Here is a 50,661-nt window from a genome sequence, read left to right on the forward strand (position 1 = left end):
TGGGCCAACAGTATGAGCCGCGGCTGCGAGAGATCAGCGTACGCGGGGCAACCATGGAGCGACGCCGTTTGAGGTTCGGGGCCGAACCTGTAGATATTAAAGCAGTTATTGACGCATTGTTAAAAGAAGGAATAATAGCTTAAGGAGTTGTAATGATGTCAGGGATCTGGATATTTGCCGAAAATCGCGAACTAACTTTAGAGCTTTTAAATGCCGGCCGGAATTTAGCTGACGAATTGGGCGTCAATTTGGTGGCCTTAGCGGCTGCTGAACAATTTGCTCGGGAATACATTAAACATGGGGCTGACGAGGTTCTGCTGCTGCCATCTTTGAATAAGGAGCAGCCACTTGAAGCTTATGTTCCGGTCATGGTTGAAGCGGCCCGCAATGCTGATCCGGATGTGTTCTTGATTGGAGCAACCAGGCGGGGTAAAGAAATGGCAACCCGTATTGCGGCCAGCCTGAATACCGGACTTTGCACGGAATGTAATTCCTTTGCGTTAGATCAAGATAAGAAATTTTTGGTTATGGAACGCTTAATCTACGGGGGAAAGGCCATACAAAAAATAATTTGTTCCACCCGGCCCCAGATGGCTACCATACCTGCCCGGACTTTTGAACAAGCTCCATTACAAGAAGGGAAAGAGGGGAAAATTACCAGACTGCCGGCGGCGCCGTCTTCTGCCGTGAAGGTCATTAACCGGACTCCGAAGGTACAGGAAGCAGTGGATATAACCGAAGCAAAAATTATTGTCAGCGTCGGCCGCGGGTTCGAAAAGAAAGAGGACATTGCTTTAGCAGAGGAACTTGCCCGTGTTTTGGGTGGTACGATAGGCTGTTCCAGGCCTGTAGCGGAAGACCTGCACTGGTTGCCTGAAGAGGTGTATATGGGCATATCCGGGAAAAAGGTTAAACCGGATCTTTACATTGGCCTAGGGGTGTCAGGGCAGATTCAGCACATAACCGGTATACGTGACAGCAAGATAATATTTGCAATCAACCGTGATGAAAATGCGCCTATATTTGATGCCGCCGACTACGGTATCGTAGGAGACCTGTACGATGTCGTTCCCAAACTGATTAAAGAACTTGGCAACGTGCTAAAAATATAATTCAAGTGGTGTTGGAAATGGAAGAAGAAAAATTTGCGACAATTATCGTTGGAGCCGGTCCGGCAGGCAGTACAGCAGCCTACTTGCTGGCAAAGGAAGGCCTTGATGTGCTTCTGATCGAAAAAGGGGCAACTCCTGGCAGTAAAAACATGTTTGGGGGCCGGATGTACAGTCATGCCCTGCACAAAATCATACCCAATTTCTGGGAAGAAGCCCCGGTAGAAAGGCCCGTGGTAAAGGAAACTATAACCATGATGAACGGAAGCCGGAGCGTTTCCATGGACTTTCAGGAGGTAAAATGGGGTACCCCTCCCTATCATTCTTTGACCCTTTTGAGGGCTGATTTTGACGCCTGGTTGGCTGCAAAGGCTGAAGAAGCGGGGGCTATGGTTGCCTGCGGCATTCGGGTTGATGACCTCATTAGAGAAAACGGCCGGGTTGTGGGTATTCAGGCCGGCGAAGACAGGATGCTGGCCGATGTGGTCATTGCAGCCGACGGCGTAAATTCGCTCATAGCACAAAAGGCCGGCCTGGGCAAAAAGTTTAGTCCAAAGCAGGTGGCAACCGGAATAAAACAGGTTATCCAATTATCTGAGGAAACCATCAGCCAGCGTTTTCAGCTTAGCGGGAACCAAGGTGCAGCCCAACTGTTTGTTGGCGACTGTACCAAAGGTATGCATGGCGGTGGCTTTCTATACACCAATAAAAGCAGCATATCCCTGGGACTGGTTGTCACCGCGGGAGCGCTGCAGCATAGTCAATATAAGATAATAGATTTGATGGAAGATTTTAAGGAAAACCCGCATATAGCTCCCTTAATTGAAGGTGGAGAAATAGTAGAGCATTCGGCCCACCTGGTACCTGAAGCAGGGTTGAATATGATGCCTCAACTTTTCGGAGACGGGATTTTAGTGGCAGGTGACGCCGCCGGATTTGTCCTCAATCTGGGTTATATTGTAAGGGGCGTGGATTTCGCCATCGCTTCAGGTGAAGCTGCTGCAAAAGCCGTTTTGGCGGCCAGGGCCAACAACAATTTCTCGCGCCAAGGACTAAGCACGTACCAGCAGTTATTAAAAGAAAGTTTTGTCATGAAAGAGTTGGTGGCCTACCGTCAGGCGCCCCAATTCATGGCAAACCCGCGCATGTTTACATCATATCCGCAACTGGTTACAGGCCTTATGGGCAAAATGTTTACCGTTGACGGCGGCCCTCCGGTACGCCTTTTGGGTAAAGTATTCAGCCAGATCAAACAAAGCAAGATCGGCTTGACCCAACTGGCCGTGGATGGCTTGAAAGGAGCGCGACTGCTGTGAAACGTATGAGCATTGAACAGTTGCTGGGAATCAATAAATTTGCCGTTGATGATGATGAAGCACATATTATTTTAAAAAAGGATATATGCGCTGCTTGTATGGACAAGCCTTGCACTTTTGCCTGTCCGGCAGGTTTGTACACAGAAAAAGACGGTGAAATTAGTTTTGATTATGCCGGTTGCCTTGAATGCGGTACATGCAGGACTGTTTGTCCCAAAGAAGGAGCCATCAGCTGGCAATATCCCAGGGGTGGTTTCGGGATTAACTTCCGCTACGGTTAAATGAAATTGTGGCTTAATGTAAGTTATTGGGAGAACATTATTTAATTAATTAAAACAGGAGGTTTATGAAATGGAGAATACTTTGATTGATTTAAAAGTTGCGGAAGGTATTGCTACTGTTACAGTTAATCGTCCCAAAAGTATGAACGCTTTAAGCCGGGAAGTTTTGGAACAAATGGAGCAAGTTATCAAGGACGTGGCAAAAAATGATCAAGTAAGGGCATTGATCATTACCGGAGCAGGCAACAAGGCTTTTGTGGCTGGAGCAGATATATCAGCTATGGTTGATATGACCGCTCAAGAGGCCAGGGAATATAGTATTGTTGCACACAATTTGTATGGTATGATTGAGCAGCTGCCAATACCCGTAATTGCTGCCATTAACGGTTATGCGCTGGGCGGGGGTTGTGAATTAGCCCTGGTTTGCGACATCCGCATCGCTGCCAGTACAGCCAAGCTTGGGCAACCGGAAATAACACTGGGTATTATTCCAGGCTTTGGCGGCACGCAAAGATTATCCCGTCTTGTTGGCAAAGGAAAAGCCAACGAGTTGATTTTGACCGGAGGAATGATAGACGCTGAAACAGCTATGTCCATCGGCCTGGTAAATGCTGTGGCGCCACCGGAAAAACTAATCGATGCGGCAGTAGACATGGCCAAAAAAATTATTGCTAATGGCCCCCTGGCTATAAAATACGCGAAGGAAGCAATCCATCGCGGTTTGCAAATGAGTCTGGACCAAGGGTGCAAATATGAAATTGAACTCTGGACAGATTGCTTTACTACCGAAGATCAGGACATTGGGATGAAAGCTTTCTTGAATAAACAAAAACCGTCCTTCAAAGGCCTTTAGGAATAGTACAATTGCTGAATTTCGATGCATTGTGTATACGAGGAAAACCACTATCAGAATACGAGAACGTAAATTAATTTGTATAAACAGTTATAAAGGGCAGAAGTGGCTATAATATAACTAGTTTAACGCTTTGGTTCTGGCAGGGCAACCAGAAAGGTATAAGGGATGACTATAAGGTCATCCTTAATACCTGTCAGAACCCAATGGTTGCTCCGGTTGCTCTTCAAAAGAGTCGTATCCTCCATCTACTGGCTACTTTAAGGTGAATGAAGTTAACCGTATTAACGATATATGATTACCTTTAATAACGTAATGGTACTGAAAGAAGTGGGGAATGATGAGTGATTTAGCCGATCTTTTGAGGAGAAAGAAACAATTGAAAGAGGAGTCGGAGAAAAAAGTCACTAAAATTAATAAACAATGGTGCATGAGGATAAAATTATTTTATAGGCATCTTGAGGATTGGCTATCGGATTTAATTGAAGAAAAACTGTTATTTACATTGTACGAGGATATGACTATTTATAAACAGAGCCTGGGCGCTTACTATGCAAAAAAATTCATATTGATAGCGGGAGATAAAAGAATCGAGTTTATACCAAATATAAGGTCTGCTGTTGGGACAACTGGAAACATACAATTGAAAACAAAAAAAGGGAAAATAACATTTGTGAGTGACAGGGACGGTATTTGGAAACAAGTTATTTCCCTGTCACCATTTGAAGCTAAAATCCTTACTAAAGATTATCTTAGAAATTTATTGAAAAGTTTATTAATTTAATATATTTAATGTTTAATCATTCAAATGGTCATTCACATAAATTGATAATATCAAATAACAAATTAGGGTGGTAATAATTCATGAAACTAAATTGATAAATAAACAGGGACTTTCCGAGGAGCAATTCTTATTAACCTACGATGCAAGTAAATATGAGAGACTATCAGTAACAGTAGATATACTTATTTTTACTTTAACTGGGGAAGAAAAGAATTACGAGATGTTTCCAGGGAAAGTTTTGAAACTGCTTCTGATTAAAAGGGGTGGCCATCCATATATGGGTAAATGGGCTATACCAGGGGGTTTTGTAAAAATAGATGAAAGCTTGGATGAAGCAGCACTAAGGGAACTCAAAGAGGAAACTAATATTGATGACATATATATGGAGCAACTTTATACATGGGGAGATGTATCCAGAGATCCACGCACAAGAGTGATAAGTGCTTCCTACATGTCACTTGTTGACAGCTCAACACTTAATATAAAAGCTGGTGATGATGCCGATGATGCTAAATGGTTTGCTATTTCATGTGAATTGTATCAGGAGCAAAGGACTTTAACTAAAAGAGGATATATTCTACAGAAACTTTTTAAGTTGAGCTTGTCAAATGAAGGAGATAACCTTTCTGCCATTGTAAAGACCGTAAAAATAGTTGAAGGTAACGCAACCAAAACAGAAAGAACAGTTGTTGAATCAAATGGAATAGCGTTTGACCATGCAAAAATAATTGAGTATGCACTTGAAAGGCTAAGAAACAAAATTGATACACAGATGTTGCATTTAACCTAATGCCAGAGATATTTACTTTGCCTGAACTTCAACAAGCCAGAGCCCCATTGCATAGCAGTTGATGTGGCTCCACCAACCCGGGTCCGTATTCCTGTGTCGGGAAGTCTTTGACAAACCGCGCGCTGTCAAAAGGGATCTCGAGTTAATGCTGACGATTGGGAGGGATTTTAGCTTTGGGTATATCAAAAAAGAAACATCTTACTCTCCAAGAAGTCTGCGATATGCTGGAAGTTAGAGAAGCCCTAAAGTGGGAGAAGATTACTGAGGAAGTTAAAATCGTGATGATGACAAGCATGGACAAAGACCTTATGGAGGCTGCTAGAGCAATAGTAGATAAGGTAAAGCAGTACACTGAGCTAAAGTTTGAGCGAGGCTTGCTTTGACCATAATATCAAGGCATTATGTATTATGGAAGTTAGTACTTAGGGGTTGTAGAATCTATAGGCAGAATTTAACATGCGGAAAGGGAAAATGTTATGGTACCATTTACTCCGCCACAGTATAAAAAAGATGTATTTACTTGCCCTCATTGTAATTCATATGCACAGCAATCTTGGCATCCGACAAGATATGATGTTTCAAATTATAATATTGCTTACCTTATGATATGTTTCTGCAGCAATTGCCAAAAGTATTCTTTATGGCATTATGAAAAAATGATATATCCCGATAATGGTGGCATTATGCCACCCAACCCTGATTTGGGTGAAGAGATAATATCGGATTATATCGAAGCAAGTTCAATCTTTAATAAATCCCCACGTGGAGCTTTTGCGTTAATACGTTTGTGCGTTCAAAAACTAACAAAACTACTTGGTGAACCTGGAAAAAATATGAATGATGATATCGCTAGTCTTGTAAAAAAAGGATTACCTCTTCAAATCCAACAGGCCCTGGATATTATTCGTGTTATTGGGAACGCGGATGTATATCCTGGGGCAATAGATTCAAATGATAATCCTGATATGGTTTTAAGCCTTTTTGAATTAATCAACATAGTTGCAGATGTTATGATAACTCAACCTAAAAAAATTAAAGAGCTATATGATAGGTTGCCGCAAACAAAGAAAGAAGAAATAATAAAAAGGGATTCACCTTGATTTGTTTCTTTACTTAACTTGATCATAGGTATTAATACTGAGAAAACGAACCCTGAAAACTTGAAGAATAAGAGAAAAATCCAATTTAGAGTAAAATGAAAAATGCTTATTTTTCGATAGCTCCTCCCGGAATCCTAATGGACAGCGCTTTATTCCACGAACTGGCTGAGTTGGCCCCGTGTGATATTGTGGTGCGGGCGATCTTAAAGGAAATGGCCATAACTGGCTTAATGAAAAATTATATTTTTTGTGATAACATAATAATATAGATAATATAGTTTTATGGTGTCTAAAAATAGCCTCTTTTGTAGACTCAAAAAGGGCTATTTCTAGTAATATCAATGTGAAATTTTTAACTTTTTAGTATACTTGAGAATATTTACAATTTAAGCAATCTGTTAACAAAATCCCGTCTTAAGGAGAGGGTCTTAATGCCGGGTTCAACTTCCAAAATAGAAAACGCCAATCTTATGTTAGCTGCTTTGGATGCGAGCTTTTGCGGTATTATTGTGGTTGATGTTGATGGTCAAATTGTTTCTGTTAATGAGGCTGCTAAACGTATTTTCGGACAGAAGGAAAAAGATTTGCTGGGTTGTCACATTGAAAATGTATCTCGGGGTATGTATTTGACAAAGGTTTTAAAAACAGGTGTATGTGTAACTGGACAACGGATGTATATTGGTGAACGCTGTTATATATCAAATCATCTACCCATTACATATAACGGTGCAATTGAAGGAGCGGTCGCTGTATTACAGGACATAACAGAGTTGCAGGAGACAACAAAAGAGTTGCAATCCACGCGCCAGGTTATGAAACTACTTGAGACGGTTCTGGATAGCGACTATGAATGCATTGTGGGAGTTGACACAGAGGCAAAAATTACTATGTTAAACCAGGCTTATTGTAAATTCTTGGGTGTAAAGCAAGAAGAAGCATTGGGACGAAATGTTCAGGATGTAATCGAAAATACCCGACTGCATATTGTTCTGCAGACAGGCCATCCGGAAATAGGGCAAATACAGCGAATCAACGGCCATAATGCAGTATGTTCCCGTATACCGATCAAAATTGACGGGAAACTAGTGGCTGCGATTGGCAAAGTGATGTTCCAGGATGTTTCCGAACTGCGTTCACTAATAAAAAAAGTGGGGCAGTTGCAATCTGAATTGGAATATTATAAGGAAGAAATAAAATCTTATCATGAAACCAGTTACAGCCTGCAAGATATTGCAGGGAATAGTTGCTCAATGAGAGATCTGAAGAAACTGACCCTGAGGGTAGCAAAAAATAATTCTACAGTGCTAATCCGTGGCGAAAGCGGCACAGGGAAAGAACTTATTGCCCATGCCCTGCACAGCTCAAGTCCCAGGTCTTGCGGCCCTTTTGTTAAGGTTAACTGTGCCGCTATGCCGGAAGAGCTTTTAGAATCGGAGTTGTTTGGCTATCAAGACGGAGCTTTTACCGGCGCCCGGAAAGGTGGAAAGCTCGGCAAATTTGAACTTGCAAATAAGGGGACCATCTTCTTGGACGAGATAGGTGATATGCCTATGAACATGCAGGTAAAACTTTTGCGGGTTTTGCAGGAAAAAGAAGTTGAAAGGCTGGGGGGAAACCGGACTATCAAGATAGATGTGCGGATAGTGGCTGCCACTAACCGCAATTTAGAGAAAATGGTTCAGGAACACCTGTTTCGAGAGGACTTATTTTACAGGTTAAATGTTGTAAGTTTGAATATTCCGCCGCTGCGGGAACGACCGGAGGATATTCCCCTCCTGGCGGATGCAGTAATGAAAAAACTTATCAGGCGGCTTAACTGTTGCCGGAAAGCACTTGATGTATCAGCTATAGACTGTCTCACCACTTACCACTGGCCAGGCAACGTAAGGGAATTGGAAAACGTTTTAGAGCGGATTCTTAATATCGTTGAGGATGAGATCATCACCGAAGATCATGTTGCACCTTATCTACCTAAACACGATATGGTAAGAGTATCTAAAGATGTGCGCCCTCTGAAAGAAGTTGTGGAGCAATTGGAAAAGGATATGATCTTAAAAGCACTGGAAAAAACAAAGGGTAATTGTATAACGGCCTCCAATTTGCTACAAGTAAGCAAATCAACATTTTACGAAAAAATGAGTAGGTATGGTATTTATAAAAAGTTCAATTAAATGATTATAAACACCCGGCTCAAGCTCCTCACCACTGAGGAGTATTTTCTAATGGGCTTCTATCCACCTTCCTCTAGCCATATGTGCAGCCAGATTATCTAAACAAGATAGCTCAATGATTTTCCTCCCTGGAAGACCTGGAGGTTATCCTGGCTGTAGCTATGAATATCATGAACAACAGTGGCGATTGCTGTTTACAAGAGCTTTCAAAGTTGATATTATGATGATATCAAATTGATATTAATAAAGGAGGTTGGCAGATGGTTGAACACAAGGCTTGGAAGTTAAACGGGTTTCTGGGGGTTTTACTTGTCCTGTTACTAATTGGCGCAGCCGCTTATCTTTTTGACAGCTATAATATTGTTGCAGAGATTGCCCTCATTCTTCTTTCTTTATTGGTATTGAGCGGAATTAACGTCGTTCACCCCAATGAAGCCAAAGCTGTAACATTCTTTGGCCGTTATGTAGGCAGCGTTCGTGAAAGCGGGATATGGTTGACTTATCCAATTACTGCCCGTACCAAGATCTCATTGCGGGTTCGAAATTTTAACAGTAAAATACTGAAGGTAAATGATGTGGAAGGTAACCCTGTTGAAATTGCTGCCGTAGTTGTCTTTAAAGTGATAGATTCCGCTAAAGCAATTTTTAACGTTGACGATTATGAACAGTTTGTTGAGATTCAGAGCGAGGCTGCCCTGCGACATGTTGCTGCCAAATATCCATATGATTCCTTTGATCAAGAGGGGTACTCATTACGTGGCAATGCTGAGGAAGTAGCTGGCGAACTGGCCAGGGAACTGCAGGAAAGGCTTAAGGATGCCGGTGTTAAGGTAATTGAAGCCCGTTTAACCCACCTGGCATACTCTACTGAGATTGCCAGCGCGATGCTGCAGCGCCAGCAGGCATCAGCAATTCTAGCTGCCCGCCAGATTATCGTAGAAGGGGCTGTTGGGATGGCTCAAATGGCTATTGCCCAACTGCAACAAGATAATATTATTGAGCTGGATGAGGAACGGAAAGTAATGATGATTAACAACCTTCTCGTTGCAATAGTCTCAGACCGGTCTTCTCAGCCGGTCATCAATGTAGGGAGTCTCTACTAGAACCCAGGAAGGATAATCATGGCTGCAAAGAAAAAATTTCCTCTGCGCATAGACTCAATACTTTACGATGTGTTGGAACGATGGGCTGCTGACGAGTTTCGAAGTGTTAATTCCCAGATCGAATTTCTCCTGCGTCAAGCAGCTTTCCGGGCCGGGCGTGTACCAGCCGCCCGGGACGCGCAGGAAGATCAGAAACAAAACAGTGACTAAAGATTCTGTGATTTTCAATAAACTGATGCAAGTAAAAATCATGAATGTAACTGGAAAAGCGTGATCTTTTGGATCACGCTTTCGCTCTGCTCAATCGCTTTAATGATGCCCGCCGCAGTTGCACTGGCCCCCTCCGGTAACCAGTTGGCCGCTGAGAAAGTCTGCGGCTACTCTTTCTACTTCACCGGATGCGCCGGAGATCACCTGCAGGCCTGTCCGTTGAAGCGCCTCAGCCATCGGCCGGCCGATGCCCCCGGTGATGATTACTTCTACCCCTTCGGTTTTAAGCATACTAGCCAGTCCTCCATGATTGTGCAGGACCTCGTTGGTCAGTATTTTTTTGCCGGTAATCTTTCCGTTCTCTGTTTCAACTACGACAAATTCCCGGCTGGAGCCAAAGTGTGCGTTTACCTGTCCATTCAGGTAAGGCATGGCGATTTTCATTTTTATAATTTCCTCCTTTGTCCTGCTTTTTTTAATTGTACTAATTAAATTGTTCCCCGGTATTAGAAGTATTAAGCCATGTTATTATGGACGTGGTTTAATGATAATCATACCGGCTATAACGAACACATGTCAACAATAAATATGACGATATAAAATCCGGACCAGCTATTTTTGCGTATTTTACTTGCTGTAGCTCTTGACAGGATTATCGATGATAAATATAATTATTTTCTGTACGAAATATTAAGATGTGAAAATAATTGAGCAATGGAGGATATGGTAATGGAAACCGTAAGTAAAAAGGTCGAGGTAGCAAGACTTTTTTTTGAAGTGAATAAAACTATAAAGCACAGTATGCGCAGGAGGCTTGAAGATATTGGAATAACACTGCCGCAAAGTTTAGTTATTGGCGCATTGATAAAATTTGGTGAAATGAAGATTACTGAATTAAGCAGAAAGATTAATTTATCCAATAGCACTATATCCGGCATAATTGATAGACTGGAAAAACAACAGTTGGTTATAAGGACGAGAAGCGAAGAGGATAGAAGGATTGTCTATGTAAAAGTAACCCCGAAGTTTGGAGAAATCCACAATGGGTTTCATAAAATAATTGAAAAAAACTTTGAAGACTTGCTTAGCGCAGGAACACCTGAAGAAATTGCAAAAATAATAGAAGGATTGGATGTCCTAAAAAAGATTTTAAACGATAAGCATTAATAATTGCACAAACAATCTTAATTTCAATAAAGAGTTGGATAACTAACCTATTGGCATTGGAGGCGGCGTTTTAATGCTAAAATTATATAGGTATTTAAACCCATTTACTGCCATGGTTGTAGGTGTGTTGGTTTTTGTGTTTTTACAAACGCTGGGAGATCTTTATCTTCCAGCTTTGATGTCGGACATAATTAATGATGGAGTCATGCAGGGTGATACGGACAAGATTATGCAACTTGGCGGACTGATGCTTCTTGTCGCTGGAGGGGGAGCTATTTGCGCGATTTTTGCAAGCTTCTTGTCATCAAAAACTGCCGTGGGTTTGGGAACAATTCTGCGAAGCAAGGTATTCAGCCGGGTTGAGAGCTACTCGTTAAATGAATTTGATAAAATGGGCGCCGCTACTCTTATTACAAGGACCACGAACGATATCAACCAGATCCAGATGGTTACCGTGATGATCATGCGTATGATGATCAGTGCCCCGATGATGGCCATTGGTGGTATTATCATGGCCCTACGGCAAGATAAGACCCTTACTTTGGTGCTTGCAGTTGCCATACCTGTTCTTGCCTGTGTGATTGTTTTGATTTCATCGCGGATGATACCGCTGTTCAGGTTGGTTCAGGTAAAGATTGATAAAATCAATCTTGTTCTACGTGAAAAGCTTACCGGCATTCGTGTAATTCGTGCTTTTAATACCGTAGCGCGTGAAATGAGACGTTTTGATGAAGCCAATGCTGATCTTACAAACAACTATATCAAAGTAAATAGGATCATGGCTTTCATGATGCCTGCCATTATGCTGGTCATGAACCTCACCTCGCTGTCTGTCCTTTGGTTTGGAGGCATACGCATAAGTAACGGCAGTATGGATCTGGGCGCGCTTGCCGCGTTTACTCAATATGCCATGCAGATTATGTTTTCCATGGTTATGCTGGCCATGATGTTCATTATGGTTCCACGGGCTCAGGCTGCCGCAGTCAGAATTAATATAGTCCTTGAAACGGTGCCTGAAATAACAGATGCCGAAGAAACAAAAGATTCTTTTACCGCAAAAGGTTATGTGGAATTTAAGGATGTAACCTTCAGCTATCATGGCGCGGAAAAACCGGCTTTGCGAAACATTTCCTTTTTAGCGCGACCCGGTGAAGTGACCGCCATTATAGGAAGCACGGGTTCGGGTAAATCAACCCTGATCAACCTGATTCCACGGTTCTATGACGTGGATAGCGGAAGAATTCTTATAGACGGTGTGGATGTAAGAGAGATGTCCCAGGAAATCCTCCGTTCAAAAATCGGTTTTGTACCGCAACAGGCAGTATTGTTTTCGGGGTCAATCACTGACAACATAAAATTCGGTAATGCCAAGGCAACAGACGAAGAAGTAAAGCATGCCGCTGAAGTTGCTCAAGCAGCTGAGTTTATCTCAAATATGGATGGCGGCTTTAACCATGTCATTGCTCAAGGCGGGACCAACGTGTCGGGAGGCCAGAAACAGCGGCTTGCCATCGCCCGGGCGCTGGTAAGAAAACCTGAGGTTTACATTTTGGACGACAGCTTCTCAGCTCTGGACTTTAAGACAGACGCGCGCTTGCGCGCGGCCTTAAAAAAAGAAACTACTGAAGCGACGGTAATTATTGTAGCCCAGAGGGTAGGTACCGTTATGGATGCCGACAGGATTATCGTCCTTGATGAAGGGCGGATTGCAGGAATGGGAACCCATAGTGAGCTGTTAGGTACCTGCGGGGTATACCGGGAAATTGTGTCGTCGCAGTTGTCGGAGGAGGAAATTGCATGAGTGAACAAAATAGACAGCAGGGACCTTTGGGCGGCAGAAGAGGTGGTTTTGAAAGGCCGGTTGAAAAAGCTAAAAATTTTAAAGAGACTTTAAAAAGGCTAATTAAATATTTAAAACCACATAGAATTAATTTAATTATCGTTTTGGTATTTGCAATTGCAAGTACAACATTCACCATAGCCGCGCCTAAAGTAACCAGCAAAGCAATGAATAAATTGCAGGATGGTTATATGGCGAAGATGATGCTGCAGCAGATGTCTGAAGCTCAAATTAAAGCAGTTGAACAGATAAATTATCAAGTGAATAATGTGCGGAAAGGGGATGATACGCTGCCGGCAGACCCTGAAACCATTAAGGCTGTCCAGGACTTTATGAATCTTCCCATGCTCAATACGGTGACAGATGCGGATCAGAAGGCTGATATATGCCAGAAAATTATAGATCTGAGTAAAAGGATGCCGGATAGCGGACAGAACGGACAGCCAAATATTAAATTGACGCAGGAACAAATTGATGGATCAATTAGGGCCATAAGGGAAACTAATGGTGGATATGATTTTCACTACATTGGTATAATTGCCTTAGTCCTATTGGGAATGTATTTGTTAAGCGCCGCTTTTAGCTTGATTATGGGACTTGTGATGTCAGGTGTCGCGCAGAAGACCGTACGTGACCTGCGCGCAGGAATAGACGATAAGCTTAACAGGTTGCCGCTGAAATATTTTGACATGCATCCGCATGGAGACATATTAAGCCGCGTTACCAATGATATTGATACAATATCAACAACTTTGCAGCAAAGCTTGACCCAGATTATTACATCGGTCATTACAATACTCGGTTACATCGTTATGATGCTCACAATCAGCCCGTTACTTACTTTGATCATAGTTGCCACGCTTCCGTTATATATTTTGGCAACTGCCTTCATCGCCAGGAAGTCGCAAAAATACTTTGCAGCCCAGCAGAAAGAACTGGGTAAACTAAGCGGTCATGTTGAAGAAATGTATACCGGGCATAAAATAGTGAAAGCATTTGGACAAGAAAAGAATTCGATAGAAGAATTTGAAGCTATCAATAACAGGCTTAACAGTGCAGGGTGGAAAGCCCAATTTGTATCAGGCAGCATGTTCCCTCTGATGCATTTCATAAGCAATCTGGGGTATGTGTTTATCAGTATTGTTGGAGGCATTTGGATTACCAGGAATATACTCGGGTTGGGAGATATACTGGCATTTATTCAGTATTCAAGATCATTAACCATGCCGATTGTCCAAACAGCAAATATCGCCAATATTATTCAATCAACTATCGCCTGCGCGGAACGGGTATTTGAAGTGCTGGACGAACAAGAAGAAGTGCCCGACAGTCCCGCTGCAAAGGTTATCGAATTTCCAAAAGGCGGAGTTAAATTTGAACATGTGAGTTTCCGTTATAAAGAGGACGTACCGCTTATTGAGGACATGAACTTGGAGGTGAAAAGGGGCGATACTATTGCTATTGTAGGGCCGACCGGCGCGGGCAAAACCACACTTGTAAACCTTCTGATGCGATTCTACGAAATAAACGCCGGCAAGATCAGCATCGATGGTATTGACATAAAAGATATCGAGCGCAGTGAGCTGCGCAAGATGTTTGGCATGGTGCTGCAAGATACATGGCTGTTTAACGGGAGCATTAAGGATAATATAGCCTACGGAAAAGAAGGCGCTGCAATGGAGGAAATAGTACGCGCAGCTAAAGCCGCTCACGCAGACTACTTTATCAGAACGCTGCCTGATGGCTACAATACGGTCCTTGATGAAGAAGCGACCAATATTTCTCAAGGACAGAAGCAGCTTCTTACCATAGCGCGGGCCATACTTGCAGATCCTGCGATATTGATCCTTGATGAAGCGACCAGCAGCGTTGATACAAGGACAGAAGTGTTGATTCAAAGAGCCATGGCCAACCTTATGAAAGGCAGAACAAGTTTTGTCATTGCCCATAGACTGTCGACAATTCGTGACGCGGAACTCATTCTGGTTATGCATAAAGGTAGTATCATTGAAATGGGCGCCCATAGAGAGTTAATTGGCAAAGGCGGTTTTTATGCAGAGCTGTATAACAGCCAGTTTACCGGGGCAAACCTGAATGAAGCCGCAGGTAACATTTGATGTGTATGATATGAACTGCTATTTATCAGGGAAACAAAGTAGGTGAGATGGAGAACTGTCCCTGTCTCACCTGCTGGAGTGGTCACGCTTTCGTTATTTTGGAATGAAACTTCAGTCTGCAGCTATTTTTTCGGGTATCAAGTTGGCAAAAAGGTTGCTCTCGTAATCTTCGATCCTGCCCGTATCGCAGAGTGTGGCCAGGTAGGGGTCAACCGGCATGCTTCCAAGGAAAGGGACTGAAAATTCCTCCGCGACTTCCTTACCGTGACTGCGGCCGAACAGCTGATATTCCTCACCACACTTGGGACAGATTGTACTGCTCATATTTTCAATCAAACCCAGGAGGGGTATATTCATCTGTTTGGCCATTTTGACCGCCTTGTTGACGATCATGACTGCCAGTTCCTGCGGAGAGGTCACGACTATCAGCCCGTTTAGCGGAAGGGACTGCATCACTGTCAGGGGCACATCCCCGGTGCCGGGCGGCAGGTCGACAAAAAGATAATCCAGGTCGGTCCAAACAACATCCGTCCAGAATTGTTTGACAACCCCGGAAAGGATGGGCCCCCGCCAAATAACAGGGTCTTCTTCTTTCGGAAGCAGCAGGTTAATTGACATCACCTTGATACCGGTCTTAGTTTCTGCGGGAAGTATTCCAAATTGAGTTCCTTCGGACTTCCCTTTGACGCCAAACATCCTGGGTACGCTGGGACCTGTAATATCGGCATCCATAATCCCGACTTCAAAGCCTTTTCTTCTAAAACCGCAGGCGAGCAGGGAAGACACTGATGATTTCCCAACGCCTCCTTTACCGCTCATAACTGCAATTACGTTTTTGACTGTGCTGAATTCGTTAACGGTAAGTTTTTCTATGCCGGTTTTGGAATTTTCAACTACCTGCTTGTCCGTCCCGCAGCTGCAGCCGGAACCTTTGTCAGAATCGCAACTGCAATTAGTATCATTTTCCATGATGGATTGCTCCCTCCCTAATGATCGCACAAGTTGGCGCCAGTCTTCAAAGTGCCGTTAAAGTATTCCTTGATGATATCTACCGGGTCATTTTCCGCGCCGGCGCCGGTGACCACTTTAATTCCGTTCTGGGCGAATAATTCCTGCGCTCGCATACCCATACCGCCGGCGATGACGAGGTTGACTCCTTTTTCCTTTAAAAGCCTGGGAAGCAAGCCGGGCTCGTGCGGTGGAGCAATCAAGGTATCTTTCTTTAAAACTTCTCTGGTATTTTCATCAAAATCAAAAAAATAGAACTGCTGACAGTGTCCAAAATGCGCGCATAAACGGTCTCCTGCTATCGGCATGGCAACTTTCATCTAAAGACACTCCTTATTATTTATTTTTTTTATGATATTATCCCACGTTGCCCTGATATCCTGAGCAGCAGGCGAGTCGGGGATAGCTGCCACCGGCAGTTTTCTGACCTGGGCTAAGGTAACCGACCGGTCGTAGCGAATCCTGCCTGCTAACCGGACACCACCGGCTATGGCCTTTTTTTCTATTCCTTCGCTTATATTAAGATTAAGGTCAAACTTGTTAATGCAAAGGTAAGCAGGTATATTGAAATGACGTACCAGCTCTATGACTCGCTCCAGGTCGTGCTGGCCGGACACGCTTGGTTCAGTAACAATCAGCACGGCGTCGGCTCCTGTAACCGAGGCGATAACGGGACAGCCGATACCGGGTGGCCCGTCTACAAGAACATAGGCCGATTTTTCCTTTTCGGCAATCATTTTGGCTTGACTGCGTACCAGGCTCACCATTTTACCTGAATTTTCCTCGGCAATCCCAAGCCTGGCATGGACCATGGGCCCATAGCGGGTATCAGAAATAAACCACTGTCCGTTTACAGACGGCTTATAATCAATTGCCTTTTCCGGGCAAAAATAACTGCATACGCCGCAACCTTCACAGGCTATGGAATCTATGGTGTAAACCGGCGGCTTGCTCTCATCCTTGATCACTGCCCCGAAACGGCAGAGTTGAAAACATTTTCCACAGGAGATACACTTTTCTGTTTGGATTGAGGCGGTTTTACCTCCGCTAAATGCAGCAGAGTGCTTGATTATTGGTTCAAGAACCAGGTGCAGGTCTGCCGCGTCTACATCGCAATCCGCCAGTACCGGTCTTTCAGCCAATGCCGCCAGGGAAGCTACCAGGCTTGTCTTACCGGTGCCGCCCTTGCCGCTGATGACTACAAGCTCTTTCAACCTATCGCCTCCCTCTCCACGGAGGCCAGAAGCTGCTGCATGGTTTCTTTGTAGCCAGGTACGGCATAATAGGCTAATTCACCAACAGAGTAGGCTTCAGCCACCTTGCGTTCATCAGGAATTTCAGCCAAAATCCGCACTCCTCTTTCTCTGCAGAAACCATGGGCCAGGTGGTTGTATTCCGGATCCGATCTGTTTAAAACCACCGCGCCGGGGATCCCGAGTTCGCGCAGCATGTCAAGAGCAAGGCCCAGATCGTTAAGCCCGAAAGGAGTCGGCTCGGTTACCAACAGCACGTAGTCAACTCCTCTGACCGCTGCAATGACCGGGCAGGAAGTCCCTGGGGGGGCGTCGACTACGATCAGGTTGCCATGTTGCCCTGCCTTGCGGACGGCCTTGATCAGCGGCGGGCTCATGGCTTCCCCGATATTGAGCCTGCCGTGTATAAAGGAAACCCTGCCGGCGTTACCCTCTTCAATCATGCCTATGGGACGCTCTTTTTCGGTTATGGCGCCGGCAGGGCAGACCAGTGAACAACCCCCGCAGCCGTGACACATATTGTCAAAGGTCAGGACTGTGTTACTGATTTTTACGATGGCGCTGTACTGGCATATTTCCCCGCAGGCGCCGCATATCATGCACTTTTCTTCGTCTACTGCCGGAACGGGGATGCCGACCGGAAAGATACGGTTAATACGGGGTTTTAAAAAGAGGTGTCCGTTTGGCTCTTCCACATCGCAATCCATGTATGCTGCTTTATGCCCTGCTTCTACCGCCGCGCAGGCAAGGTTTGCGGAAACAGTGGTCTTGCCCGTCCCGCCTTTGCCGCTGGCAACTGCGATGGTTAGATTTGTCGCCATGTTTTACCTCCCTGACGTGTGACCCGGTTCACACTTGTTTTTCTAGTTCCTGAATCTGCTTTTTTGCTTGCTCGAGAGCTTTTTCCAGATAACCGACCTGCTCTCTTAGGTCCTCCAGACTCGCTTCACTCTTTTCTGTTGGAGCGTACACCGCTCCGGCAAGGGTCCTGCCCTGAGTCCACCTGGCCCAGCGGGGTAGTCCGGTGGCGTAGTAACAATTCCTCCAGCCCCGCCTGCGGCCCATACCCGTCCTTCGATCAGTTTCACTATCTTGATGAAGGTAGCCTATGCAGTAGCCGCGTCCCCATCCAGTCATCGGTCCGGCGGCTTGCGGGCCCATTCCGTTAAATCCTGGCATAGCTGTAAGCCTCCTTATTTTTGATTTTAAATGCATGTGGTTTGAAATATCAGCTTTGACGGGGTCCCCGGCCTCTTCCTTGACCTCTTCCCTGCCCCTGCGCGCCGCCTGAACCTTGACCCTGACCTTGCCGTTGACCCTGACCTTGCCGTTGACCCTGACCTTGCCCCTGTCCTTGACCGGTCCTACATGGGCCTCTACGCCTGCCGCCGGCCGGGCCCCTGCCGTCCGGGCCGGTTCCATCTCCTCTGGGCATATTGGTACCTCCTTTCCATGCTTTACTAATGGGCTGTCCCTGACTCTTATACCCAGTGGCTGTCTACATTTGCATCTGACGCCTTACTTAATTTACCCTTCTTAAACTGTTCCAGCACTTCTGCAACTGTGCCGTCAGTTCCATAGTAAACCTTAATGCCAGCGGCCATCAGAGTCCGGAAAGCTTTCGGGCCGCAGTTTCCGGTAATAAGAGCGCTTACCTCCTGGCGGCTAACCTGCTCTGCGGCTTGGATACCGGCGCCCTGGTTTGCGTTAAGGTTTTGCTCGTTACTCACAGCCTTATAATCACCGGTATTTGTATCAATTACCACAAACCAACCAGCACGTCCAAACCGGGGGTCGACCTTGCTTTCCAGTGTTTTCCCTTGAGATGTAACGGCAATTTTCAAGATTGTCACCCTTTCTGGTTTTTCCCTTGATTATTAGCATTTTTTTGTATTATTATGAACATGGTTTCATAATAATTATACTGATCGTAATGAGCATATGTCAATAATAAATGAAAATATTTTACTACTTGCAGAAAAAAACAACCAGGGTATTTTAAGACCCGGTTGTTTTTTTGTAAAGAATGTTGCTGAATGGAAGGCTACAATTATTTTACATAGCTCACCCATCTTGGGCGCATACAAAAACTGGGGCTGATTTAAAACCCCCGGTTGTTAAGATTGGAGAACAGCATTTTTATGTATTTACAGCCAGTTTCTTTATTGGCAGTTCATTCTCCAGTTCATTTTGCAGTTCGTTTTCCATAAAATTGTTATCTGCCTCCGTTGTGGGAGACAGGACCGGCTGGATTGCTCCATACGGGCAAAATGCAGCGCATCTACCGCAATCGATACATCTGTCCGTAATTATATATTGCGTTTCACCCTCGATGATCGCCCCTGCCGGGCAAACCAAACCAGTGCCACATTGAATTCTGCATGTATGTCCGTCACAGCCGGGTGTAATTGGACAGCCTTTCGAACAAGTACCACATTTAACACATTTACTCGTAATAACATACATAGCATAATTACCTCCTTTCATTTTTTTGAATTTTTTAATAATCATAGTAATATATAAAGTACTATTATAGACTATAGTATATAGCTAAAAAAAATTACACTTCCTATCGAATTGGCCTTTTGACATTGGTGCTTTGTTCCAGGGTACTCTCATCAATAGGGTAACATGAATGCGGGCTAGCCAGTTGAAGCATGTCAACAACAGAGTATTGGATATGAGCTAATGACCGATTTGGTAACAATTTCGCTTGTTAACGCGCACATTATTATGAGCATAATTTCATAATAATTATACTCACCCTGATGAACGTATGTCAATAATAATTAGAAAGAAATCTGGAAGGGGACTGTTTTTTAGAGCGGTTTTAATAACCCGTATTTACGAAATACGGGTTATGTTAGAGCCTGAATAATACCCAGGATTAACTCCAACAGGATCAGAAGGATAATGACGAGTTCCAGTACCTCCGAGCGCTGGTTGACGGTACGGTTGCTGAGCATGGTATAGGTCTGGTTGATAATGTTAATTTTCCTGTCGATGCTTTCAGCCCAGCTTCTGGTACGCAGGATGGACAGGGCCGTCCCGTAAATACGGGCATAAAACACGTCCTCGGTAACTTTCAAAGAGTTGTCTATCCGCTCGGTTATCTCGGTGATGTCGGCGATTAACTCCATCAGCTGGTTCATGATGCGCCGGTAGTGACCCAGGCGACGGAAGCTGCCGACCCTTTCCGCCTCTTCTATGGCGTCGTACATTGTGGACAGCTCTCCTGTTAGCAAGCTGTCGTAATACCTTAACTCCAACAGCTGGGAGTTGGCAAATTCAAGAAGATCGGGGATATCGGCGCTGCCGCTGGGGTCGTAAACCAGGGCAGAGTCCCAGGTTATAATGGTGTGGTCATCAGGGGTATAAGAAAAAGAATTGCGCAAGGTTTCCCGCCGCACCTGTTCGCTCACCGGTTCCTGTTCGGCAAGCAATAGCGGAATAGGATCCCAGTTCTGATCCCACTCCCGGAAATAATATACGGTGAAGTCCTCTACAAAACCGCTGTATACTTCCTTAACCAAGGCCTCCGCAAGAATTTTTCTCATTTTGTCAAGTTGCTGAATGAACACTGTTTCAATGCCTTCGTCATTGTAAAGGATGGTGGCCAGTTCCACTGCGTTCTGATAAGCGGCGCCTTCCAGCAGGGGAATACGCATAATGATGGCGATAACACCCAGGTCATAAACCTTACCGGTAAATGATACATTAAGACTGCGGCCGCCGGCTGCCACCGTGTCTTCCCCCAGTTCCACCGCGATGGGGGGGTTTTTAAACTGGATGGACTTGGGCCTGATCCGAGAGAGCCTCATCCGTGCGGCCTGTCTTTGGGCAAGGATTTTTTCTACCTGCTCCAGCCTGATTTCTTCCGCTATGTCAAACAGCCGGTACACCCAAATTGAGTTTTTCAAGGCGATCCCTTTCGTATAAGATATTTAATTCTACCCCAAAATTGTGGTGCGAATTCATTCGCATAAATGCAACACTAGCAGCAACAAGTCCTGGCGCTAACGTATCGTTTGCGATTGAAATAGGACCTCGAAAAAACCCCGCAGGACCGGGGTTGTGATATAAGTAATTTTTTTTAAAAGCTGAGGGCGATCTCATCACGGTCAAGCTGTCCCCGGATAGCCTGCGCTCTTTCAATAAGAGCTGTGTTCCCGGCAGCCGCGCGCTCAATCTGTCGCAAAAGGTCTATCTCCCGCCGGAAGATTGAGAATATATCTCCTGGTTGCAGGGAAGACATCTCCATTAACTCCGTAAAGGTGGCGCCATTGTACCAGGCGTAGGCAAGGGAACCGGGCAGGTTGGACCAAATGCAGAATCTCTCCGGTACGCCCATCTTTAGGAGCTCGTGCCTGATCAGGTAGGTCTGTTGCAAAGCGGGAAGATCCAGAATGTCAGTCCGGGTGTTCTTGCCGGGGATAAATTCAATGCCGGCGAGAATTGCCGCAGCATCTGCCGGTTCACTATCTTCAAGCAGGCCGGAGAAGGCTATTTCGGTTACCAGTATTTCCTGTACATGCAGTTCCAGGGCAAAAATGCCGCGTGCAAAAAACTCCCTGCCCTTAACATAACCAAGTTTTTCTAAAAGATCACGTACTTCCCTGTATTCGGTGAACACGGATTCTACCTGTTGGGTGATTGCAGCATATTCCTGCCTAAGTGTTTGGTAGTAGGTTTGGACCTCTCTCAATCTCTCTGACAGGGCCATGCATTTTTTTGAGTTAAAGCACTTTTTAGGTGTGGCAAGCGCGATCTGCTTTTGCAGCAAGTCTTTTTCCCTGTTTTTATTTTTCCAGCGTAAGCGCTTTAATTGTTTACGGGCCCTGGCCCGCTCAACAGGACAGGTCAGCGTTCCGTTTTCGGAACATAACCCGGCTTCAATTTCGGAGATTCGCCCGGTCAAGGCCTCTATTTCCTCTTTCAGGAGGCCTTGTCTCTTTTTTAATTGATACATTTTAAAGTTTTCGTTTAAAAACCGGTCGATTTCTTCGTCGGTCTTATACCTCAACAGGCTCAGTACTGTATTGGGTGAGATCACCAGCCTGCCGGAAACGGGTTCTATAGCCTTATCATCAAAGAAGCCGGTTTGCTCCGGGAAGCGGCTGTCGACACGAATGAAGGCGTGGCCGATCCGGTCAAAGCCTCGCCGCCCCGCCCGCCCGGCCATCTGAAAAAACTCCCTGTTTTGCAGAATGCGGAAGTCATGTCCGTCCCACTTTCTGGTCGAGTCGAAGACGGCGCTGGCGGCAGGGAAGTTTACACCCGCGGCAAAGGTTTCAGTGCAGAAGACCACCCAGAGCAGACGGCTGGCATAAAGGTTTTCCACCAGGTACTTGACCGGCGGCAGCAGTCCGGCGTGGTGATAGGCGATGCCCTGCAGGAGCAGGCGGCGCAGGCTTCTCCAGCCCGGCCCGCTGAAAGCGCCCGGTTGCTCAGCCTCTGCCTCCTTGATTTTGCCGCCGACTTCTTTTTTTTCCCGGGCATTTAAAAAGTCCCAGTCGCGTCCCAGGTCCTGCGCCAAAACCTCAGTCCTCCCTCTGCTGAATACAAAGAAAAGGACCGGCAATTTATCCTGAATTGCTTCAACAATTTCACTGCAGGAGACTTCTGTCAGTTCCACCTGTTTCACTCCTCGAGCCAGCGTTTCTTGTTCCGCAGTGCTTTGAGGTATTCGACCAACTCCTCAAGTTCACTGCGGGCTTCTTTTTCTCCGACAATCCGGCCGTTGGGCAGGATCCATTGAGTAGAAAGAGGTACGCGCCGTTTTTTTTCCATGATGACCACGACATTGCCGCCTCTAACCGAGCTAATCCAATCTGCCATTTCGTCCGCGTTGGGGACTGTTGCGGAAAGACCTAAAATTTTCACATGGGGGGGAGCGAACAATATGCTTTCTTCCCAGGTTGTGCCGCGCTCCGCATCGTCAAGGTAGTGGATCTCGTCAAATACCACGTAAGAAATTTTCTCCAACTGAGCGGGCTCACTTAAGCACCAGTTGCGAAATATCTCTGTGGTCATAATCAGCATCGGCGCTCCAGGATTGATGCTGACGTCGCCGGTGACAAGCCCGACTTGCTCCTCTCCAAACAGTTTCTTGAAATCACGGTACTTCTGGTTGGAAAGGGCTTTAAGGGGGGAAGTGTAAATCATGCCAAGTCCGGCGGTCATTACGTCGCGCGCCAGCATTTCGGCAACCAGCGTTTTGCCGTTACCGGTAGGCGCTGATACGATTACCGATAGCCCTGCCTGAAGGGCTTCAGCTGCCTCAATTTGAAAATCATCCAGGACCAGGTCTTCCACAGGCGCCTGTCCTTGCTCCTTGCGGAGCGGTTTTTTCTTGGGTCTTAAGCGTTCTTCGCCCCGGGAGCCAATTTCCCCCTGACCACGCTCGTGAGGCTGTCCCCCACTGAGAGTAAGGGCAGGCAGCGCCTGGCGAAGCGCTTCAAGGTCCCTGCGCAGCAGCAATCCGGTATCAGATCCGGAAGCTTCCTTGTTAGATACGGTGGTCAGCCTTCCTTCCTGGATCAGCCGCCTGACTTGACCCGTGCTGATTCCCAGAAAAGCGGCGGCCTGGGAGATCTTCAATTTTTCATGTTGTTTGGTCAGTACACGCAGCCTGGACACGTCCCTTTTTAACTCCTGTACATCCGAATGCCACAGGCGTGTCCTTTCATCCAGAGTAAAGGAATCTAATTGCCCTGTTTTGATTAAAAAAGACAGGGTGTCTTCATCCACGCCGAGGACTGCTGCGGCTTCCTTTTCCCCCAGGGAATGTTCCCTGAGGAAGGAAGGAGCGCTGGTGGTATAAGGAGGCGCGAAATACCTGCCGCTGATTTCCCCAAGCTGTTCCACCAGAACATCACCCGGAAATTCCCGGCGCAAGCACCAGTATTTGTTATTTTCAAAGGATACGGTGAGAGAGTAGCTGTCGGCTAAGGCCGCAAATTCTTTCATGCCCAGCCCGGCTTCCCGCGGGTCAAAAAAGGGTGTCGGCAGTGTCTCGAGCATATCCCGGCAGGCTTTAATTTTCGCGCGACGGGTCAGCTCATCGCGTCCTGCCGGGCTATTCACGGTGGTAATAAGTGATTGGGGCAGCCGCACCAAAGGAGTCTGATCATTTTCAGCTGCGATTCTTTCAACAATTTTTTTGTGTCGGCGAAACTGGCGGAGCAAATCAGAGAGGCGTCGGGGTTTCTCATGGAGGTATGTAAGGAGAAAATCCCAGGCGCCGTCACTGTCGGGCATGGTAAAACGACCGTCAGGCAGTTGGGGAAAGTAGCGCCAGACCAGAGAGTCAAGGTTTTCCAGTCCGGTTGCGGCGATTATATCAGCCTTGGACCGGGGCTGCCCGTCTTCAAGCACTTTGCGGACGGAATCAAGCTGAGCGCTGGTTTCGTTGTCGGTTGGAGCCGCCTCTTCAGGAGGGGTATATTTTCTAATAACTTTAAGTAATTTAGGCAGGACTTTACGCATTTGTCCCCTTCCGGTGTGCCAGGTTTCTCCTCTGGCAGGGGGCGCCAGGACGTTTTCACCAATAAACCAACTACCTCCTGATTTGGCCCGGCCGATCCGGATTTCCTCTTTTTCTATTAGAGAGGAAAGCGCGCCGGCTAATGCGTCAGAATTACAATTGCAGCGGGAATATAGGATTTCCAAAGGAAGGGGTACTCCATCTTTGAGAAGATTGGTTACTTCTGTTATAGCTTGTTTTGTTTTGTTGCTTGCCAAGTCAGGAAACACCTCTAGCTTCAACATTTGCATATCACTTGTAGTCTAGCACATAACTGTCAATATTAACAAATAATTTTGTAAAAAGCAACAAAATCAAGTTGATATAGCTTCTTCAACTTAAATCCTAAATAACCCTCCTCCTGTGACGGAGAAGGGTTATTTTAGCAAAAGATATGCTTGCCTATTTTCAATGAAGACGGCAGCCCGTCAAGCCACCTGCTCTCAGATTGGTCCGGATTATAGAAAAAGATGCTGCCGTTGGCGGGATCCAACCCGTTTAGGGCCAGTTCCGCTGCCAAAAAAGCTTGCGCATCGGGAGTGAGTTCAATAGTACCGTCCAGGACGGGGGTAAACTGGTAATCTTCATATATAACTCCGGTTATCGTTTTGGGAAACCGGGGATCCTTGAGCCGGTTGAAAACCACAGCCCCAACTGCTACCTGTCCTTCCAACGGTTCACCTCTGGCTTCGGCATGGATTAATCTGGCCAGCAGGTAGAATTCCTCCCTGCTCAGGCAAAGACCTCTGGATACGGAGACGAATGGTTTCGCTGGCGCTGGCTCAATCGCTTCACTTGGTACGGCGGGCTTAAGGCTCAAAACCGAGAGACCGACGGCAAAGTAGACAGCGATTTTTTTAATATTCATGTTTTTATTTTACTCATTAAAATTATTTTTAAACAAACAATTTATAGAAATAGATTTAAAAGTTGGTATTAACAGATTTTTATGATATATTATATAAAAAATAATACAATATAAAATTAGCTCATTATTACAGAGTTATGGGAAATTATACGGACAATATTAAATAGTGGTGATAAAAAATGATAAGGGTATATGGTGTGAAATTATCCATAGACCAGGATGCTTCAAACTTAAAAAACTCCTTAATAAAGAAGCTTAAAATAGGTGAAAAGGATTTAGTAGGATACAAAATCTTTAAACAATCTATTGATGCCAGGAAACATGATACAATTAACTTTGTTTATACTGTAGATGTTGAATTAAAACAAGAAGATAGTTGCTTAAAGAAATTCAAAAACAAGGATATTACTATTGCTCCTGATCTGGAGTACAAGTATGTACAAACCGGTTCACAGCCTTTGCAGCACCGGCCGGTGATTATCGGGACCGGCCCTGCGGGGCTTTTTGCCGGGGTAATCCTGGCTGAAATGGGATACGGGCCTGTTGTCATGGAAAGAGGGGCGGATGTCGATACCAGGGCGGAAGCGGTCAGGAAATTCTGGGAGCATGGACTACTTGACCCCGAGTGCAACGTACAGTTTGGTGAGGGAGGGGCCGGGACCTTTTCCGACGGCAAACTGACAACCTTAATCAGGGACAGGCGGTGCCGCAAAGTCCTGTCTGATATGACCATGGCAGGCGCGCCGGAAGAAATCATGTACGCAGCCAAACCTCATGTCGGTACGGACCGGCTCCGGTCAGTGGTTAAAAAAATCCGTGAAAGAATTATCAGCCTGGGTGGAGAGGTCCGCTTTAACTGCAAAGTTACTGATTTAATCACAAAAGATAACCATGTGCAGGGTATAATAATTAACGGGACTGAACGGCTGGCTGCGGAGGTTGTGGTGCTCGCGCCCGGGCATAGCGCCAGGGATACCTTTGAAATGCTGTATCAGGCGGGTGTAACCATGATACCAAAACCTTTTTCAGTCGGGGTTAGAATTGAGCATCCCCAAAAGTTGATCGACGCTGTCCAGTATAAAAAATTTGCCGGTCACCCCAAACTCGGCCCGGCTGACTACAAACTGGCATATCACACTGCAAACGGCAGGTCTGCCTATACTTTTTGCATGTGTCCGGGTGGAGTGGTGGTGGCTGCCAGTTCTGAAGAGGAGGGTGTCGTAACCAACGGGATGAGCGCATACTCCCGCAGTGGCGAAAACGCCAACAGCGCCCTGCTGGTAGGGGTGGAGCCTGCTGATTTTGGCAGCAGCCATCCACTGGCTGGAGTAGCTTTTCAAAGGAAACTGGAGAGAAAGGCGTATATCCTGGGCGGAAGTGATTACAAGGCGCCGGTACAGCTGGTAGGAGACTTTCTGGAGAACAGGCCTTCCACCAGGCTCGGTCAGGTAGAGCCGTCCTACCGCAAAGGAGTGCAGCCGGCGGCCCTCAACGAATGCCTGCCGGACTTTGTGGTAGAGACGATGAAGATGGCAATACCTGAGCTGGATAAAAAGCTTAAGGGTTTTGCCCTGCCGGATGCTGTCATGACCGCTGTGGAGACCAGGTCCTCCTCTCCGGTAAGGATCGTCCGCAATGAATTTATGGAAGCCTCACTAAGAGGTCTGTATCCGGCTGGGGAAGGAGCCGGTCACGCTGGCGGGATTGTCTCAGCGGCTGTAGACGGTATTAAGGCCGCGGAAGCCATTGCCTCCAAGTATGCGTCGCCATCAGTACGATAATGATACTAGAGGATAACCCCAAGACCACTACCCCAAAGGCTTTTCGAGAACCGGTTATGACTTTCACCATTGCGATAGACATATATAAAAGGAGAGAATTTTATGCCGGGTAGTCCTCCATACAAAGTAGCAGTGATTGGGGGAGGAGCGGCGGGAATTACAGCAGCTATAGCCGCCCGCCGCAAAGGGGCGATTGTTACCATTCTGGAAAGCAACCAGCGGATTGGCAAGAAAATCCTTGCCACCGGTAACGGAAGGTGCAACCTCACCAATATCACCACCAGCATGGCCAACTACCATGGCAGCAATCCCAGGTTCGCTTTCTCTGTCCTTTCCCAATTTGGTGTAGAGCAGACCCTTGACTTTTTTGCAAGGCTGGGAGTGGCGCACAAAGTGAAGGAAGAAGGCAAAGTATTTCCATTCTCCTTGCAGGCTTCCAGTGTTTTAGACGTGCTTCGTTATGAATTGGAAAGGATAGGTGTTAATGTCCATTGCGGGGCGGAGGTTGCGGGTATTGCTCACAATAAGATCGGTTTTACCCTTGCTCTTAAGAACGGGGGGGAATTTCAGGCTGACCGGGTAATTATTGCTACAGGTGGTAAAGCTGCGCCACATTTTGGTTCGACGGGCAGTGGGTATGCCCTGGCGTTAAGCCTGGGCCACAGTATAGTCGAACCATTTCCGGCCCTGGTCCAGTTAAAATTGTCCTCGGGTTATCTCAAGCAGATTAAAGGTATTAAATTTGAAGGAACCGCTGAAGTAGTATTAGAGAACCAGAGCCTGCAGGCTGCCAGCGGGGAGATCCTCTTTACCGAGTACGGTATTTCCGGTCCTCCTATTTTGACTCTTAGCCGCAAGGCAGGGGAGTGTCTAAAGAAAAATCAAAGCCCCTGGTTAAAGCTGGTTTTACTGGACTCCTTCACTGGCGGGGAACTGGAAGAGTTGCTTGCTGAGCGCTTCAGTAATAATCCCGGGAAAACCCTGGCTTTCAGTTTTGTGGGTTTCATAAACAAACAGTTGTCGCCGGTAATACTCAAAGAGGCTGGTGTGGACCTGAATAAGGCAGCCGGGAAGGTTACTGCCTCGGAGCTGAAAAAGATTGCACATATTCTTTTAGACTGGCGCTTTCCTGTTACCGGGACGACTTCCTGGCCTGCCGCTCAGGTTACCGCCGGTGGTGTGGACGTTAATGCTATTAACAGCAAAACCTTGGAGTCAAGGATTGTGCCGACACTGTATTTTGCAGGGGAAGTCCTGGACATAGACGGTGATTGCGGCGGCTACAATTTACAGTGGGCATGGTCATCTGGCTTTATTGCAGGGGAAAGCGCGGCAGGCGCTTGATGAAAGCTGGATGATCTAGTCGAATCGTCATGTTATTATGAGTGATTGGCTTAAAGGGGGTAGTAAAATAAAGCGTGTGCGGGTGGCGGCGTCTTTGTGAAAAAATGTACATTATTTGTCCGTATTCGCAGGATATACGAATTGTTGTATAACAGTTACTAACAAGATTTTTAGTTTGCGACTTTTGATAATTAAGATTTATTATTAATTCCTATTTATGAGAAATGCTGATTTATCTGCATATCGACATAAAGGACGTTGGTATAATTTGATTAAAATCTACGTTTTTCGGCAAATAATGGCGATAAAAACTTTCGTGCAATATCGAACAAACAATTGCTTTTTGTATCAATTATGCTATAATATTTTTTATATTCCATTCGATAATATTTTTGAAAAAACATCTATTTTAATAAAGACTACTATATGCTATAATAGTGCTAGGATCATGTGTTAATTAACTACCGTGCGGACAATTACAGGAGATGCCATATAATTCATCAAAGTAACAGCTGCCAGTGCTTGTCCTTTGATAACTTAGGTAATGTTTGGTTAAAAAATAGCAAACGAAAGGAGGTAATAGGTCTCAGGCTGAAGAGTGGACTTGAGTAACGGGCTTTATTATCTTTTTTTATTGCAAAAATGACAACCATTAGTTATGTGCAGGTTAGATGCTTGGGAAACAGGGAACATTAACCCTGCATTTCTTTTCTCTAAAACAGTTCTATGATCCAAATCAAGGGGTAAAAAGCCCGTAAGCTTGGAAACCAATCATATTGCTCAATAAAATGCAATGTCCCTGAAAAGCCTGAAATTAATAACCAGATCGGGTGGATTTTTATGGTTCTTTAAAAGAAGTAGGATTTAGGAACACACTTTTTTAAGATCGCTAAAATAAGCTGTGAAGTGCTGTTAAGCACTTAAAGCAAGGGAGGTACAGACTCGTGGTTGCATGTTCATGTGGTTGCGGCGAAGACGAACTGACTAAACAATTGGAAAAGATTATTGATGAGTACAGGGGTCAACCCAGTGGACTTATCCAGGTCCTGACCAAGGCCCAAAATCTCATAGGATATCTTCCGCTGTGGGTACAGACCAGAATCGCCAAGGGATTGGGAGTATCACTTCAAGAAGTTTACGGGGTGGTTACTTTTTATGCCTTCTTCTCCCTGATCCCCAGGGGCCGGCATAAAATCGCCGTTTGCGCGGGTACAGCCTGCTATGTTAAGGGAACCAAAAAGGTCCTTAAAGCACTAAAAGATACCCTTGGTATTAAAGAGGGACAAACGACTCCCGACAGCCGGTTTACCGTTGAAGTTGTGCGTTGCATTGGCGCCTGCGGATTGGCTCCGGCCATGATTATCGACGGCAAAGATGTGCACGGCCGCTTGGAGCCCGAGCAAATCCCCGAAATACTGGAGCAGTACGCATAAACTGATTTAGTATTCCACACCTATGGACTAAGAATAAACTTTACATCCATAGTAATGGGCTTGCCGAAATTAATTGTCGGGGTCTGAAGGGATAGTTTAAGAATGGCTGGAGGATTTAAATCGGAGGTGTGATTAAGTGAAGTCTTTGGAAGAACTTGCAAAGGTTAGAGAAAGCAGGCGGGAAGCCCTGAAAATTCGTGAAGGTGTTCCGTCGGCGACTGAGAAAGCTCACGTGATGATGTGCGGCGGCGCCGGCTGCATTTCTTCGAAATGTCAAGATGTGGTGGAAGCCATGAAGGCGTCCCTCGAAAAGAACGGCATTGCAGACCAGGTCCAGATTGTGCTTACCGGCTGCATGGGTCCGTGCGATATGGGTCCCGTAGCAATTGTGTACCCCGAGGCAACTTTTTACCGCAGGCTGAAGCCAAAAGACGCTGATGCCATTGTTGAAGAGCACATCATGAAGGGAAACCTCGTCCAGCGCTTGTTGTACAGGACTCCCGGAGCAAAAGAACCAACCCCGAAAGTTGATGACATCGATCTTTTTGCAAAGCAGCAGAAGATAGTTCTGCGTAACAACTTTTATATAGATCCAACTTCTATTGAGGACTACATCGCCAATGACGGCTATGCCGCTCTAGGCAAAGCGCTTACCAAAATGACTCCTGCTGAAGTCATCGAAGAGGTTAAGAAAGCAGGGCTCCGCGGCCGTGGCGGCGCTGGATTCAATACAGGCATGAAATGGAGCTTTTGTGCTAATTCGAAAGGCACACCCAAATACGTGGTATGCAACGGTGACGAAGGCGACCCGGGCGCATTTATGGACAGGTCCGTTCTGGAGGGGGATCCCCACAGCGTTATCGAGGGCATGGCTATCTGCGGCCGCGCCATTGGCGCCGAGCAGGGCTATGTCTACGTGCGGGCTGAATACCCGCTGGCCATTGAAAGACTCAGCTATGCCATCGACAAGGCCCGTGAATACGGCCTGCTTGGAAAGGATATTTTTGGCACCGGCTTTAATTTTGACATCGAAATCCGGATCGGCGCCGGCGCCTTTGTGTGCGGCGAAGAAACGGCTCTTTTGACCTCCATTATGGGCAAGCGCGGTGAACCCAGACCCAGGCCGCCATTCCCGGCCAACGAAGGTGTTTGGGCTAAACCAACTGTGCTGAATAACGTTGAAACCTGGGCTAACGTCGCTGAAATCATCCTCAAGGGCGCTGACTGGTATTCCTCCATCGGCACGCAGGGGAGCAAGGGAACCAAGGTATTCGCCCTGGCGGGCAGGATCAACAATACAGGTATCGTGGAAGTCCCGATGGGCACCACTTTAAGAGAAATCGTCTATGATATCGGCGGCGGCATTCCCCGCAAGAAGGCATTTAAAGCCGTCCAAACCGGCGGCCCGTCCGGCGGCTGCATCCCGGCCGGACAACTGGACACCCCGATTGACTTTGAATCCCTTACAGCGCTGGGCGCCATGATGGGTTCAGGCGGAATGATTGTCATGGACGAAGATACCTGCATGGTGGATATCGCCAAGTTCTTTATGGACTTTATTGTGGACGAGTCCTGCGGTAAATGTTCTCCCTGCCGGATCGGCACCAAACGGATGCTGGAAATCCTGGAGCGCATTACGACGGGCAAAGGCAAAGAAGGCGACATCGAACTCCTGCTGGAGTTGGGCACGACCATTCAGAAGACCGCGCTCTGCGGCCTCGGCCAAACCGCGCCCAACCCCGTTTTGAGCACCATCAAGTACTTCAGGGATGAATACGAAGCTCATATCAAGGAACACAAGTGCGCTGCCAAGGTGTGCGAATTCGAGGAATAAAAGCCGCTCCCGCAGCTTTTGAAAATGAAAATTAGTCAAATACGGGAGTTTGGAGGGAAAATGAGAAAATGATAAATTTGACAATTGATAACCGGAAAGTAGCGGTGGAAGAGGGGACAACCATCCTTGAGGCCGCTAAATCAGTGGGAATCAATATCCCGACTCTTTGTTATCTGAAAGATATCAATGTGATCGGCGCATGCCGGATCTGCCTGGTAGACGTGAAAGGCGCCAGGACGTTTATACCATCCTGCGTGGCTCCGGTTGCTGAAGGGATGGTTGTTAACACCCATACCCCGGAATTGATCAAAGCCCGCAAGCTGGTGCTCGAACTGATCCTGTCCGATCACCCCATGGAGTGTCTCACCTGCCGGCGCAACGGAAATTGCGAACTGCAAAAGCTGGCAGAGGAATATGGCTTGAGCGAGATCCGTTTTGAGGGCGCCAAAACAGACTACCCGATCGATGACTCCAGTCCTGCCATTATACGCGACCCGCGCAAGTGTATCCTCTGCCGCCGTTGCATTTCAGTCTGCACCAACATTCAATCGGTGCAGGCTCTTACCGCCGAGAACAGGGGCTTTGACAGCCTGGTCGCCCCGGCCTTTAACGAGAGGTTGGCCAACATGGAATGCGTCCAGTGCGGCCAGTGCTCGCTGGTCTGTCCCACCGGCGCCATCGTGGAACGGGACGATACCGACAAGGTATGGGCGGCCCTGGCCGATCCCACAAAGCACGTTGTGGTCCAGACTGCTCCGGCCACCCGGGTGCAGATTGGTGAAACCATCGGCGCCGCGCCGGGTACCATCGCGACCGGGCAAATGGTTGCGGGGTTGCGCAGCCTCGGCTTTGACAAGGTCTTCGATACCGACTTCACCGCGGACCTGACCATCCTGGAGGAAGGCAACGAGCTGCTTCAGCGTGTAACCAATGGCGGCGTCCTGCCCATGATCACCTCCTGCAGCCCCGGCTGGATCAAGTTCATTGAACACTTCTATCCCGACCTGCTGCCGCACCTTTCCACCTGCAAGTCACCGCAGCAGATGTTCGGCCCGCTGGTCAAGACCTACTACGCCCAGAAAGAGGGCATTGACCCGAAGGATATCGTCTGTGTCTCGATTATGCCCTGCACCGCCAAGAAGTACGAGTGCCAGCGGCCTGAAATGAACAGCAGCGGCTACCAGGATGTCGACGTGGTGCTTACCACACGCGAACTGGGCCGCATGTTCAAGCAGGCCGGCTTAGATATGACCAACCTGCCCGAAGAAGAGTACGACGCTCCGCTGGGTATCTCCACCGGCGCCGGCGAAATCTTCGGCGCTTCCGGCGGCGTGATGGAAGCCGCTCTGCGTACCGTCTACGAGGTAGTTACCGGCAAGGAGCTTGAGGACATCAACTTTACGGCCTGCCGCGGTATTGACGGGGTCAAGGAAGCCACAGTGCAAGTCGGCGACCTTCCTGTAAGTGTAGCTATAACCAACGGCCTTGGCAACGCGCGCAAGGTGCTGGACAAGATCCGTGCGGGCGAGGCAAACTACCACTTCATCGAAGTTATGTGCTGTCCCGGCGGCTGTATCGGCGGGGGCGGGTCACCCATCCCGACCAACACCGAAATTCGCCTCAAGCGGATTGACGCTACCTATACCGAGGACGAGCGTATGGTACTGCGTAAGTCTCATGAAAACCCGGCTGTTCAAGAGCTCTATGCTGAGTTCCTGGAAAAACCGCTGGGCCACAAGTCCCATGAACTGTTGCACACCCACTACACGCCAAGAAGCAATTACCCGAAGGAAGAGTGCTAAACTAAAACGGTTTAATAAAAATCCCCACCTGGTGGTTACTCAGGTGGGGATTTTTCTTTAATCAATTGGATTAGATTATCAGACCACAAGCCGGGTTCACGTGAGGGGGCGCTAGCCAGGGGAGTACCCTGCGGCAGGTTCTTCATGGCACAGTCAAGAGCCAGGCGGGGTTCATTGTCTTCTTCGCTGAGATGACCCAAAACCACCAATTTATAGTTTTGTCGCCGCATAGCCTGGAGGGCCCGCCCGCATTGCTCGTTGGACAGGTGGCCGGTTAAGCCGAGGTTGCGCCTGATCACATAGCCAGGCTTGGCTGAGCGCTTATACATATCCAGGTCGTGATTTGACTCTATGTACAGGTAATCCAGATCACGGAAGGCATTAAGGCAGCTTTCCGGTACGAATCCGGTGTCCGTTATAAATCCCAGTCTTTCGCCATCACCATGAATGATAAAACCGATTGTTTCAACATCATGCGATAGACGGAAAGGGATCACCCCCAACGTGCCTATTCTCTGTCCGGAGCACTCGCTGAGAATATTCAGCCGCGGAGGGGCAGTGAAGTGCATACTCTGGTTAAGTTCATGCAACACCCGGATGGTCGAATAGATGGGGACGTTTTTTTCTTTTAGAAAATAGTTGAGGCCATAGACGTGGTCAATATGCCGGTGGGTTAGAATGATTGCGTCTACATCACCCGGTGATAGCCCCGCTGCCGCCAAATAAGGCCTGGTGTCCCTTTTCCTGAGGCCGCAGTCAATTAATATACAGGTGTGTTGATCCTGCACCACGACGCAATTGGCATAGCTGCAGGAAGAAAGGGTGCAAAATCTCATGGTTGACCTCCAGTTGTTTTCTCTGGTTAACTTAGACAGGTAGAGTGAGGTTTCCTGCCAAATTGCAGATTTATAATCAATACCATAATTTTGCAATTGTTGCAGTAATATTTAAAAATATTTTTAACATATGAGGGCATATTAAAAAAAAGATATGGTTATAATGATAGTTCTTATCCTATAAAAAGGAGGCAGCGGTTGTTTTGACCAATAAGCTGGTATTAATTGAAAATAAGGATCTCATTGCCAAAGACCTGCAGCAGTACATTGAGCCGGCTCTTAATCAATTTAAAGTTGAATTGGCAGCTGAACTGGGTATCCCTGACTACGATAAAATTGATAAGGGGGAGCTTTCTTCTCGTAATAATGGAAAAGTAGGGGGTAATATGACCAAACGGATGGTTAACTTTGCCCAGGCAGTTTTGGCTTTTAACTACCGCAATCAGCTTGAGGGAACGAAATAGAGGTGGGACGTGGGACGTGAGACGTGAGACGTGAGACGTTGGTAGTTGTCCGCGCCGCCAGCGGCGCCACGTATTATGAAAACACCAGCGATGTAGGTGCGATTGAAATGGCACAAGGCGTACTAGCGCCGGACTTGTGTGGCTAATTAACTTCTGTGCGGATAAATTCGCACCTACATATTTAGGCGACTTAAACGTCGTTTTCAGGTAAATACCAAGGGTCAAAGTACCTTCAAATGGATATTAATGAATGCTTTATCCTAGCAGAAAACCGGGTCACTACCCGGTTTTCTTTTTTGATATATTTACCGCAAGGGCTTAAATTTAGCTATGTTTAGCCAATTACTACAAGGCTTAGACTTTTTTTTCAGAACGAAATGAGAATGCAGGAGAAATCTTTTTATTAAAGAATATTATCCCTTGGGGACTCATGAAAAATGAGGGTCCTTGTTTTAGCTTTGCAGGTTTGTATGGTTCCAAACTCAAGCAAGGAGGGAGCCTTTTTTTGTCTTACCGGAAGTCGCCGAGGATTACCAACTTATGGTCAAAAGTTGCAGACGGGGAAAAAAGTGAGTGGCTTTCCAAGCTGTTTATCGAGTCTACCAAACCTTTTGATTATTCTCTTGTCCGTGTGGACGATAAAGTAATCATGCTCAGGTGCACGGGTGCTATTCTCAATATGCCCGAGGGAAAGATATCGATTAACGATGGCCTTGTACGCGAGGTATGGTTAAAACAGGAGAATTCAGATTCTACATCTGTAGAATTATTTCTGGACCAGCCGGCCGAGGTTAAGCTGGCTGCTCTGGAGGTATTCCCGTTCAGGTTGGAAATCACCCTTGACCGTTTTTACCTGACCAAACTGTTCAGCGGTAAAACAATAATAATTGACCCTGCTCACGGGGGCAAAGACACAGGCGGCAGGGGGCCCGTCAGCCTGATGGAAAAAGATGTTGTAATGCCGATAGCAGCCAACCTGCAAAAAATATTTAAGCGGGCGGGAGCAAAAGCAGTCCTTACCAGGAGCGGGGACGAAAACATCTCGACCAAGGAAAGGCTTGAGAAGGCCCGGCTGGAAAGGGCTGATATTTATATCTCTCTTCATACGCACGCTTGTGCAGATGGCAGGGTGTCCGGCTCCGCCACGAAGTACCCGGCCGGAAGTATTGATAGTAAAATTTTAGCAACCTATGTGCAGGAGGAACTGGTCAAGAAGATTAAGGTTGCGGACAGGGGTGTTGCAGAGGAGCGGGAGCCGGTCCTACCCTTGGACCTTCCTGCGGTCATGGTGGAGGTAGTGACTATCACCAACATCGTGGAGGAGGTTTTTTTACGGGGCTTGACCATCCAGAAGCGGGCTGCCGAGGGTATTTTTAACGGGATTAGAAATTACTTTGCCGTCAGGCAGTCTGATTTGAAGGTGAGTTGAATGATAGCCGGCAGGATATCCATCAGGACTCATATTATAACCGAAAAAGACGATATCGTAGACGTAGTTCTAAAATACACCGGGGAAATAGCGGCGCCCGGTGATATTATCGTTGTGGCAGAGAGTGTGGTAGCTATCAGCCAGGGCCGGGCCATTCTGCACGAGACGGTAAAACCGGGGTTGCTGGCGCATTTTATGTGCCGTTTTCCAGGTAAAGAAGGGAGCCTGGCCGCCCCGCACTCCATGCAGGTGGCCATACAGGAGGCAGGTACCGGGCGCTTCTTACTGGGTGTGGCGGCTGCCGGGCTGGGCCGGTTGATTGGGCGAAGAGGCGATTTCTACCGCGTTGCGGGGCGTCAGCTGGCCCAAATTGACGATTTTGCCGGCACCATGTGGCCCTTTGACCGGCATATCGTGATGGGTCCCAGGGATCCGCAAGGGGTAGTGGACAGGATTAAAGCAGCCACCGGCGCTGAGGCGGTTATTGCAGATGTGAACGATATTGGGAAAGTTGACATTCTGGCGGCAACAGATAGGGTTGACCGGAAGATGCTCAGCAGCTACCTTAAGGACAACCCGCATGGGAACGATGACCAGCAGACGCCAATCGTGGTTCTGGTGTCAGAAGAAAATATGGATAGATGAACCATTAGACTTTAGGCAGCAATAAAGGAAGGGGATAAGTGTTATTGGACCAGAACAGAACCCCTCTGTTTGAGGCGGTAAAATATCATGTTAAGAGAAATGCTGTTCCTTTACAGATACCAGGCCATAAGCATGGCCACGGCTTGTCCGAGTACAGGGATTTTGTAGGTGAAAATGTCCTGAGGATGGACCTCAACCAGACCAGGGGTATTGATTTAATTTGGGACCCCACCAGGGTTATTCTGGAGTCCGAAGCCCTTATGGCCGAGGCGTTTGGGGCCGCTGACGCATATTTTCTGATTAACGGGACGACATCCGGGGTCCAAACCATGATTATGAGCGCCTGCAAACCCGGCGCCCAGATTATCGTACCCAGGAACGCCCATAAATCCATCTTCAACGGGTTGATCTTAAGCGGCGCTGAACCAGTATATGTACAGCCGGAGATCGATCAGGACCTCGGTATCGTCCTGGGGATAACGGAGTCAAACCTGGCTTCGGCCATACAAAAGAATCCCCGCGCCAGCGCTGTATTGACCATCAACCCCTCTTATTATGGGATTGCCGGACATCTCAACCAGATTGTTGAAGTGGCCCACCAGCACGGAATGCCGGTCCTGGTAGATGAGGCGCACGGAACGCACATGCATTTCCATCATGGTTTCCCTGTTTCCGCCATGCAGGCAGGCGCCGACATGAGCGCGGCAAGCCTGCACAAGACTGGTGGTTCAATGACCCAAAGCTCGGTGTTGTTATTAAATAAGTCTGACTATTTCAATGCCAGCTACGTCAGGAAGGTCCTCAACCTGACCTATTCCTCCAGCCCGTCGTATGTTTTGCTCTGCTCCATGGACGTAGCCAGGAAGCAGCTGGCTACCAGAGGTGAAGAGATCCTCGGCCACCTTTTGGACATGCTGAGCTGGGCAAGAGAGGAAATAAACGGGATTGAAGGCCTGTTCGCGCCAACGTGCCAGTATTTTGCCAATAACGGGCCATTCTACCTTGATGAAACAAAGCTTCTTGTTAACGTGCATCAACTGGGTTTGACCGGTTACGAGGTGGAAGAGCTGCTGGCCAGAGATTACAATATCCTGATAGAATTGGCCGACATGTACAATATTCTGGCTATAACAGGCTTGGGTGAGCAAAGGAAGTACCTGGAGGCCTTTATCCACGCGCTTGCGGACATCGCCAGGCATGCGCAGGGCAGGAAAATCAACAAAATCCAATCAATTCAGTTTAACCCGGTTGTAACCATGCCCCCAAGGGAAGCCTTCTATAGAAATAAAAAGCCTGTAGCTCTTGAGCAGAGCGCCGGTGAGGTGTCAGGAGAAATGATTATGGTTTACCCGCCGGGGATTCCCCTGGTCAGCATGGGAGAAATCATTACAAGCGATATCATCGATTATATTAAGAAGCTTAAGGAAGAAAAATGCACTTTGCAGGGTACGGCCGATCCAAAGGTTGAGTATGTAATGGTTATTGAGTAAGAGAATTTTAAATGAAACAGATCCTGTGAATATCACAGATGAAAACCGGGAGCTGGTTCGCCAACCCCCGGTTTACTTTTATTTTTGCATTTGCACTATATCGGGACGTAATATTTTGAAAATAGGTTTTGCGTCATCTTCATCATGATTGACCATCATTAATTAAACGGATGCCCCCTAAAAAGGAGGCTGGTTGACTGGGGCAATTTCCAATCGTTGTTATAAGCTATATCTCTTCTTCAATATACTTCTTTAAAGCATCTTTACCGGGCACCTTGCCTACCGCCTTAATTTTGCCGTTAATGATCAGGGCCGGGGTAATCATGATACCTGCCGCGATAATATCATCCATTTTCTCTACCTTTTTCACATCAGCCTCAATACCCATCTCACTGTTTAATTCAGTAACTCTCTTGTGCAACTCCTTGCATTTTGCACAGCCTGTTCCCAGCACTTTGATTTCCACATTATCACCTCCCTATTCACAAACAAGATTTATAAGGGCTGATGACTAACTATTACTGAAATAGTTTACGATAATTACCCACAGCGTTTCTTCAAATTTAATCGTAGGAGTATTCATTCGTTTACCCTCTGAAAGTGCCTTATTCTGTGACTTTGTCTGTGTGTATTTCAATCTGACTGATAATATTATTTCCATTGCATGGCTTCAGCAGATTAAGTATTTTTTTCCCCCATTTGCATTTGCCATAACATCATCATAAACCGTAAGCCAGGATCGTCGTCATCATATGACAGACCGCCCCATCGGGAATTAGTGGTTGAAAAGCCAGATACCCCATTGCGATCATATTGAGTCCGTTTATTATGATCCATAAGTACTTCGTAAGCTTGATTTATTTGTTTCATTTTCTCTTCAGCTTCAATATCATCATTATTAATATCAGGATGATATTTTTGAGCTAGCACTCGATAAGCTTTTTTTATTTGTTTGCGTGAAGCATTGTGTGCTACACCTAAGATAGAATAATAGTCCTCTATGTAAAGAATCTCCCCTCAATAAATTTATAAATGCAAGATTATCTAATACAAAATTTTACACTCAATACAATGCAACAAATCTCAAGAAATTAACCAGAAGCAAATTAAAAACAATGTTATTATATGATAAAATAAGTATCGTTTCACCTTTTGGAAACAAGTATTTAAATAGAATTTTTTGAACCAGAAAATAAACCGCTTGCATTTTTTGAAGGGGCAGACTTCAGCTTTCGTCCTGCGAAACTTGAATTATCTAAAGCATATGGCATCAAACGGGAACCGGAAGTTGGTTTAAACCCCCGGTTTCACTTTATTTATTGCTGTTGTACAGAAAGATATTTTCGCTGAAAAGCAAGGGCCACATTGACCAGCCCAATCATCACCGGCACTTCGATGAGGGGGCCAATGACTGCTGCAAAAGCTTGGCCGGAATTAATACCGAATACCGCCACAGCCACTGCGATGGCCAGTTCGAAGTTGTTACTGGCGGCCGTGAAAGCAAGCGTCGTGCTCTGGCCGTAATTGACATTGAACGATTTGCTGAGGAAAAAGGAGAGAAAGAACATAATCACGAAATAAACGAGCAGCGGTACGGCGATCCTAACCACGTCCACCGGTAAAGCGATAATATAGTTGCCTTTTAACGAGAACATAACGATGATCGTAAATAAAAGGGCAATCAGAGCGAGGGGACTGATTTTGGGGATGAATTTTTTCTCATACCATTCTTTGCCCTTGAACGGTATCAGGGTGAACCTGGTGATAATTCCCGCGAGGAAGGGAATACCTAGGTAGATAGCCACACTTTTAGCTACTTCCGCCATGGAAATATGGATGGCTATCGACTTGATGCCAAGCCACTGAGGCATAAGGGTAACAAAAAAGTAGGCATATACCGAAAAGAAAAGCACCTGGAAAATTGAGTTCAAAGCCACCAGTGCCGCCGCGTACTCCGAATCCCCTTTGGCCAGAGAGTTCCATACGATGACCATGGCGATGCAGCGGGCCAGGCCGATTATTATTATGCCCACCATATATTCGGGATAATTCTGCAGAAAGAGGATAGCCAGAAAGAACATCAAGACGGGACCGATAATCCAGTTCTGAACTAATGAGAGTGCCAGGACCTTACCGTTTCTGAATACCTTACCGATTTCTTCATACTTCACCTTGGCCAAGGGTGGATACATCATCACGAGCAAACCAATGGCAATGGGGATTGAGGTGGTTCCAACCTGGAATTTTTTTAGAAGGTCCGCCACTTCAGGAATAATATAACCCAGTCCCACACCTAAAAACATGGCCAGGAAAATCCATACGGTTAAATACCTGTCGAGCAAAGACAGCTTCGCCGACGCTTTTTCAGACATGTTGTTTCCCCCTATAGTTCCTTTCTGTGAATTTTTGGTTAAACTTAATTATGCCTGCAAGAGGATTCTGCCTTAAGGCAGGGTTTATCTTGTATTGATTAAAATAAATATTTAATTATGTTTATATGTTTATGGTAATTCCTACTGTGCCTTCATGTCAAGACTTTAAATGCTGCACAGCCCTTCGGTTTTGTATATCCCATATAGCTTAGACACTTGATCTTTAGACACCCTTGAAATAATCCGTAACCATAAGGGCAAATCTACTTGACCCCAGAATGGGGAGCATTTACAATATGCGTGTGTATTCATTGAAATATTTAAATATGAAAGAAGATACAATGTTAAACATTTTAAAAGCGCTGGGAGATTCGCATAGACAAAATATTTTAACACTGCTGGCAAGCCAGGAAATGGGAGCCTGTGAGATTATCCATGCCATCGGTTTATCGCAGCCAGCCATTTCGCACCATTTAAAAATTCTAAAACAGGCCGGTCTTATTGACAGTAAAAAAGAGGGGAAAAATGTATTTTATACCTTGAATAAAGACGGCTTGAAGGAATTTTTAAATCAGATGAATCAATTTCTCGACAAGCTTTCTTGTTTTTCCTGCTCCACACCGAAACCTTCGCTGCTCAGGCAAAATCCAAATCTCTGCAAAGAATTGGGTTATGAGCCTGAGGTTTGCGAAACGGATATTTTAGAAAGGAATAATAGATAGTTGTAAGTAACCGGAAAAAGCCTTGTTAAGGCTGTTCTCTTATGATTAAAGCAATAGGGGTGGAGTACCTCCGAGTATTTACGTAGAATGGGGTTGATTACAGCCCCATTTTTACATGTTTTTATTATTAGTCCCAGCCAGGATTATTGTAAGTCATCAAGAACATAGTGTGCCCATTCATCATTTTGACCTGCCGCTTCACGCATGGTAAGAGCAATTTTAGTACAATGTTCATTGCAAACTGCCATAAATTTATTGACACTTTTTCATGCATAGTCATATAATACATATATGGTCAATGTATAGCATGTCTATATGTAAGGAGAGGGGGTACCCAAAATAAAGTACGAATCCCAAGAATACTGGGCTGGCTTGATTAAAATGAGTCTTTCCCGTTTTTTCATTCTACATGTGCTTCATCGGCAGCCGCTGCATGGTTATGAGATTACCAAACAGGTGGCTGAGCTTACAAATGGTTGCTGCGCTCCCACGGAAGGCAGTCTTTACCCGGTGTTAAAGGAATTCACGGATGCGGGACTCTTAAGTTTAGTTAGTCAGGTTGTTTCCGGTCGTGAACGCAAGGTATATACCCTGACACCAATGGGCGAACAGGCCTGGCAGGTGGCTTCACAAGCCTGGGGCGAAGTGGCCGCTCATATCTTAAGAGCCGTTCGCTAGAAAAAGTTTAAATTGACCACAAATATGTTATTTGGGCCGGAGGGATTGTTTTGTGTTTGAAATGAACAACTTAGCGTCCGCAGGGAGATATTTCCTTATCATTTCCGGTGAGTTGCTGGCCTTGTTCATCGGTGTTTCTTTCCTGGTTGCCTTGCTTCAGGAGTTTATTTCTGAAGAAACATTGCGTAATATTCTAGGTAAGCCCCGTAAATGGCTGGGCAATATACTGGGCGCCGCCCTGGGGGCTGTAACACCCTTTTGTTCCTGTTCCACTATCCCGATTATGGTGGGTTTGCTAAACGGGAGCGCACCTTTTGGCGCTACCATGTCATTCCTGATTTCTTCACCTTTACTTAACCCCGTTATCCTAGCTCTTTTTTTAACAATGCTGGGATGGAAGATTACCCTAATTTATGGAGTACTTACCTTTGTCTGCGCCGTGCTTATTGGCGCCTTGTGGGAACGGCTCGGTCTGGCCGGCGATTATAAGAAGGTACAATTAGAGAGCGCCTGCTGCTGTGACTGTGAGACATCAAAACCCATTGCCAAGCCGGTAACGAGGAATGAAAAGGTAAGGCATGCCGGCGCTCAGACCTGGACTTTGTTCCGTCAGGTAGTACCTTACCTGATTATAGGCGCCGGTATCGGGGCATTTATCTATGGCTTCGTTCCTGAAGAATTTATCATCCGGGTAGCCGGTCCGGGCAAACCCTGGGCAATACCGGTTGCTGCGGTAATAGGCATTCCTATGTATATCCGGGTTGAAACCATAATCCCCATTGGTGCGGTCCTGATGGAGAAAGGAATGAGCCTTGGCGCTTTAATGGCCCTAATCATCGGCGGCGCCGGCGCCAGTATTCCGGAAGTGACCTTGCTTGCTTCAATCTTCAAACCCAGACTCGTAGCAGCTTTTGTAATCACCATTTTGGCAGTGGCTATGCTATCAGGATTTATTTTTCAGGTATTCCAGTTAAGCTTGCTTTAGCTCATACACTGCTGAAAATTTGATCTTACAATACAAATTTATGAGGAGGAGGTGTTATCTGTGGAAGATAAGAAAAATGAAGAAAAGAAAAGGAAAGGGTTCCTGGAAAGATTGTTCAAACCTAAGGGCGGCTGCTGCTGTGACGTAAAATTCGTACCTATTAAAGAAGATGAACATAAAGATTCAGACCAGCAGAAAAAGTAATTAATTGTTGATCTGGTAAAACCTTATAAAAAATGTGAAAATGATACAAAAAATTACTGAGGTTAAGTATTAAAAAGAGCGATTGCAAAAACCGCTCTTTTTGATGCGCATATATAATTACTTTTCTGGCTGGATCAATCGACCTCAATCAATCGCCTGGAACAAGGCTTTTTTCTTTATAAATTTATTGACAGCCTGGTACGATAACTATAATATATATGTATATTATATTACAATATGCTAATATAATAATACTAAGGGGATAAAATTATGGTGCTGGGAATTCTGCCATGTCAAGGAGCATCTAATGTGGGGGTGATGACAGGTAAAGTACGTGGTATGGGGTATGTGCAAGATGAGGTCGGGAAAATGGATATTTTACCATTTAATATCCTGGAACAACAATAAGGAGAAGGTTTGACAGTTGTTAATGGAATAGCCAGGGTGAATATTTATTTAATGACTAAATTATAATATTATACTAATATAATACTAATAATTAATTTAAATGGGAGGTAATTTTGTTGGAAATTCAAGTCCTGGGCCCGGGTTGTAACAAATGTAAAACAATGTACAAGTTGGTAACTGAAACGCTAGGTGAAATGGGAATAGACGCCGACGTTAAGAAGGTTGAAAAGCTGGATGAAATTATTGAAGCCGGTGTAATGCTGACACCTGGCCTGGTAATAAACGGTAAGGTTAAGGTAACAGGCAAGGTGCCGGGGAAGAGTGACATAAAGAAATATATTGAACAAGAAATTTAGATGAGAATTTAAGTTTTTCATTCTTGGTTCTTTGCGCCTGTAAAGCAAGGGGAGTTTATTGACTTAATGCTGGAAATAGAAAAGGAGTCTTTTAAGTGAAAGAACGTGATAAGTTCTTCATAATGTTGGGTATATTTCTCTTAGCCTTCTATATACCTTTTCAAAACCCGCGGGTGCAGTCCGCTATTCTTGAAGCTTTCTTCATGCTCCAGGACTATGCGCAAAAACATGTGCTTACCTGCTTGGTACCTGCTTTCTTTATTGCCGGGGCCATCTCTATTTTCGTGTCACAGGCGTCGGTGCTAAAGTATTTTGGGCCCGGGGCCAGTAAAATTCTTTCTTACAGTGTAGCCTCAGTTTCGGGCACAGTACTTGCGGTGTGTTCCTGTACGGTCCTGCCGCTTTTTGCGGGGATTTACAAGCGGGGCGCAGGTATTGGGCCTGCCGTTGCCTTCCTGTACTCCGGTCCGGCGATAAACGTTCTGGCCATCATCCTCACCGCCCGCGTTCTGGGGTTTGATTTGGGCCTGGCGCGGGCAGTGGGGGCGGTTCTCTTTTCTATAATTATTGGACTCTTAATGCATCTTTTCTTCTTGAAGGAAGAGCGGGAAAAAGAAGCTGCAACCCTCAATATGCCGCCGCCAGAGGAGGACAGGCGGGCTTTGTGGCAATACGCGGTATATTTTGCTACGATGGTCGTTATCCTCATATTTGCATCCTGGAGCAAGCCGAGTCAGCCGGTGGGCTTCTTCAACGCCGTTTACCAGGAGCACTGGTATCTGACAGTATTTTTCCTGGCTGTGCTGGCGTTGATACTGAAGCTCTGGTTTAATAAAGAAGAAATGGTAAGCTGGGTGGAATCTACCTGGGGTTATACCAAGATGATCTTCCCCTTGCTCCTGGGAGGAGTTCTGGTAGCCGGTTTCTTGATGGGCAGGCCGGAGGCAGATACGGGGATTATACCTGCCAAGTATATCTCTATGCTGGTAGGCGGCAACTCGTTCAGCGCTAACTTTATTGCATCCATTGTAGGCGCCTTTATGTATTTTGCAACCTTGACCGAGGTGCCCATATTACAGGGCCTTTTAGGCAGCGGCATGGGCAAAGGGCCTGCTCTTGCCCTGCTCCTGTCCGGGCCGGCGTTAAGCTTGCCGAACATGATTGTAATAAGACATATACTGGGTACTAAAAAGACGTTGATTTTTATCTCACTCGTTATTGTGTTGTCTACGTTGGCGGGCTTGATCTTCGGGGCATTCTGGGGCTAAGTTCACAGGTATTTAACGGCAATATAACTCGTAAAAAAATGCTTTGTTGATGGGCTGATGACCGTTAACGGTGTGCCTATGGCAAGACAATATTTAAAAAACTTATTATTGGCAAAATGGCGTTCACATTAATAGACACAAAGCACCAAAAACCCGTTCGAGTTAAGCTCAAACCGGATACCAAAAAATCAGACAGAAAGATGTGGAGGACATAAATAAAGATTCAAATAGTTAAAAATTGGAGAGATTATTTGTTTGTTGGATTGAAAGGGGGGTGCCGTTATACTGGATGTGATGGAAACAACCGGATTGTAGGAGAAAGCGCAACGGCAAAGAGAAAGCCCAGGGCGGTATAGAAAAAATTTTTAATAATATTTTGGCAAGGGGTGTTATGGTTGGGTAAAATTCTATCAATTAATATAAGCGCTGAAAGGGGTATTGAAAAGACGAGTGTTTCCAAAGTCCAGGTTCTAGAAGGCTGGGGTTTGGAAGGAGATGCGCACGGGGGTGAATGGGACCGGCAGGTTAGCTTATTGCCGGTTGAAGCCTTGGAAAAAGTCCCGGCCTATAAAAAGGAAGAAGTACAGCATGGCGGCTATACTGAAAATTTTACAATTACCGGTATTCCTTTGGAAGAATTGTCCGCAGGTAAAGTGCTCAGACTGGGTGACGCTGAAGTAATCATCTTATGTATCGGCAAAGAGGAATATAAAGAACATGGGAGGCCCTACATAGTGAGCAGGGAGGGCAGATTCGGACGAGTGGTTAAAGGCGGAAAAGTTAAAGTAGGGGATAATGTAACAATCATCTGACTTTTGATGGTTGGCCGAGGTAAAGGGGCACTTGCTTATCTTTCTTAAAAGCAGTGCCCTATGAATGAAATTAGTAAAGTTTATTACGGCGAAAGTTGACCATGCGAGCGTCTTTTTTTCAGTCCTTCAAGAATGGCCATACTCTCTTCCATCTGGCTGGCGATTATATTATCAAGCAGGTCTAAAAGGAAAAATATTTCCCTGTTATTGACTTTGTAAATAACCTTAAGCCCGTCTTTGCGGGAAGAGATAATGCCGTTCTTTTTTAACTGCGCTAAATGCTGAGAAGTGTTTGACTGCTCTGAATCAACGAGCTCAATGATTTCGCATACGCAACGCTCGCCCTCACGCAGGGATTCCAGTATGTTTATACGGGTTGGGTGGGCCATCGCTTTCAAAATATCCGCTTTGTTTTGTGTAAGTTTTTCCTCTAGCATAGTAAGACTCCCCCGTCGCCTATTAGGCTGTTTAAATAATTAAATTTCATAATATCCTGTTTTAATTATATATTTGTTAATGAATATTGCAAGTGGATGAAGGATGTTTGGAAAATTCCTAAAAGCAATAAAAACGGGGCTGGATTAACCCAGTCCCGTTACTAATTTCATGACCCTCCTATTTTTGGCAACCGCAGCTTACATTTCCTGCCAGGATTTCTTTCCAGTCATCAATAACATCATGTGTCCAGCAGTCGTCCGCTCCTGCGGCTTCACGCATGGTAAGGGCTAAGATGTAGGTGAGTTCCTGCACGGTGGCGCCGGCTTCCAGAGCGCCCTTAAAATGTTTTAAAACACAAGGCTTGGAACGGCCCTTAATAGATAAGGCAAAGCAAATAAATTGGTAGGTTTTTTCATCAATAAACCTTTTTTCCTGATATAAAGCGTCGATTTCATCCAGCTTTTCGGCAAATTCCGGAAAAAATTCTGCCAGCATTCTCATGAAAAAACATCTCCTGAATGAATGATTTGGATCCTAATTTGTCCATGCCTCGGTAACGGTAGGCTGCCTAATAAATGCTAGTATGTATATATACACCTCCAATGCGTAGTTCTTAATCCCTCTTAAATTAATAAAGCTTAATAAATAAGATTATCTTTTACTTATATAATAATATTAAATAAGCAATTAATTATTGTCAACTGATTTAATAGGTTCTGATTTTCCCATGTTGGTGTTTTGTACTCGCCTGGAGCATGCTGCATGGATACAACCGCTAGGCCTGGATATAATAATCTTTATCATAAGCGGCTGGAAGGGTGTAGCATGATCAATACGAAAAAGCTTCTCGAGTTTATCTCTTATAAAGAGAACCCTGATCGGGAAGGTTTTATTCTCAAAGAGACTGCGGATGATCAAAATAAGCAGCCCCAGAATGACAATCAGCCGGCTCAGGATGAAAAGCCGTCCGCCAGGAGGGCCATTAAGAAGACCTCCCGGTCAGGGGGGAGCCAGCCAGAGGAAGACCAAATGGAAGGGGAGCCTGACGCGATACGGGCTTCCTTAAGCCAAAATAAAAAAATTATCAGCAAGCTGTATGGATTGCCTGAAAATAAGGATTTTGTGATCAGGGAGTTTGCAATTGGCACGGATTCGGACACCAACTGCTTCGCTGTTTTTATCGACGGCCTGACCGACAAGGCGATCCAGGATCTGCTTTTTCAGGCTTTGATGCTTTTTGTCGAAAAGCCGCTCCCGAAGGATAAGGGCGGGCTGGTATATCTTGTTAGAGAGCACCTGCTGCCAGGAAACCAGGTTGCGGTAAAAAATCTTTTCAGCGATGTCCTCACGGCGGTCAACATGGGGGACACGGCCATTTTTCTGGAAGGTTCCACTAAAGCGCTGCTGATCGAAACCAAGGGCTGGGAACACCGCGGCGTGGAAAGACCACAAAGTGAGCAGGTAGTGCGCGGGCCGCAGGAAGCCTTTACTGAAACCCTGCGTACAAACACGGCTCTGCTCAGAAAAACTATCAGGAACGAGCAGCTCACCACCGAAATGTTGATACTGGGGGACCGCACCAAAACAATTGTGGCGATAATGTACCTGCGCGACCTGGCCAACCCTGACCTGGTGGCGGAAGTAAAGCGGCGGCTGGATAGTATCAAGACCGACTACATTGCTGAGAGCGGCATCCTTTCAGAACTTATCGAAGATCACCCCTATAATTTGAACCCAACCATCCTTACCACGGAACGGCCCGATCGGGTGGCATCCAAGATTGTCGAAGGCAGGGTGGCCATCATCGTAGACGGCAGCCCCTTTGTCCTGGTGGTGCCCACCACATTGTATGAGCAGCTCCATACCGGTGAGGAATCCTATATCCGCTGGCAGTACGGCACCTACCTGCGCTATCTCCGGGCGCTGGCCTTCCTGGTTTCATTTTTAGCGCCGGGGATCTACCTGGCCATCGTTTTGTTTCACCATGAGATGATCCCGACGGAACTCTTACTGGCCATCGCCGGGAACCGGGAGAAGGTACCCTTTCCCTCATTGGTAGAGGTCTTACTAATGGGGATCTCCTTTGAGCTGATTCGTGAGGCAGGAATCCGCCTGCCCGGAGTAATAGGCGGCACTATCGGGATCGTGGGAGCTCTCATTCTGGGACAGGCCGCGGTGCAGGCTAACATCGTCAGCCCGTTCCTGGTTATCCTGGTTGCCATCACCGGGCTGGCCTCCTTCGCCATCCCCGACTATTCCCTGTCCTTTGCCATGAGAATCTACAGTTTTATGTATATCATCCTGGGAGTATCACTGGGCTTTTTCGGGATCGCTATCGGTATTTTCAGCCAGATGGTGCTGACTGCCAACCTCAAGTCTTTCGGTGTTCCCTATCTGGCTCCTGTTGGCCCCCGCACCGTCGGCGGTGTCGATGTAGTGTACCGGATGCCGCTGTTCTCTCACGAGAAGCGGCCGGACTATATCAACCCGCAGGATATAACCCGACAGCCGCAGGTCTCCAGGGGATGGATTAAGGACGAGGATGGTGGAAAAAATGGTTAAATCGGGGTCCTTCGGCCCGGCTGAGGCAATCATCCTCCTGGCTATATCCAATATCGCCCGGATTTTTCTGCCCTTCCCCAGGCTATTGACCGAAATCGGCGCTTCGGCCGCCTGGATGACGCCTCTGGGCGGGCTGGTGGCAGCTCTGGTTGGTTTTTATGTGATGTATCTTGTACTCAGGAAAAACCCGGGCCAGAGCATCATCGAAATCACAGAGCAGGCTTTCGGCCCGGTTGCAGGAGTATTGCTCAACCTCGTCACGGTGGGTTTTTTCATAGCCGTGGGCGCCTTATTTGCCAGGGAATTTTCAGAGGCGCTAATTATTGCCGCCCTGCCCAGCGTGCCCATCAGCATAATTAGTATCGCCTACCTTGGCATGGGAGTGCTGGGCGCGTACCTGGGGCTTGAGGCTTTAGCCCGTACCGCCCGCCTGTCCTATCCTTATATTTTTGGCGGTATCCTGCTCCTGCTGCTGGCTTTAATTCCACAGTGGGATACCGGTGGCCTGTTCCCCTTCTTCGGACACGGTCCGCTCAAGGTTTTTGGCTTAGGCACGTTCAGCACCGCCGGTGTAACTGAAATTATTTTTGCAGCAGTAATTATCCAGTCCTTGGGGGGGGTTGAGCGATTCCGGTTGATTGGCTACCGCTCCATGTTGTTAGGCTTCGCTTCATTGATAATTATCCTGCTGGTGGTAAACCTGACTTTTCACTGGGCCACCATGGCGGAAAACACCTTGCCTTTTTACAGGCTGGCGCGCAATATCTATATCGGACGTTTTCTCCAAAGAGTTGAGTCGGTATTCGTGATCATCTGGAGTGTTGTGGCTTTCATTAAAATCGCGGTTACCCTTTACGGAGGCGCGGTTGCCTTGACACAGACACTGAAACTGCCCGACTACCGTCCGCTGCTCTGGCCTCTGATTATAATCATGTTTATACTGAGCATTTTGCCGCCCGATCTTCCGACTGTGGTCAAACTGGACGCTGACTGGCTGAGGCCTTACGCTCTTGTCCCCAATTACCTGGTGCCGTTAATGATCCTGGCGGCGCTCCGCCTGAGAAGGAGGGGTCCTCGTGAGGAAGGCTAGGGTTTGTGCTTTTATGCTCCTTGCCCTGGGCCTGCTGGTTCTTTCGGGCTGCTGGGGCAGCCGGGAAACCGACGAAGTGGCTTATGTGCTGGCTATGGGATTTGACAAAGGGGAAAAGGAAAACCTGGTTGTCACAGTCATGATTGCCAACCCCAAGGTTATCGCAGGGATTTCAGGCGGGGGTGGCGGCGGTGGCGGGGGTGGTGGCGGGGG

55 protein-coding genes (1 of these 55 cut by a window edge) are annotated in these 50,661 nt (G+C 46.4%); 37 read left to right on the forward strand and 18 right to left on the reverse strand.

Annotated features, from left to right (window positions below):
- From Psch_RS18750 to Psch_RS18805, 12 genes are all read left to right on the forward strand, one after another.
- A protein-coding gene (locus tag Psch_RS18750; RefSeq protein ID WP_190259301.1) for an electron transfer flavoprotein subunit beta/FixA family protein crosses the window boundary here: on the forward strand, window positions 1-143 show its 3' portion. It extends 625 nt beyond the left edge of the window; 143 of the gene's 768 nt are visible here — the last part of the coding sequence; its start codon lies off the left edge, out of view; it ends in the stop codon at window positions 141-143.
- Between the two features lie 9 nt (window positions 144-152).
- Window positions 153-1,112, forward strand: coding sequence for an electron transfer flavoprotein subunit alpha/FixB family protein (locus tag Psch_RS18755; protein WP_243124216.1), 960 nt, complete (start codon window positions 153-155; stop codon window positions 1,110-1,112).
- Between the two features lie 17 nt (window positions 1,113-1,129).
- Window positions 1,130-2,425, forward strand: a complete 1,296-nt coding sequence (locus Psch_RS18760) for an FAD-dependent oxidoreductase (protein WP_190259302.1) — start codon at window positions 1,130-1,132, stop codon at window positions 2,423-2,425.
- Window positions 2,422-2,706 (forward strand): ferredoxin family protein, encoded by a 285-nt coding sequence (locus tag Psch_RS18765; protein ID WP_190259303.1) that lies wholly within the window; start codon window positions 2,422-2,424, stop codon window positions 2,704-2,706. The genes Psch_RS18760 and Psch_RS18765 overlap by 4 nt, the downstream gene beginning before the upstream one ends.
- A gap of 70 nt (window positions 2,707-2,776) precedes the next feature.
- Window positions 2,777-3,559 (forward strand): enoyl-CoA hydratase-related protein, encoded by a 783-nt coding sequence (locus Psch_RS18770; RefSeq protein ID WP_190259304.1) that lies wholly within the window; start codon window positions 2,777-2,779, stop codon window positions 3,557-3,559.
- Window positions 3,560-3,938: 379 nt separating this feature from the next.
- A complete protein-coding gene (locus Psch_RS18775) occupies window positions 3,939-4,343 on the forward strand; it encodes a hypothetical protein (protein WP_190259305.1) in 405 nt (134 codons plus the stop codon).
- 91 nt (window positions 4,344-4,434) lie between these two features.
- Window positions 4,435-5,133: an NUDIX domain-containing protein gene (locus Psch_RS18780; protein WP_486644313.1), complete on the forward strand. Its 699-nt coding sequence runs from the start codon at window positions 4,435-4,437 to the stop codon at window positions 5,131-5,133.
- A gap of 173 nt (window positions 5,134-5,306) precedes the next feature.
- The gene (locus tag Psch_RS18785; protein WP_190259306.1) at window positions 5,307-5,516 is read left to right on the forward strand and encodes a hypothetical protein; all 210 of its coding nucleotides are present in this window, start codon (window positions 5,307-5,309) and stop codon (window positions 5,514-5,516) included.
- Window positions 5,517-5,609: 93 nt separating this feature from the next.
- On the forward strand, window positions 5,610-6,233 hold the full coding sequence (locus tag Psch_RS18790; protein ID WP_190259307.1) for a DUF4145 domain-containing protein: 624 nt from the start codon (window positions 5,610-5,612) through the stop codon (window positions 6,231-6,233).
- Between the two features lie 431 nt (window positions 6,234-6,664).
- Entirely contained in the window at window positions 6,665-8,404 is a 1,740-nt protein-coding gene (locus Psch_RS18795; protein ID WP_243124217.1) for a sigma 54-interacting transcriptional regulator, read from the forward strand.
- 260 nt (window positions 8,405-8,664) lie between these two features.
- A complete protein-coding gene (locus Psch_RS18800; protein ID WP_190259308.1) occupies window positions 8,665-9,507 on the forward strand; it encodes an SPFH domain-containing protein in 843 nt (280 codons plus the stop codon).
- 18 nt (window positions 9,508-9,525) lie between these two features.
- Window positions 9,526-9,717 (forward strand): type II toxin-antitoxin system antitoxin, encoded by a 192-nt coding sequence (locus Psch_RS18805; protein ID WP_190259309.1) that lies wholly within the window; start codon window positions 9,526-9,528, stop codon window positions 9,715-9,717.
- 99 nt (window positions 9,718-9,816) lie between these two features.
- Here the strand turns inward: Psch_RS18805 and Psch_RS18810 are convergent, their stop codons facing one another.
- The gene (locus tag Psch_RS18810) at window positions 9,817-10,161 is read right to left on the reverse strand and encodes a NifB/NifX family molybdenum-iron cluster-binding protein (RefSeq protein WP_134220452.1); all 345 of its coding nucleotides are present in this window, start codon (window positions 10,159-10,161) and stop codon (window positions 9,817-9,819) included.
- Window positions 10,162-10,446: 285 nt separating this feature from the next.
- Here Psch_RS18810 and Psch_RS18815 point away from each other — a divergent pair, with 285 nt between their 5' ends.
- From Psch_RS18815 to Psch_RS18825, 3 genes are all read left to right on the forward strand, one after another.
- Complete coding sequence (locus tag Psch_RS18815) at window positions 10,447-10,884, forward strand: MarR family winged helix-turn-helix transcriptional regulator (RefSeq protein ID WP_190259310.1); 438 nt, start codon at window positions 10,447-10,449, stop codon at window positions 10,882-10,884.
- A gap of 73 nt (window positions 10,885-10,957) precedes the next feature.
- On the forward strand, window positions 10,958-12,685 hold the full coding sequence (locus Psch_RS18820) for an ABC transporter ATP-binding protein (protein WP_190259311.1): 1,728 nt from the start codon (window positions 10,958-10,960) through the stop codon (window positions 12,683-12,685).
- Complete coding sequence (locus Psch_RS18825; RefSeq protein ID WP_190259312.1) at window positions 12,682-14,841, forward strand: ABC transporter ATP-binding protein; 2,160 nt, start codon at window positions 12,682-12,684, stop codon at window positions 14,839-14,841. The genes Psch_RS18820 and Psch_RS18825 overlap by 4 nt, the downstream gene beginning before the upstream one ends.
- 111 nt (window positions 14,842-14,952) lie before the next feature.
- Here Psch_RS18825 and Psch_RS18830 read toward each other — a convergent pair whose 3' ends face one another.
- The 11 genes from Psch_RS18830 to Psch_RS18880 form a co-directional block, all read right to left on the reverse strand.
- Complete coding sequence (locus Psch_RS18830) at window positions 14,953-15,810, reverse strand: Mrp/NBP35 family ATP-binding protein (protein ID WP_134220328.1); 858 nt, start codon at window positions 15,808-15,810, stop codon at window positions 14,953-14,955.
- Window positions 15,811-15,827: 17 nt separating this feature from the next.
- On the reverse strand, window positions 15,828-16,169 hold the full coding sequence (locus Psch_RS18835) for a NifB/NifX family molybdenum-iron cluster-binding protein (RefSeq protein ID WP_134220329.1): 342 nt from the start codon (window positions 16,167-16,169) through the stop codon (window positions 15,828-15,830).
- Window positions 16,170-17,063 (reverse strand): ATP-binding protein, encoded by an 894-nt coding sequence (locus Psch_RS18840; RefSeq protein WP_134220330.1) that lies wholly within the window; start codon window positions 17,061-17,063, stop codon window positions 16,170-16,172. It lies immediately after the preceding gene.
- Window positions 17,060-17,923, reverse strand: a complete 864-nt coding sequence (locus Psch_RS18845) for an ATP-binding protein (RefSeq protein WP_190259313.1) — start codon at window positions 17,921-17,923, stop codon at window positions 17,060-17,062. The genes Psch_RS18840 and Psch_RS18845 overlap by 4 nt, the downstream gene beginning before the upstream one ends.
- 28 nt (window positions 17,924-17,951) lie before the next feature.
- The gene (locus tag Psch_RS20990) at window positions 17,952-18,524 is read right to left on the reverse strand and encodes a DUF5320 domain-containing protein (RefSeq protein WP_205079639.1); all 573 of its coding nucleotides are present in this window, start codon (window positions 18,522-18,524) and stop codon (window positions 17,952-17,954) included.
- A gap of 59 nt (window positions 18,525-18,583) precedes the next feature.
- On the reverse strand, window positions 18,584-18,946 hold the full coding sequence (locus Psch_RS18855; RefSeq protein WP_134219319.1) for a NifB/NifX family molybdenum-iron cluster-binding protein: 363 nt from the start codon (window positions 18,944-18,946) through the stop codon (window positions 18,584-18,586).
- A 295-nt stretch (window positions 18,947-19,241) separates the two neighbouring features.
- Window positions 19,242-19,568 carry a DUF362 domain-containing protein gene (locus Psch_RS18860; RefSeq protein WP_134219318.1) on the reverse strand — a complete coding sequence of 109 codons (327 nt, stop codon included), beginning with the start codon at window positions 19,566-19,568 and terminating at the stop codon, window positions 19,242-19,244.
- Window positions 19,569-19,960: 392 nt separating this feature from the next.
- Complete coding sequence (locus Psch_RS18865; protein WP_134219317.1) at window positions 19,961-21,022, reverse strand: hypothetical protein; 1,062 nt, start codon at window positions 21,020-21,022, stop codon at window positions 19,961-19,963.
- Between the two features lie 173 nt (window positions 21,023-21,195).
- Window positions 21,196-22,737 (reverse strand): DEAD/DEAH box helicase, encoded by a 1,542-nt coding sequence (locus Psch_RS18870; protein WP_345789103.1) that lies wholly within the window; start codon window positions 22,735-22,737, stop codon window positions 21,196-21,198.
- Between the two features lie 5 nt (window positions 22,738-22,742).
- Window positions 22,743-24,845 (reverse strand): DEAD/DEAH box helicase, encoded by a 2,103-nt coding sequence (locus tag Psch_RS21275; protein ID WP_243124218.1) that lies wholly within the window; start codon window positions 24,843-24,845, stop codon window positions 22,743-22,745.
- Between the two features lie 164 nt (window positions 24,846-25,009).
- Window positions 25,010-25,495, reverse strand: coding sequence for a cell wall hydrolase (locus tag Psch_RS18880; RefSeq protein ID WP_134219315.1), 486 nt, complete (start codon window positions 25,493-25,495; stop codon window positions 25,010-25,012).
- A 179-nt stretch (window positions 25,496-25,674) separates the two neighbouring features.
- On the opposite strand from Psch_RS18880, the gene Psch_RS18885 reads away from it, so the two are divergent.
- The 5 genes from Psch_RS18885 (at window position 25,675) to Psch_RS18905 (ending at window position 33,689) form a co-directional block, all read left to right on the forward strand.
- Window positions 25,675-27,276 (forward strand): NAD(P)/FAD-dependent oxidoreductase, encoded by a 1,602-nt coding sequence (locus Psch_RS18885; protein ID WP_190259314.1) that lies wholly within the window; start codon window positions 25,675-25,677, stop codon window positions 27,274-27,276.
- Between the two features lie 102 nt (window positions 27,277-27,378).
- Window positions 27,379-28,620 carry a BaiN/RdsA family NAD(P)/FAD-dependent oxidoreductase gene (locus tag Psch_RS18890; protein ID WP_190259315.1) on the forward strand — a complete coding sequence of 414 codons (1,242 nt, stop codon included), beginning with the start codon at window positions 27,379-27,381 and terminating at the stop codon, window positions 28,618-28,620.
- Window positions 28,621-29,564: 944 nt separating this feature from the next.
- Window positions 29,565-30,053, forward strand: coding sequence for an NADH-quinone oxidoreductase subunit NuoE family protein (locus tag Psch_RS18895; protein ID WP_134219312.1), 489 nt, complete (start codon window positions 29,565-29,567; stop codon window positions 30,051-30,053).
- Between the two features lie 187 nt (window positions 30,054-30,240).
- Window positions 30,241-31,887, forward strand: a complete 1,647-nt coding sequence (gene nuoF, locus Psch_RS18900; protein ID WP_345789106.1) for an NADH-quinone oxidoreductase subunit NuoF — start codon at window positions 30,241-30,243, stop codon at window positions 31,885-31,887.
- A gap of 68 nt (window positions 31,888-31,955) precedes the next feature.
- Window positions 31,956-33,689 carry an NADH-dependent [FeFe] hydrogenase, group A6 gene (locus Psch_RS18905; RefSeq protein ID WP_134219311.1) on the forward strand — a complete coding sequence of 578 codons (1,734 nt, stop codon included), beginning with the start codon at window positions 31,956-31,958 and terminating at the stop codon, window positions 33,687-33,689.
- A gap of 35 nt (window positions 33,690-33,724) precedes the next feature.
- Here Psch_RS18905 and Psch_RS18910 read toward each other — a convergent pair whose 3' ends face one another.
- Entirely contained in the window at window positions 33,725-34,525 is an 801-nt protein-coding gene (locus Psch_RS18910) for an MBL fold metallo-hydrolase (protein WP_190259316.1), read from the reverse strand.
- A 203-nt stretch (window positions 34,526-34,728) separates the two neighbouring features.
- Between Psch_RS18910 and Psch_RS18915 the strand changes: the two genes are divergently transcribed.
- The 5 genes from Psch_RS18915 to Psch_RS18930 all read left to right on the forward strand — a co-directional run bounded on the left by Psch_RS18915 (window position 34,729) and on the right by Psch_RS18930 (window position 38,553).
- Entirely contained in the window at window positions 34,729-34,989 is a 261-nt protein-coding gene (locus Psch_RS18915) for an alpha/beta-type small acid-soluble spore protein (protein WP_134219309.1), read from the forward strand.
- Window positions 34,990-35,012: 23 nt separating this feature from the next.
- Complete coding sequence (locus Psch_RS21495; RefSeq protein ID WP_282432485.1) at window positions 35,013-35,135, forward strand: hypothetical protein; 123 nt, start codon at window positions 35,013-35,015, stop codon at window positions 35,133-35,135.
- Window positions 35,136-35,494: 359 nt separating this feature from the next.
- Window positions 35,495-36,418, forward strand: coding sequence for an N-acetylmuramoyl-L-alanine amidase family protein (locus Psch_RS18920; protein ID WP_190259317.1), 924 nt, complete (start codon window positions 35,495-35,497; stop codon window positions 36,416-36,418).
- A complete protein-coding gene (locus tag Psch_RS18925) occupies window positions 36,419-37,063 on the forward strand; it encodes a coenzyme F420-0:L-glutamate ligase (RefSeq protein ID WP_134219307.1) in 645 nt (214 codons plus the stop codon).
- A gap of 38 nt (window positions 37,064-37,101) precedes the next feature.
- A complete protein-coding gene (locus Psch_RS18930; protein WP_134219306.1) occupies window positions 37,102-38,553 on the forward strand; it encodes an aminotransferase class I/II-fold pyridoxal phosphate-dependent enzyme in 1,452 nt (483 codons plus the stop codon).
- A gap of 226 nt (window positions 38,554-38,779) precedes the next feature.
- Here the strand turns inward: Psch_RS18930 and Psch_RS18935 are convergent, their stop codons facing one another.
- The 3 genes from Psch_RS18935 to arsB all read right to left on the reverse strand — a co-directional run bounded on the left by Psch_RS18935 (window position 38,780) and on the right by arsB (window position 40,925).
- The gene (locus Psch_RS18935; RefSeq protein WP_190259318.1) at window positions 38,780-39,019 is read right to left on the reverse strand and encodes a thioredoxin family protein; all 240 of its coding nucleotides are present in this window, start codon (window positions 39,017-39,019) and stop codon (window positions 38,780-38,782) included.
- 212 nt (window positions 39,020-39,231) lie between these two features.
- Entirely contained in the window at window positions 39,232-39,564 is a 333-nt protein-coding gene (locus Psch_RS18940) for a DnaJ domain-containing protein (protein ID WP_206663799.1), read from the reverse strand.
- Window positions 39,565-39,869: 305 nt separating this feature from the next.
- Window positions 39,870-40,925, reverse strand: coding sequence for an ACR3 family arsenite efflux transporter (arsB, locus tag Psch_RS18945; protein WP_134219303.1), 1,056 nt, complete (start codon window positions 40,923-40,925; stop codon window positions 39,870-39,872).
- A gap of 296 nt (window positions 40,926-41,221) precedes the next feature.
- On the opposite strand from arsB, the gene Psch_RS18950 reads away from it, so the two are divergent.
- The 9 genes from Psch_RS18950 (at window position 41,222) to Psch_RS18985 (ending at window position 46,358) form a co-directional block, all read left to right on the forward strand.
- Window positions 41,222-41,647, forward strand: coding sequence for an ArsR/SmtB family transcription factor (locus Psch_RS18950; protein ID WP_190259319.1), 426 nt, complete (start codon window positions 41,222-41,224; stop codon window positions 41,645-41,647).
- Window positions 41,648-42,028: 381 nt separating this feature from the next.
- Complete coding sequence (locus tag Psch_RS18955; protein WP_190259320.1) at window positions 42,029-42,325, forward strand: PadR family transcriptional regulator; 297 nt, start codon at window positions 42,029-42,031, stop codon at window positions 42,323-42,325.
- Window positions 42,326-42,386: 61 nt separating this feature from the next.
- Window positions 42,387-43,310: a permease gene (locus Psch_RS18960; protein WP_190259371.1), complete on the forward strand. Its 924-nt coding sequence runs from the start codon at window positions 42,387-42,389 to the stop codon at window positions 43,308-43,310.
- A 60-nt stretch (window positions 43,311-43,370) separates the two neighbouring features.
- The gene (locus Psch_RS18965; protein WP_190259321.1) at window positions 43,371-43,514 is read left to right on the forward strand and encodes a hypothetical protein; all 144 of its coding nucleotides are present in this window, start codon (window positions 43,371-43,373) and stop codon (window positions 43,512-43,514) included.
- 270 nt (window positions 43,515-43,784) lie between these two features.
- Window positions 43,785-43,922 (forward strand): hypothetical protein, encoded by a 138-nt coding sequence (locus Psch_RS18970; protein WP_190259322.1) that lies wholly within the window; start codon window positions 43,785-43,787, stop codon window positions 43,920-43,922.
- Between the two features lie 116 nt (window positions 43,923-44,038).
- Window positions 44,039-44,278 carry a thioredoxin family protein gene (locus Psch_RS18975; protein WP_190259323.1) on the forward strand — a complete coding sequence of 80 codons (240 nt, stop codon included), beginning with the start codon at window positions 44,039-44,041 and terminating at the stop codon, window positions 44,276-44,278.
- A gap of 95 nt (window positions 44,279-44,373) precedes the next feature.
- Window positions 44,374-45,546, forward strand: coding sequence for a permease (locus Psch_RS18980; protein WP_190259324.1), 1,173 nt, complete (start codon window positions 44,374-44,376; stop codon window positions 45,544-45,546).
- Window positions 45,547-45,662: 116 nt separating this feature from the next.
- Complete coding sequence (locus Psch_RS21760) at window positions 45,663-45,761, forward strand: hypothetical protein (protein ID WP_427910125.1); 99 nt, start codon at window positions 45,663-45,665, stop codon at window positions 45,759-45,761.
- A gap of 171 nt (window positions 45,762-45,932) precedes the next feature.
- Complete coding sequence (locus Psch_RS18985) at window positions 45,933-46,358, forward strand: MOSC domain-containing protein (RefSeq protein WP_243124220.1); 426 nt, start codon at window positions 45,933-45,935, stop codon at window positions 46,356-46,358.
- An 83-nt stretch (window positions 46,359-46,441) separates the two neighbouring features.
- Here the strand turns inward: Psch_RS18985 and Psch_RS18990 are convergent, their stop codons facing one another.
- Both Psch_RS18990 and Psch_RS18995 read right to left on the reverse strand, forming a co-directional pair.
- Window positions 46,442-46,795 (reverse strand): ArsR/SmtB family transcription factor, encoded by a 354-nt coding sequence (locus Psch_RS18990; RefSeq protein WP_190259326.1) that lies wholly within the window; start codon window positions 46,793-46,795, stop codon window positions 46,442-46,444.
- Window positions 46,796-46,973: 178 nt separating this feature from the next.
- Window positions 46,974-47,297, reverse strand: coding sequence for a carboxymuconolactone decarboxylase family protein (locus Psch_RS18995; RefSeq protein ID WP_190259327.1), 324 nt, complete (start codon window positions 47,295-47,297; stop codon window positions 46,974-46,976).
- 324 nt (window positions 47,298-47,621) lie between these two features.
- Here Psch_RS18995 and Psch_RS19000 point away from each other — a divergent pair, with 324 nt between their 5' ends.
- The 3 genes from Psch_RS19000 to Psch_RS19010 all read left to right on the forward strand — a co-directional run.
- On the forward strand, window positions 47,622-49,358 hold the full coding sequence (locus tag Psch_RS19000) for a spore germination protein (protein WP_190259328.1): 1,737 nt from the start codon (window positions 47,622-47,624) through the stop codon (window positions 49,356-49,358).
- Window positions 49,351-50,448 carry a GerAB/ArcD/ProY family transporter gene (locus Psch_RS19005; protein WP_190259329.1) on the forward strand — a complete coding sequence of 366 codons (1,098 nt, stop codon included), beginning with the start codon at window positions 49,351-49,353 and terminating at the stop codon, window positions 50,446-50,448. The genes Psch_RS19000 and Psch_RS19005 overlap by 8 nt, the downstream gene beginning before the upstream one ends.
- The coding region (locus tag Psch_RS19010) for a Ger(x)C family spore germination protein (RefSeq protein ID WP_486644314.1) at window positions 50,435-50,661 on the forward strand (227 nt) is incomplete at its 3' end. The genes Psch_RS19005 and Psch_RS19010, both read left to right, overlap by 14 nt.

The sequence above is a fragment of the Pelotomaculum schinkii genome (assembly GCF_004369205.1).
Lineage (GTDB): Bacteria > Bacillota > Desulfotomaculia > Desulfotomaculales > Pelotomaculaceae > Pelotomaculum_C > Pelotomaculum_C schinkii.

Excerpts from the sequence above, each read along its gene's own strand:
- Psch_RS18755 (WP_243124216.1), top strand. The coding sequence starts at position 153 with ATGATGTCAGGGATCTGGATATTTGCCGAAAATCGCGAACTAACTTTA.
- Psch_RS18760 (WP_190259302.1), top strand. The coding sequence starts at position 1,130 with ATGGAAGAAGAAAAATTTGCGACAATTATCGTTGGAGCCGGTCCGGCA.
- Psch_RS18770 (WP_190259304.1), top strand. The coding sequence starts at position 2,777 with ATGGAGAATACTTTGATTGATTTAAAAGTTGCGGAAGGTATTGCTACT.
- Psch_RS18790 (WP_190259307.1), top strand. The coding sequence starts at position 5,610 with ATGGTACCATTTACTCCGCCACAGTATAAAAAAGATGTATTTACTTGC.
- Psch_RS18795 (WP_243124217.1), top strand. The coding sequence starts at position 6,665 with ATGCCGGGTTCAACTTCCAAAATAGAAAACGCCAATCTTATGTTAGCT.
- Psch_RS18800 (WP_190259308.1), top strand. The coding sequence starts at position 8,665 with ATGGTTGAACACAAGGCTTGGAAGTTAAACGGGTTTCTGGGGGTTTTA.
- Psch_RS18805 (WP_190259309.1), top strand. The coding sequence starts at position 9,526 with ATGGCTGCAAAGAAAAAATTTCCTCTGCGCATAGACTCAATACTTTAC.
- Psch_RS18810 (WP_134220452.1), bottom strand. The coding sequence starts at position 10,161 with ATGAAAATCGCCATGCCTTACCTGAATGGACAGGTAAACGCACACTTT.
- Psch_RS18815 (WP_190259310.1), top strand. The coding sequence starts at position 10,447 with ATGGAAACCGTAAGTAAAAAGGTCGAGGTAGCAAGACTTTTTTTTGAA.
- Psch_RS18820 (WP_190259311.1), top strand. The coding sequence starts at position 10,958 with ATGCTAAAATTATATAGGTATTTAAACCCATTTACTGCCATGGTTGTA.
- Psch_RS18825 (WP_190259312.1), top strand. The coding sequence starts at position 12,682 with ATGAGTGAACAAAATAGACAGCAGGGACCTTTGGGCGGCAGAAGAGGT.
- Psch_RS18830 (WP_134220328.1), bottom strand. The coding sequence starts at position 15,810 with ATGGAAAATGATACTAATTGCAGTTGCGATTCTGACAAAGGTTCCGGC.
- Psch_RS18835 (WP_134220329.1), bottom strand. The coding sequence starts at position 16,169 with ATGAAAGTTGCCATGCCGATAGCAGGAGACCGTTTATGCGCGCATTTT.
- Psch_RS18845 (WP_190259313.1), bottom strand. The coding sequence starts at position 17,923 with ATGGCGACAAATCTAACCATCGCAGTTGCCAGCGGCAAAGGCGGGACG.
- Psch_RS20990 (WP_205079639.1), bottom strand. The coding sequence starts at position 18,524 with ATGGAACCGGCCCGGACGGCAGGGGCCCGGCCGGCGGCAGGCGTAGAG.
- Psch_RS18860 (WP_134219318.1), bottom strand. The coding sequence starts at position 19,568 with ATGTATGTTATTACGAGTAAATGTGTTAAATGTGGTACTTGTTCGAAA.
- Psch_RS18880 (WP_134219315.1), bottom strand. The coding sequence starts at position 25,495 with ATGAATATTAAAAAAATCGCTGTCTACTTTGCCGTCGGTCTCTCGGTT.
- Psch_RS18885 (WP_190259314.1), top strand. The coding sequence starts at position 25,675 with ATGATAAGGGTATATGGTGTGAAATTATCCATAGACCAGGATGCTTCA.
- Psch_RS18890 (WP_190259315.1), top strand. The coding sequence starts at position 27,379 with ATGCCGGGTAGTCCTCCATACAAAGTAGCAGTGATTGGGGGAGGAGCG.
- Psch_RS18905 (WP_134219311.1), top strand. The coding sequence starts at position 31,956 with ATGATAAATTTGACAATTGATAACCGGAAAGTAGCGGTGGAAGAGGGG.
- Psch_RS18910 (WP_190259316.1), bottom strand. The coding sequence starts at position 34,525 with ATGAGATTTTGCACCCTTTCTTCCTGCAGCTATGCCAATTGCGTCGTG.
- Psch_RS18925 (WP_134219307.1), top strand. The coding sequence starts at position 36,419 with ATGATAGCCGGCAGGATATCCATCAGGACTCATATTATAACCGAAAAA.
- arsB (WP_134219303.1), bottom strand. The coding sequence starts at position 40,925 with ATGTCTGAAAAAGCGTCGGCGAAGCTGTCTTTGCTCGACAGGTATTTA.
- Psch_RS18950 (WP_190259319.1), top strand. The coding sequence starts at position 41,222 with ATGCGTGTGTATTCATTGAAATATTTAAATATGAAAGAAGATACAATG.
- Psch_RS18955 (WP_190259320.1), top strand. The coding sequence starts at position 42,029 with ATGAGTCTTTCCCGTTTTTTCATTCTACATGTGCTTCATCGGCAGCCG.
- Psch_RS18960 (WP_190259371.1), top strand. The coding sequence starts at position 42,387 with ATGAACAACTTAGCGTCCGCAGGGAGATATTTCCTTATCATTTCCGGT.
- Psch_RS18970 (WP_190259322.1), top strand. The coding sequence starts at position 43,785 with ATGGTGCTGGGAATTCTGCCATGTCAAGGAGCATCTAATGTGGGGGTG.
- Psch_RS21760 (WP_427910125.1), top strand. The coding sequence starts at position 45,663 with ATGGCGTTCACATTAATAGACACAAAGCACCAAAAACCCGTTCGAGTT.
- Psch_RS18990 (WP_190259326.1), bottom strand. The coding sequence starts at position 46,795 with ATGCTAGAGGAAAAACTTACACAAAACAAAGCGGATATTTTGAAAGCG.
- Psch_RS18995 (WP_190259327.1), bottom strand. The coding sequence starts at position 47,297 with ATGAGAATGCTGGCAGAATTTTTTCCGGAATTTGCCGAAAAGCTGGAT.
- Psch_RS19000 (WP_190259328.1), top strand. The coding sequence starts at position 47,622 with ATGATCAATACGAAAAAGCTTCTCGAGTTTATCTCTTATAAAGAGAAC.
- Psch_RS19005 (WP_190259329.1), top strand. The coding sequence starts at position 49,351 with ATGGTTAAATCGGGGTCCTTCGGCCCGGCTGAGGCAATCATCCTCCTG.